We start from the raw sequence: 57,046 nt of genomic DNA, 5'->3' as shown, positions 1-57,046 counted from the left end.
GGGACGAATGAGGGCTCAAGTGGAGAGTGAGCTACGGCACACCTGACGTATCGTTGTCGCGGTCGGTCCAGTTCGGGGCGGCCGTGGGCGAGCCGGAACCGAACCGGAAGAGGGAACGGAAGGGCAGTGCGCAGGGATCGGACAGGGGGCGGGCGGTGACCGCCGACGACACGGGTTCCGGCACGGCCGAGGAGCGCGGTGTGCGGGACGCCGCCGACGCGGCCGTACGGGACACCGGGGCGCGGGAGCACGCTGCCGCGGACACCGCCGACACCGACCCCGACGCTCCGGACCCGATCGCGCTCCGGCTGGAGCAGCTGATTCTGGGCGCCGAGCGGCGCTACACCCCCTTTCAGGCCGCCCGGAGCGCGGGCGTCTCGGTGGAGCTGGCCACCCGGTTCTGGCGGGCCATGGGCTTCGCCGACATCGGCCAGGCCAAGGCGCTCACCGAGGCCGACGTCCTGGCCCTGCGGCGGTTGTCCGGTCTGGTGGAGGCCGGGCTGCTGAGCGAGCCGATGGCGATCCAGGTGGCCCGTTCCACCGGCCAGACCACCGCCCGGCTCGCCGACTGGCAGATCGACTCGTTCCTGGAGGGGCTCACCGAGCCGCAGGAGACCGGGATGACGCGCACCGAGATCGCGTATCCGCTGGTCGAGCTGTTGCTGCCGGAGCTGGAGGAGTTCCTCGTCTATGTCTACCGGCGGCAGCTGGCGGCGGCGACCGGCCGGGTGGTCCAGGCCGCGGACGACGCCGAGATGGTCGACCGGCGGCTCGCGGTGGGCTTCGCCGACCTGGTGAGCTTCACCCGGCTGACCCGGCGGCTGGAGGAGGAGGAGCTCGGCGAGCTGGTCGAGGCGTTCGAGACCACGGCCGCCGATCTGGTGGCCGCACACGGCGGACGGCTGATCAAGACCCTGGGCGACGAGGTGCTGTACGCGGCCGACGACGCGGGCATCGCCGCCGAGATCGGGCTGCGGCTGATCGAGACCCTCACCCACGACGAGACCATGCCCGAGCTGCGGGTCGGGATCGCCTTCGGCACCGTCACGACCCGCATGGGCGATGTCTTCGGCACCACGGTGAACCTGGCGGCCAGGCTCACCTCCATAGCGCCCAAGAACGCGGTCCTGGTCGACGGCGCCTTCGCGGAGGAGCTGAGCCACACCGGGGAGGCCCCGGTGTCGGAGGCGGAGGCCGCGGAGGCCGCCGCCGCCGCGGAGAAGGAGGGCGAGGAGCCCCCCAGCTACCGCTTCGCGCTCCAGCCGATGTGGCAGCGGCCGGTGCGTGGTCTCGGGGTTGTCGAGCCCTGGCTGCTGAGCCGTCGCGGCTGACCGTGTGTGCGATGTGACAACTGGCCCCGGCGCGGAAGCCGGGTCGGCTAGGGTCCGTCTTTGAAGGGGGCGTCCGGCCGCGAGCGGCGTCTGGTGCGGTGGATCGCAAGGCGGAGGATCGCCCTTGTACTGGGCGTACTCGGGTGAATCCGACAACGCGGCGAGGCGCCGTAACAGGCGTCGGGAGCAGGGCGGCCCCTTCGAAGACGGGCCCTGGTCTGCGCGCCAAGATCCACGAGTGGGTCCCGGTGAGCGGGCGGGACCGGGTGCGCTGACCGCCCCGGCGCCGTACGCCGCCAGTCCGACCCGCCCCCGGATGCCAGGAGCCATGTGTGACCGAGCCCGATGAGCCCGGCCCTCAGTCTCAGCCGGGAGCGGCGCCGGCGCCCCGCTGCCCCGCGCGGGCCGAGGGCGGCACCGGGGCGGTACCGCTGGACACCCCGGAGTTCGGCCGGGACCCGTTCGCCGTCTACCAGCGGCTGCGGGAGACCCACGGCCCGCTGGTCCCCGTCGAGCTGGACCCGGGCGTCACCGCGACCCTGTGCGTGGGCTATGAAACCGCGCTGGAGATCCTGCGGCGCCCCGAGACGTTCTCCAAGGACCCCCGGCGGTGGCGGGCGAGGAACGAGGGCCGGGTGCCCGACACCAGCCACGCCGCGCAGATGATCCGGTACCGGCCGATGGCCACGGCGGTGGACGGCGAGGAGCACCGCCGCTACCGCGCCGCGATCGACGACAGCACCAGCCGGATCGACCCGGGCGCGCTGCGCGGCTACGTCGAGCGCATCGCCGACTCCCTGATCGACCGGTTCTGCGCGACCGGGGAAGCCGATCTGGTCGGCGACTACGGGGCCCTGCTGCCGCTGCTGGTTCTCGGCGAGCTCTTCGGCTGTCCTCGCGAGACAGCCGACCGGCTGTTCACGGGGATGGCGAAGATATTCGACGGCATGGATGTCGGCTCCGCCGGCCTGATGGTGGCCGACGCCCTCCGGGAGCTGATCGACCTCAAGCGGGCCCGCCCGGCCGCCGATGTCACCTCCTGGCTCATCGCCCACCCGGAGCGGCTCACCGACGAGGAACTCGTCGAGCAGCTCGGCCTGCTGATGGCCTCCGGCAGTGAGCCGGTGATCAACCTGATCGGCAACGCGCTGCGGGTGCTGCTGACCGACGACCGGTTCGCGGGCGGGCTCTCCGGCGGCAGCATGCTCGTGGAGGACGCGCTCGACGAGGTGCTGTGGACGGATCCGCCGCTGGCCAACCTGGCGGTGCACTTCCCCCGGCACGATGTGGACCTGGCCGGGGTGCGGCTGCGCGAGGGCGAGCCCGTCGTGATCAGCTTCGCCGGGGCCAACCAGGACGCGCTGCGGGTGGCGGGAAGCCCGCAGGGCAACCGCGCCCATCTGGCCTTCAGCGCCGGTCCCCATATGTGCCCCGGGCGGAGCTCGGCGCGGCTGATCTCGGCCGTGGCCATCGAACGGCTGCTGGACCGGCTCCCGGACCTGGCACTGGCCGTCCCGCCGGAGGAACTGCTCTGGCGCCCCGGCATCTACCAGCGCGGCCTGGTGGCCCTCCCGGCCCACTTCCCACCGGCGGAAACGTCCGCCGCCCGGGACGCGGCCCCCGCGGGGAGTGACCGGAAGCCGACGGCGGGGGCCGCGGCGACCCCGGCGGCGGAAGGTCCGGCGGCACCGGCGGCTTCGGCCGGCAACCCCGCGGCGCCCGCGGCGGCTTCGGCCGGTAGGCCGGTGGAGCCCTCCGGCGCCGCGTCGGCCGGGCCGGGGAGCCCGGCCGGGACCGGCCCGGCGGGAGTCCCCGTGGACCAGCCATCCGGTGAGCCTTCCGGCCCCTCCGAGCCGGGGACCCTGGCCGAGCGCCCGGGGACACCGGCGGTGTCCGCGTCGCCCTCGGCCGGGGACCCGGACGTACCGTCCTCCGCCGGTGGCACGGCGGCGTTCGGCCTCCGGTCTGCTGACCGGACCGCCGACGACCCCGACGCGGCCGAGCCGCAGTCGCAGGAGCCGCCGGAGCCGCTGGAGGAGGACGACCAGGCGGATCCGGCCGCCGCCTCCGTGGCCCAGGGCAGACCGTCCGTCCTGGCCGCGTTGAAGCGGTGGCGCCGACTCCGTTAGAGCTGGGCTCCGTTGAGCCCGGCGCCGATGCGCGACAGGTTCCGGCTCAGATGCCGTTCACGGCGGCCACCGTGAACGGTGTCCGCGGTGTGCCGTCGCCCAGCGGGCCGCCCTTGTCGAATTGGGAGCGGACCACGTAGAGCGTGCCGTGGCGGCGTATCAGGGTGGTCGGGACCTGGAGCGTCTCATCCGTGAACCGGCGCTCCTGGCGGGCCGCGTGGCCGTCCGCCGAGACCCGCCAGCGGCTGATCGCGTTGCCGGTGTTGTGCGCCGCCCACAGGGTGCCGTGGCGCAGTTCGAGGCCGTCCGCCAGGCGCAGATCGCCGCCGTGCAGGGCCACCCGGCGGATCCGGCCCGAGGACAGGTCCAGCCGGTAGAGGTCGCCGCCGGTCATGTCGACGGTGAGCAGATAGCGGCCGGTGGGGTCGGCGACGATGCCGTTGAGGGTGTACGTGCCCGGATCGTGCGGCTGCATCGCGCCGTTAAGGTCGAAGCGCGGGGTGAGGACCGCGCGCCCGCCGTGCGCGCGGGCGTGGGCGAGCTGGTGCGGGGTGACGCGGTAGACCACCGCGCGGGCGCTGTCGGTGAGATACGCGCTGCCGTCCGGGGCGATGGCCAGGTCGTTGACGAACCGGGCGCCCTGCCCGGGGACGTCGAAGCGGGCCAGTAGACGGCGGGTGCGCGGATCGTAGACGGAGACTCCGGCCGTGGAGTCGGTCACCCACAGCCGCCCGGCGCCGTCCACCTTCAGCCCGTTGGCGGTGGTGCGGCCGTCGGTGCCCGCGGGCAGCAGGACTTCGGCCGCGCGGCGGCCGGGTGTCATCCGGTAGACCGTGCCGTCGGCGAACGACCCGGCGTAGAGGGTCCCGCTGCGCGGATCGGCGGCAATGCCTTCCGGGTAGACGCGGTCGCCGGGCAGTTCGTACGCGGCGGAGATCCGGGGCTGGACGGGGTGGTGCGCGGCCGGGCGGGTGGCCGGAGCGTCCGCGGGGGCGGTGGCCTGGGCGGCGGGGGCCAGCGGCAGTACGGAGGCCAGGGCGGTGATCGCGACGGCCAGGGTGCGGCGCGGAAGGGCGCGGGGCATGGTGCCTCTCTGGTTGATTGAATACACTGCTTGAGGTGTGCTCGAACCATAGTTAGAACCCTAATCATCGTCAAGATGCTTATCTTTGATGCCGCCGTACGATGCGCAGATGACCTCGATGCCCGCTAGCGAGCGGCTGGGCTCCCACCTCAAGCGAGCCGAGCAAGCGCTGAACGCGACCAAGCACGCCGTGCTGAAGCCCGCCGGTCTGACCGTTCCGCAGTACGCGGCGTTGCTGCACCTGTCGGAGAACCCGGGTATCTCGGCCGCCGCGCTGGCGCGGGCGTGCATGGTGACCCCGCCGACGATGAACACGCTGCTGAAGAACCTCCAGGAGCGCGGGCTGATCGAGCGCACCCCGCACGAGTGGCACAAGAACGTCCTGGAGACCCGGCTCACCGAGCGGGGTCAGGAGATGCTGGCCGACGCGGACGCCCGTGCCGTGCGGGTGGAGCGGGGGCTCTCCGCCGAGTTCAGCGAGGAGGAGCGGGAGCGGCTGGTCGCGCTGCTGGGGCGCTGTGTGGACTACCTGGAGTCGGTCCGTCCGCGCTGAGAGCGCGGTCGGGTGCGGGTTCCGGATGGCGGGCCGAGCTGCGATGATCGCTCGCGACAGGTTCACGGTCGTTAACCGGGAGGGTTTCCGATGGGCGAGCAGCACGACGAGGTGCGGTACGGCGAATGGGTCGCGGTCCGGCGGCACGGCTCCGTGGCCGAACTGGTCCTGGACCGGCCGAAGGCCATGAACGCCGTCTCCTCCGAGATGGCGCGCTGTATCGCCACGGCCTGCGCCGCCCTGTCGGAGGACCGCGACGCCCGGGTGGTGGTGCTGACCTCCAGCCATGAGCGGGCCTTCTGCGTCGGCGCGGACCTCAAGGAGCGCAACTCCCTCACCGACGCCGAGCTGGTGCGCCACCGGCCGGGCTCGCGCGCCGCCTACACCGGGGTGCTGGAGCTGCCGATGCCCACCATCGCCGCCGTGCACGGCTACGCGCTGGGCGGCGGCTACGAACTGGCGCTGTCCTGCGATGTGATCGTCGCCGATCCGACCGCCGTGGTGGGGCTGCCCGAGGTGTCGGTCGGGGTGATCCCGGGCGGTGGCGGCACCCAGCTGCTGCCGCGCCGGGTGGGTGCCGCCCGCGCCGCCGAGCTGATCTTCTCCGCCCGCCGGGTGCCCGCCGAGGAAGCCCGGGAGCTGGGCCTGGTGGACCGGCTGACCGGGGAGGGCGAGGACCGTACCGAGGCGCTGGAGCTGGCCCGGCGGATGGCCGCCAACTCCCCGGTCGGGCTGCGCGCCGCCAAGCGGGCCCTGCGGCTGGGCCACGGCCTGGATCTGAAGGCCGGTCTCGAGGTCGAGGACGCCGCCTGGCGCACGGTGGCTTTCTCCGGGGACCGGGCCGAGGGCGTCGCCGCGTTCAACGAGAAGCGCACCCCCGACTGGCCGGGGGAGTAGGCGGTCGGCCCGCCCGCCGTCTACCCGCGGTGAACGGCCCGCAGCGGATTGTCCCCGACGTTCTTACGCTGGAGGGCAGAGCGAGAGCTGCGGTGCGGTGAGAATGCGAGGCCGTCGTGAGCGACTACGGCGACTACGGCGACTACGTCGACAACGGGGACGGCCACGGGAGCGGCGGATCCGGCGGAGCGGCCGGTGGGCGTCCCGGCGGTGTCGACGGGCGGCTGCGCGCCGTGGTGGGGCTCGCCCAGGCGATGGCGGCGGCGCAGACCCCGCGCGAGGCGGTCGGGGCCGCCGCCGACAGCGCCCGACGGGCCCTCGACGGGACGTTCGCGGCGGTTTCGGTGTGGGAGCGCGAGCGCGGCCGACTGCGGGTCCTGGTGAACGTGGGCGAGCTGATGGACGGCGAGGAGCCGCTGCCGGAGGACGAGTCGTATCCGGTGCACCAGTTCCCCGAGATCACCGAGTTCCTGCATGAGCGCTGGGCCTCGGGCGGTGAGCCGCACGCCTGGGTGGAGACGGCCGAGGGCCGTCGTACCGGCTCGGCTTCGTACTGCCACCAGAGGGTGGCCGCCCTGCGGCGGCGCGGGCGGGGCAGCTGTGTGGTGGCGCCGATCGTGCTGCACGGGCGCGCGTGGGGCGAGCTGTATGTGGCGCGCCCGGCCGGGAGCGAGGTGTTCGGCCGTGACGACGCCGACTTCGCGACCGTGCTGGCCGCGGTGACCGCCGCCGGTCTCGCCCAGACCGAGCGGCTGGAGGAGGTCCGCAGACTGGCCTTCACCGATCCGCTGACCGGCCTCGGCAACCGTCGCGCGGTGGACATCCGGCTGGACCAGGCGCTGGAGGCGCACCGGGCGCACGGCGCGGTGGTCAGCCTGGTGGTGTGCGATCTCAACGGACTCAAGCGGGTCAACGACACCCTCGGCCATGCCGTGGGCGACCGTCTGCTGGAACGTTTCGGCTCGGTGCTCTCCCTGTGCGGCGCCATGCTGCCCGGCGCCCTGGTGGCCCGGCTGGGCGGTGATGAGTTCTGTCTGCTGGGGGTCGGTCCCCCGGCCGACGAGGTGGTGCGGGTGGCGGACGAGCTGTGCCGCCGGGCCGCCGAGCTCGAGATGGGCGAGGGGGTCGCCTGCGGCGTCGCGTCCACCGGAGATCCCATCGGCCCCATACGGTCGGCCCGGCGGCTGTTCCGGCTGGCCGACGCGGCCCAGTACCGGGCCAAGGCGGCCCGTTCCGCGAAACCGGTCGTCGCCGGGCGGGACGGCGGCCCGGACGACCCCGTGGTCCGGCTGGCCGACTCCGCCGCCGACCACCCCCCGGAGCGCCGCAGCTTCCGTGGCCGCCGGCCGTGAAGCGGTGGTCCGGGGACGTACCGGACGGGCGGACGCAACGCCCGACACAAAGCCCGACACAAAGCCCGACGCGAGCCCTTCGGTCCGACAGGTGACAGGTCGCGATTCAGTCTCTAGGGTGCCTGAATATGGATATGCACACTGTGGTGGTGGGGACGTCCGGAACAACCGCCGAGGACGTCGTGGCCGTGGCGCGCGGCGGCGCCCGGGTGGAGCTGTCGGCCGAGGCGCTGAGCGCCGTGGCCGGAGCCCGGCAGGTGATCGACGATCTGGCCGCCAAGCCCGAGCCCGTCTACGGGGTCTCGACCGGCTTCGGCGCGCTCGCCGTCCGGCACATCACGCCCGACCTCCGGGTCCAGCTCCAGCGCAACATCGTCCGCTCGCACGCCGCCGGGATGGGGCCGCGGGTCGAGCGCGAGGTGGTGCGCGCGCTGATGTTCCTGCGGCTGAAGACCCTCGCCTCGGGCCACACCGGGGTCCGGCCCCTCGTGGTCGAGACGATGGCCGCGATGCTCAACGCGGGGATCACTCCGGTGGTGCACGAATACGGTTCGCTGGGCTGCTCCGGTGATCTCGCGCCGCTGTCCCACTGCGCGCTGGCGCTGATGGGGGAGGGTGAGGCCGAGGGGCCCGACGGCGCGTTGCGGCCCGCCGCCGAGCTGCTGGCCGAGCACGGCATCGAGCCGGTCGAGCTGCGGGAGAAGGAGGGTCTCGCGCTGCTCAACGGCACCGACGGCATGCTCGGCATGCTGGTCATGGCCTGTGCCGATCTGGCCCGGCTGTTCACCGTCGCCGATGTGACGGCCGCGCTCTCGATGGAGGCGCTGCTCGGCACCGACCGGGTGCTCGCGCCCGAGCTGCACACCATCCGCCCGCATCCGGGCCAGGCCGCCAGCGCCGACAACATGCTGCGGGTGCTGGCCGGTTCGGGGCTCACCGGACATCACCAGGACGACGCGCCGCGGGTGCAGGACGCGTACTCGATCCGCTGTGCCCCGCAGGTCGCGGGCGCCGGGCGGGACACCCTGGCACACGCCCGGCTGGTCGCCGACCGCGAGCTCGCCGCCGCCGTGGACAACCCGGTGGTGCTGGCGGACGGCCGGGTGGAGTCCAATGGCAACTTCCACGGGGCGCCGGTCGCCTACGTCCTGGACTTCCTGGCCGTGGCCGCCGCCGATCTCGCCTCGATCGCCGAGCGCCGTACCGACCGGCTGCTGGACAAAAACCGCTCGCACGGGCTGCCGCCGTTCCTGGCGGGCGACGCGGGCGTGGACTCCGGCCTGATGATCGCGCAGTACACGCAGGCGGCGCTGGTCAGCGAGTTGAAGCGGCTGGCGGTGCCCGCCTCGGTGGACTCCATCCCGTCCTCCGCGATGCAGGAGGACCATGTCTCCATGGGCTGGTCCGCGGCCCGCAAGCTGCGGACGGCGGTGGACAACCTCTCCCGGGTGCTGGCCGTCGAGCTGGTCGCGGCGACCCGCGCGGTCGAGCTGCGCGAGGGCCTGGAGCCCGCGCCCGCGACCCGCGCGGTGCTGGCGGCGGTGCGCGCGGCCGGGGTCGAGGGGCCCGGCGGGGACCGCTATCTGGCGCCGGACCTGGCCGCTGCAGACGCCTTCGTACGGTCCGGGAAGCTGGCCGAGGCGGTGGAGACGGTGACCGGGCCGCTGGCCTGAACCGGCGGCCGGTGAACGAGCCGGTGAACGAGTCGGTGCAAGAGCCGGTGAACGAGCCGGTGGCCGAGCCGACCGACGATCAGTAAGCCTCCGGGCGCGCCCGGCGCACGGAGGCGGTCACCATGGCGACCCCGAGCCCCAGAAAGGCCGTGCCGCCGACGAGATACGGGGTGACGTCCACACTGCCGCTGTCGGCGAGGTTCTCCCCGGGGGTGGATGCGGACTGGTCCGCGGTGCGGGGCTGGGCGGCGGGGGCGGCCGACGACTGTGTCCGCTCGACCGTGGCGTTGGCCGACGGGACGAACCACAGGGCGCACAGCAGCGAACCGGCAGCGGCGGCCGTCAGCAGCGGTCGGCGTGCGGACACTACGGCATCCTCCTTGAGGCTGCGGTGACTTGACCCCCGTCGTCGGTCCGATCGTAGTGATAACGACGGTCCGGACGGAAGCGAGTCCGGGCGGCTGCGCACACTCCGCGCAGGGGCGCACACCGAGAGTTCGTAGTTTGTCCGGTTTTGTGAGCGGGTGGGTGGTCCGATCGCGGTGATGTGGCGCCGGGGGGACTGGACTGCGCCGGTATGGGTACCGGCGGGTCGTAGGCTTGACCGGCGCCTTTGCTAAGTGGCCTTGCGCACAGTTTTACTGTGCGAGGAACCGGCCAAAAGGTACAGGCGTTCTTCTCGGTTAGGTCCGGGGTTCTGGGGTCAAGGTCAAGACCAGGTCAAATGGAGAAGCGTGTGATGACGGACGGCAAGCGCCGTAGGGGGCTGGCGGCCGTGGCCGCTCTGCTCGGGGGTGTACTGACGCTCGGTGCGTGTGGCGGCGGAGACGACGGGGACGACGCCAAGAACGACGGCAGCGGCTCGCAGTCGCAGGTCGACAAGGCGGCGGCCAAGGACGCGTCGGACGCCCATATCAAGATCACCCCGAAGACCGGGAAAACCGGCGCGGGCATCAACAGCGACACCCAGGTCAAGGTCAGCGGCGGCAAGCTCACCTCCGTCAAGATGACCGCCGCGGCCACCGGTTCCACCGTGGCGGGCTCCATATCGCCCGACGGGACGACCTGGAAGCCCAACGGTCAGCTGGAGCGGTCCACCCAGTACAAGATCGCCGCCTCGGCCAAGGACTCCAAGGGCCGTAAGGCCACGGAGCATTCGTCCTTCACCACCATCTCGCCCACCAACAGCGTCATCGGCAACTTCACGCCGGAGGACGGCTCGACGGTCGGCGTGGGCATGCCGGTGTCGATCAACTTCGACAAGCAGGTGTCCAACAAGAAGGCCGTCGAGTCCCACATCAAGGTCACCTCCAGCAGCGGCCAGCAGGTGGTCGGCCACTGGTTCAGCCCGACCCGGCTCGACCTGCGGCCCAAGGACTACTGGAAGGCCAACTCCACCGTCACCATGAAGATGAAGCTGGACGGCGTCGAGGCGTCGCCCGGGGTCAAGGGTGTCCAGGACAAGACCGTCACCTTCAAGGTCGGCCGTTCGCAGGTGAGCACGGTCGACGCCAAGACCAAGATGATGAAGGTCGTGCGCGACGGCAAGACCCTCAAGACCATCAAGATCTCTGCGGGCAGCCCCGAGAACACGACCTACAACGGTCAGATGGTGATCTCCGAGAAGTTCAAGGAGACCCGGATGAACGGCGCCACGGTCGGCTTCAAGGGCGACGACGGCAAGGGCGAGTACGACATCAAGGACGTGCCGCACGCCATGCGCCTGTCCACCTCGGGCACCTTCATCCACGGCAACTACTGGGGCGCCAAGTCCATCTTCGGCAACCAGAACACCAGCCACGGCTGTGTCGGCCTGTCGGACACCAAGGGCGCGGGCGACCCGAACACCGACGGAGCCTGGTTCTACAACAACACCCAGATCGGCGATGTGGTTGTGGTGAAGAACTCCGCGGACGAGACCGTCAAGCCGGACAACGGCCTCAACGGATGGAACATGGACTGGAACGAGTGGGTGGCCGGTAGCGCCGTCGGCGCCTGACGCTCCCTCTCCTCACCACCGCCGGGCGGCGGTCGGCCCCGAAGGCCGACCGCCGCCCGGCGCGTTTCAGCCGGAGTGCTGGAGCCGCCGCAGGTCCTTCACCCGCACATACACCAGCTTGCAGTGGTCCTCGTACGGATCGCCGTCCGCGCAGACCAGGCTGCGCACCGGCTGCATCGGCAGCCAGGTCAGCCCCAGCAGCCAGCGGTGGATCAGCCGCCAGAAGCCCGGTCGCCGGGCGTCCTGTTCGCGCACCACCCGCATGCGCAGCATCCACTTGCCGAGCGAGGCCTTGAAGATCCAGGCGCCCAGGACCTGGTTGACGAAGGACAGCCCGAACACACAGGCCACCCACAGGACCAGGGCGTTCGCCTCGACCTTCAGCTGCGGGAGCACCCGCAGGGCGAGCGGCGTGCCGGCGCCGAAGGCGAGCAGGAAGTCGACCGTCGCCGCCAGCATGCGGCGCTCGTCGCTGGCCGGTTCGGGGACGCGCGGGCCCGGTGGCGGCTGCGGCCCCGGCGGTGCATGCGGAAGGACGTAGGGCGCGGACGGTGGCGTTCCATAGGGCTGTTGCTGCCCCCGTTGATTGATCATGACAGGAATTCTGTCAAAGGGGTCCGTCACCGTAGGAGCCCCCATCCGTCCCGGCCGCCCGCGCCGAGTGGCGGCCGGGACGGATCGGGGGAAGGGTGGGGAGAGCGGATGGTCCCGTCCGGCGCCGGGCCGGCCGGAGCGCACCCGGGAGGCGGCCATGCCCGAAGTCACGTCCTACCAGCCCGGAACACCGTGCTGGATCGATCTCATGGTGCCCGACCAGCAGGCCGCTCTGGACTTCTACTCAGGGCTCTTCGGCTGGTCCGGGGAGGTGGGCCCGCCGGAGACCGGCGGCTACGCCCTGTGCACCCTGAAGGACAAGCCGGTGGCGGGCATCATGACGGCGCAGTCGATGGGCGAGGAGCCCCCGCCGCCGACCGTGTGGACCACCTACTTCTCCTCCGCCGACGCCCAGGCCACCTCGGAGGCGATCAGCCGCGCCGGGGGCACCGTGCTGCTGCCGGTGATGGATGTGATGGACCTCGGGCGGATGCTGGTGGCGGCCGACCCCACCGGGGCCGTCTTCGGTGTCTGGCAGCCGCTGGGGTTCGCCGGTGCGGGGCTGGTCAACGAGCCGGGCGCGCTGATCTGGAACGAGCTCAACACCCGTGACAGGGAAGCGGCGTCCGCGTTCTACGCCGAGGCGATGGGTGTGCAGACCACCCCCATGGAGGGCGCTGACGGCTACTTCGCGCTCTCGGTCGACGGCCGTACTGTGGGCGGGCTTGCGCCGCTGGGCGAGGAGGCGCCGACCGACACACCCTCGCACTGGATGGTGTACTTCTCGGTCGAGCAGGTCGACCGGACGGTGGCCAAACTCTCCGCGGAGGGCGGGGCGGTGCTTCAGCCGCCGTTCGACATGGTGGCGGGCCGGATGTCGGTGGTGCGGGATCCGCAGGGCGCGGCGTTCGCCGTGATCGCCCCGAAGCCGATGAGCTGAGCGCTCGGCGGGAAGCGCCACGAGGTGCCGTCGTTCGTCTGCGGCTGTCTCGTGGCCGGTCGCGCCCACGCGGGGGCGGTCAGCGCCGTTTGACGACGAAGTAGCCCGATGTGGAGCCGTACGGCTCGTAGGTGGCGCCCGGGTGCAACTGACGGGCGTACGCCACCACATCGGCCATACTGCGCTCCGGCTCCTGGAGGGCTATGTAGTCCGGTTCGACACCGCGGGCCGCGCCCACCCACAGCACCCGGCAGCGGTCGGTGAGCCGGGATATCGGCCCCACGTTGGCCTCCACCGACGCCCCGTCCGGTATCCGGTCCAGTAGCCGTTCCACCGCGCCGACCGCCGGGGACTTCTCGTAGGTGTCCCCCTTGGTGAGGTCGTACAGCGGCATGGAGGACGACAGCGCCAGGGCCGCCCCGCACACCGCGGCGGGCAGTTGGCGGGAGTACGAGGCGAGCCAGGCCCGGCGGCTGTCGCGGGTCCGGGCCAGGGCGTCGACCAGGGCCAGGAAGACCACCGGCATCAGCACCGCGCTGTAGTGCCAGTCGGTGCCCCAGTAGTGGTCGTCGTGGGAGAGGAAGCGCCAGCCGAGGGTGGGCACGGCCACCAGCAGCAGCGGGGAGCGCAGGCTCAGCAGTCCGGTGGTCGGCAGCAGGATCCACAGCAGGGTGCGCAGCGCGGTGCCGACGGGGATGGTGCCGGTCTGGTCCCCGCCGCTGCCGACCTTGTCCCAGTAGTCGTACGAGCCCGTGCCGTTGAAGCCGGGGATGATGACGCCCAGCGCGAGGGCCGAGGCCATGACGCCGAAGACCATGAGGCCGACGGCGAGCGGGGTGATCCGCTGCTCATGGGTCCTCCAGGTGCGCGCCACGATGACGAGGCCGATCGCGGCCACGGTGGCGCCCATGTCCTCCTTGACGAGGACCAGCGGGGCGGCCCACAGCATCGCCGCGTACCAGCGCTCGCGCAGCACCGCCTCCAGACAGAAGGCCAGCAGCGGGACGGCGAAGCAGATCTCGTGGAAGTCGAAGTCCACGGCGCGCTGGATGCCCCAGGACGCCCCGTAGGCGATGCCGATCGCCAGCCCGCGGCCACGCCCCAGCAGCCGGGCGGCGATACGGGTCACGGGGACGGCGGAGACGGCGAACAGGGCCGCCTGCGCCACCAGCAGCGTGACGGGGCCGGGGAAGACCCGGTAGACCGGGCCGAGCAGGGCCGTGATGGGGCTGAAGTGGTCGCCGAGAATATTGGCGCCGGGGCCCTTGAGATCGGCCACCGGCTCCTGGAAGTGCGCGTACGCCCGTATCGCCTGTTCGAAGATGCCCAGGTCCCAGGACATGCTGGCCATCCGGCGGTAGCGGCAGACCGACAGCGTCGCGTAGAGGACGAAGAGGACGAGGGCCAGCCAGTACGGGTCCAGCCGCGGTCCCCGCAGCGCACTCGCCCTGGCGAGCAGCCCGGTACGGCCCGTGGGGGCGGTCGCCCCGTCCGTGGTGCTGCCGGGCGGGAGTGCTGCGGCCGTGTCCATCCAGGGTCCTTATCGTGTGGGCGGTCTGTGCGAAAAGATACGCGAAGGGGGAGAGTCGGTTGCTTGGACGGCTTGGGGGATTTGGGCGGGGGACCGCGGTGGCGCTGGCCGTGCTGTTCGCGGTGGCCGGCTGCCGGCCCGGTGAGGGCGGGGACGGGGACAGTTCGGCGGACGGCGGCGCTCAGCGGAGCGGCCGGCCGTCGGGACCGGCGCTCTCCGCTGTGGCGTCGCTCACGGTCAAGGGGCGGGCGCCGAAGACGGGTTATGAGCGCGGCGCCTTCGGCAGCTCGTGGGTGGACACCGATGACAACGGCTGCGGGACGCGTGATGACATCCTCGAGCGCGACCTGGAGAGGGTGCGGTTCCGCGGCGGCCACTGCCTGGTCGCCTCCGGCACGCTGGACGACGATCCGTACACCGGCCGCAGCGTGCGGTTCGTCCGCGGGCACAGCAAGGTCGACATCGACCATGTGGTGGCGCTCTCCGACGCCTGGCAGAAGGGGGCCCGGCAGTGGGACCGGGACAAGCGGGTGGCGTTCGCCAACGACCCGCTCAATCTGATCGCGGTGGACGCCTCCGCCAACCGCCGCAAGGGCGACGGTGACGCGGCGACCTGGCTGCCGCCCAACACGGCGTACCGCTGTGACTATGTGGCGCACCAGGTCGCGGTGAAGAAGAAGTACGGGGTGTGGGTGACGCGGGCGGAGAGGAACGCGATGACGCGGGTGCTGGGCCGGTGCCCGGACACCGCGCTGCCCGTGCGCGGCGGCCGCTAGGCCCTGTCCGGGCGCCGGGTGTCGGGTGCCGGGCCCGGCGCTGACGTGGGGCGCTGACCAAGACGCCGGTGAATCGTTGTCCAAGCAGTGGCCTAGGCCGCGCCGACTCCATACCATCGATCAAACCCAGATCGTCTGTCGCGCCGCACGATCTCTGCCGGGAGGCTCAATGATCCGCCGCCGTACTGCGCTCTCCGTCTCCGCCGCGTCCGCCCTGCTGCTCTCCGCCCCGCTCCTCACGGCCTGCGGAGAGGCTCCGCGCCCCGGTGCCGCCGCCGTGGTGGACGGCAACCGGATCACCGTCTCGCAGCTGCAGGCGCAGGTGAAGGACGTACGGGACGCGCAGCGCGGCTCACCCAAGGCCGACCAGCTTCTCGCGGCCGGCGGCCGGCTGAGCCAGGACACCCTGATCCGCATGATCCAGTTCCGGGTCATCGAGCGGGCGGGCAAGGACAACGGCGTCGGCGTCACCCGCCGCGAGGTGCAGCGGGCCCGCGGCGCCGCCGAGCAGCAGGCGGGTGGCGCCGCCGCGCTGCGCGCCCTCTATGTGGAGCAGGGCATCGCGCCGGACCGGATCGACCAGGCCGTCCGGATGGACCTCACCCGCAGCGCGCTGCTGCGCAAGCTGGGCACCACCAAGGTCAACGCGGTCTTCGCCCGTACCTCCAAGGCGCTCGACATCCAGGTCAACCCGCGCTACGGGAAGTGGGACGACAACCAGGGCACCGCGGTGATCGCCAAGGAGGCATGGCTGCGCACCTCGGGCGGCTCCCCGGAGCAGGCGTAAGTTACGTTGCAAGGGTGACCGCACCAGACTCCGCCACCCCGGCCGACGCCGCCGCCACCGGCCGTATCGTCCTTCTCACCACCAGCCACCGGGTGGCGCCGGGACTGCTGTCCTGGCCCGCGTGGCAGGCGCTGCGCGAGGCGGACCGGGTGCTGTGCGGCGACCCCGGCCATCCACAGCTGCCCTATCTGCGGGAGGCGGGGATCACGGTGGAGCGGGCGGTGCCGACCGCGCGGGAGCTGGTCGACCACTGCCGGACCGGCGGCGGCCGGAGCGTTGTGGTGATCACCTCGGCGGAGGGGGAGTCCGAGCTGACCGACGGGCTGGCCCGGCTGGCCGGTTCCGGCCGCGAGTCCATGCCCGACCTTGAGCTGCTGCCCGGCTCCTACGACCTCCCGGGCGCGCGGCTGCTCGACCTGGTGCAGATCATGGACCGGATCCGGGCCGAATGCCCGTGGAGCGGCACCCGCACCAACGCGGAGCTGGTGAAGTACGGCATCGAGGAGGCGTACGAACTCGTCGAGGCCATCGAGGACGGCGACCGCGAGGCGCTGCGCGAGGAACTCGGCGATGTGCTGCTCCAGGTCGTCTTCCACGCCCGGATCGCCGAGGACGACCCGGAGGCGCCGTTCTCGATCGACGATGTGGCGGGCGGCATCGTGGACAAGCTGATCCACCGCCATCCGCATGTGTTCGGCGAGGAGGCCGCCGAGACCCCCGAGGACGTCAAGGCGCACTGGCTGCGCACCAAGGCGGCCGAGAAGCAGCGCACTTCGGTCACCGAAGGGGTTCCGCTCGGTCAGCCCGCCCTGGCGCTCACCGCCAAACTGGCCTCCCGTGCCCGGACTGCCGGGCTCGATGTCCGGCTCCCGGAGGGCGAGGGCATCGGCTACGAACTGCTGGCGCTGGCGGTGCGTGCGGAAGAGCAGGGCATCGAGCCGGAGACCGCCCTGCGGGCCGCGGCCCGCGCCTACCGGGACGCGATACGCGCCGCGGAGGACTCCGCGGCGCGCTGAGGCGGGCGTGCGGCGGGCGTGAGACGGGTGCCGGAGGGTACTCGGGCGACATGTCCGCCTACGCCATGGAACGCGCCGCCGAACGGGACCTGTTGATCGGGACGGTGCCGCTGGCCGTCGGCCTGGTGATCGTCCTGCTGTGTGTCGCGGCCGTCTGGTGGGGGATCCGGATCCGCGCCCGGGAGCCGATGGCGCCCCGCCGTCCGCAGCCCCGCTCCGGCGCCTGGCAGGAGCCCGGTGAAACCGACCGCGCGGCACGGGAGTCGGGCCACGGCCCGGGGCACCAACACGACGGCGGCCGGGCCGGCTATGTCAGCGAGCGCCGTGAGCCCGACCCACTGCCCAGGGACGGCGCCCGCCGACGCCCGCACCAACTGGGCGGATCCGGCACGCGTGACGCCGGCTGAACCGGATCCGAACGGTACGGGCCCGGCACCGGAATCCACCGGGGCCGGGCTCGTGCGCCGCGCCGGGCTGTGCCGTCAGCCTGCCGCGGGCACCGGTTCGAGGGTGGCCCGGAAGTGGCGCAGAATCGGCGACTGGTCCGTAATACGGAAGCCGTGCACCGTATCGGCCTGCTTGGCGATCTTCGCCAGGGTTTCGCCGATGTGGTCGTAGTGGCTGCGGGTGTAGACCCGGCGCGGCAGGGCGAGCCTGACCAGTTCGTACGGCGCGCTCTTGATGGGGTTGCCGTCTTCGTCCTCCTCACCGAGGTAGAGGGAGCCCAGCTCGGCCGAGCGGATACCGCCCTCCAGGTACATCCGGCAGGCGAGGGCGTGACCGGGGTAGTGGTGGGGCGGAAGGTGCGGCAGCAGCCGCCCGGCGTTGAGGTAGAGCGCGTGGAGGCCCGGCGGCTCGACGATGTCGACCCCCGCGGAGCGGACCCGGTGCGCGAGGTGGGCGGCGATGTCGGCGCGTTCCGCGAGGTAGGCGGGCTCGGTCACCTCGGACAGCCCCTGGGCCATCATGTCGAGGTCGCGTCCGGCCAGACCACCGTAGGTCGCGAACCCTTCGGTGGCGATGAGGAGCAGTTCGCACCGCTGGGCGAGCTCGGGGTCGTTCATCCCGATGAAGCCACCGATGTGGACGATGCCGTCCTTCTTGGCGCTCATCATGCAGCCGTCCGCCAGGCGGAACGCTTCTTCAGCGACCTGGCGGGGGGTGCGGTCGCGGTAGCCCTCCTCGTGACGGGTCACCAGCCAGGCGTTCTCGGCGAACCGGGCGGCGTCCAGGAACAGCGGTACGCCGTACTGGCGGCAGAGGGCCGCGGTCTGCTTGAGGTTGCCCATGGAGACGGGCTGACCGCCGCCGCCGTTGTTGGTGATGGTCATGACCACCACGGAGATCCGGTCGGCGTCCGGCCCGGTCAATTGGCGGTGGAGCTCGTTCAGGTCGATGTTCCCCTTGAACGGCTCCACGCTGTCCAGGTTCTTGGCCTCGGGGCACGGCAGGTCCCGGGCCTCGCAGTTGTTGAGCTCCACGTTCGCGCGCGTGGTGTCGAAGTGCGTGTTGGCCAGGACGATGGAGCCCGGCTTCAGCAGTGACGAGAAGAGCACGCGCTCGGCCGCGCGGCCCTGATGGGTGGGCAGGACATGGGCGTAGCCGGTCAGTTCGGTCACGGTCTCGTGGAACCGGTAGAAGGAGCGGGAGCCCGAGTAGGACTCATCTCCGGCCATGCCCGCGGCGAGCTGAGCGGCCGACAGCGCACCGGTGCCCGAGTCGGTGAGGAGGTCGATGGTCACTTCTTCGGCGCGCAGGTCGAAGAGGTTGTAGTTGACGCGCTTCAGCGCTTCTTCGCGCTGTTCCCGCGTCGTCACGGGTATGGGTTCGACGACCTTGATCCGGTACGGTTCCACGCTGATCGCTGCTCCTGTCATTCTCTTGCTCAGTGTGCTGGTGGTGTGTCACAGCGCCGCGGCGGCACGCTCGTGGGACGGAAGCGCCTCGAGGGGCGGCCGTACCTCGTACGCCTCCGAGGAGACGTAAACGGTCACCCGCGGTGGCCGGTGCCGCTCGTGGACCAGCGCCACATAGGCGATCAGGCCCACACCGTCCTCCAGTCGGCGCGAGGTCACGGCGGCCAGCGCCCGGTCCAGCCAGGTGCTGTCGATGCCGTGACGTTTCAGCACGGCCACCGCCCGTTCTCGCGCCTGTCCGTCGTGCCGGACGTAGTCGCGGACGGGGACGTGGAGGGTGAAGCCGCTGGGCAGGCCGGTCGCCGTCTCCGTGAAGGAATGGCAGGAGAGGGCGGGGCGTCCGCTCAGCCGTCCCCCGCCGCCCGCGGGGAAGCCCCCGACGGTGCGGAAGAACCCTTCGATCCGCTCCTGACCCGGATGGGGTGTGATCCGGGGGAGGACACCGCCCTCGGTGGCGGACAGTCCGTGGTGGGTGAGGTAGAGCTTCGCCCGCGGTGTGTCCCAGTCCCCGAGGTCCAGGGCGAGGAACGGATAGGCGTCGGCCGGTGGCAGGGCGTAGAACGCCTGACGGTGGCCGAGCCTGCCCAGCGCTTCGCGTACGGTCTCGGCGGTCCGGTCCCGGCCGTTGGCGGCCGGGTTGAGATACACCTTGACGCGGGGAACGCCGCCGGGAGGCAGCTCCAGCGCGCACCACAGGGCCAGCGGCCCTTCGGGCGAAGCGGGGAAGAACAGGTCCTCGAGGCGGTCGAGTTGATCGGTGGCGAAACCCCAGCGGTCCGCCATCGCCCGGATGGAGCCGAGGCCGATCCGGCCGTTCTCCACGAGGTCGTCGCTTCCGGACCCCGGCTCCAGCAGCACCCTCAGCCCCGGGGTGGCACCGGGCAGGAAGGCGAGCGAGAACTCGACCGGGGTGTGGTCGTCGGACAGGAAGCTCCGGGCGGGCGGCGGAAGCGCCAACGGCCGTCCGGCCACCGGCCCGAGAGCGTCGGTCAGCAGTTGCGCGTAGGCCGTCGCGTCCGTGGGGCTCAGCTCCACCACTTCGCACAGCCGGAGGAGTTGCTCGGCGGCGAGGTCGCCGAGCAGTCCGGTGTGCGCCCGCGATTCCGCATGGCCGTCCGGATGGAATCCGGAAAGTCCGGCGCTCATGATGCGGGGAAGGTGTGTGCCGCGACGATCCCTATCGCACTGGCGTTCGTACCGGGCGGCGCCCCTCCCGGTATGGAGTGCGATATGGATGGAATAGGAGTTCGATTAGTCAGTACGCCCGGCCAGGATATGAGTGAAACCACTGCACGACGTCGATCGGCGGTGTTGCCGACGGCGACAGGCCCCACGACAGCTCCTTATTGGATTTCGGCCAACATGAATTTCGCGTCATGGCATACCCGGCCGATTGAGCATTCATGCAGTGGGAAAACAGCGCCAGTCTGTGGCAAAGGTCATACACGCCACCAGGCCAGGAAGGAGCTCCACAAGCCTGCTTTTTCGGGCTTGTTCCGCTGTTGGCCGTGAGAATCGTTCGCCGCAGAGCTTTCATGCACAGAAGGCATGGAGGGCTGCTTATTGGCCGCTACGGGGGTGAAACGGGCAGGCAGCGTGGACAGCCCACGATTGAAGGGCCCGGGGCGCCACGTCAGGCTCGACTCGGGCACCGCCAATTCGATATCGGGCAGCCGGTTGAGGAGTTTCTCGATGGCCACCAGGCCGATGAGCTGAGCGGGATCCTTGGCCGGGCAGGCATGCGGTCCGGCGCTCCAGGCCAGATGAGCGCGCTTGCTGAGCACCTGGCGAGAGGCGGAGAGGCTCGGATCGGTATTCGCGGCCGCGAGGCTGACCAGGACGAGGTCGCCCGCATGCAGTCGGGTTCCGGCGAAGTCCACGTCCGACACCGGATAGTGCGGAGCGTAATTGGACATGGGAGGGCTGTTCCACAGCACCTCGTCCATAGCGTCCTCGACGAGCATGCCGCCACCCGCGTAACGCTCGTCCGCGAGCAACAGCAGCAGTGCGTTGGCGATGAGGTTCCGCTGCGGTTCGGCACCGGCGCCCAGCAGCAGCACGAGCTGATGCGCCAGCTCTTCATCGGTCAGCTGGGCATGGTGCTGCATAAGCCAGGAGGTGACATCCTCCCCGGGCTTGCTGCGCTTGAGCGCGACCAGTTCGCCAACGCTCTGCGTCAGTACTTCGTTCGCCTTCTCGGCGTTGATTCCGTCGAATATTCCGGAGATGCCGAAGATGACTCGGTCACCGATTTCCGCCGGGCAGCCGAAAAGCTCATTGAAGACGAAGAGCGGCAGCAGCTTGGCGTAGTCGTTGAGCAGATCGACCGAGCCGCGGGATATGAACTGGTCGATCAGATAGGTGGCGACGCGGTCGACATGCCGGCTCAGCCGGTGCGAATCCACCCGGGCCAGGCTGTCGGTCACCGCCTGGCGCAGCCGCAAATGCTCCGCGCCATCGCTGAACATGCAGTTCGGCCGGTACTCCAGCAGCGGCACCACCGGGTTGTCCCGGCTGACCCTGCCCTCGTTGAACTCGCGCCAGCGACGCGCGTCCTTCCGGAAGGTGTCGGGGTTCTGGAGCAGCTGAAGTGCCGCCGAGTAGTCGGTGACGAGCATGGCGTTCACGCCGGGGGACAGCTCCACCGGCGCGATCGGCCCGTACGTGCGCAGATGCGCGTAGAAGGCACCCGGATCGGCCGCGAACTCCGGCCCGTACAGCGGAACCCGCTCCCCGGTGTGGTGAGCGGGGCAGCCGGGGGGCGGCGCCGTGAAGTCCGATTGAGTGTCCATACTTGCTCCTAGCGGGTACGTTCCTGTAGGTAACGGACAAGTGACATCAGCGCGTTGGCCGACGACTTCTCGTCACGTGCGTCACAGGTGACGATGGGGGTCTCGGGCAACAGGTCCAGAGCCTCGCGCAGTTCGTCATCGGGGCGGGCCGGTGTGCCGTCGAAATGGTTGACGGAAATCGCATAGGGCAGCCCGTACTGCTCCACCAGGTCGATCACGGGAAACGATTCCTTCAGCCGTTCCGGATCGACCAGGATCAGTGCCCCGAGCGCACCCCGCGTCATGTCCTCCCACACCTGGACGAAGCGCTCCTGCCCCGGTGTTCCGAAGAGATACAGGACCAGTCGGTCGCTGAGTGTGAGACGGCCGAAGTCCATGGCCACAGTGGTGGTCGTCTTGCCCCGGGTGCCCATGAGGTCGTCCACATGGGCACCCGCCTGCGTCATACGCTCCTCGGTGCGCAGCGGAGGAATCTCGGACATGGTGCCGATGAAGGTCGTCTTGCCGACCGCGAAATGCCCCACGACGAGGATCTTGGCCGCGATCTGCACCTGGTCGGCGAGATAGACGCCATCATCCGAAACGGGCCTGGAGCCCATCCAGTACCTCCTGAAGGAGCGAAACATCGACAAGCTGGGCGGGAGGTGCCGGGGCCCGGGTCAGGAGATAGCCGTCCGCCGACAGATCGGACAGCAGAACCTTGACGATGCCGATCGGAAGTCCCATGTGCCCGGCTATCTCGGCGACCGAGAGATAGCCTCCCGCGCACAGGTCCAGCAGGCGACCCTTCTCCGGATCGAGATGGTTCGGGCGGACCTGGTCGGACGCGGTGACCAGAGTGATCAGGTTGAACTGATCGTTGTCCAGCCGGCCGCGGCCGTTGGTTATCACATACGGCCGTACTAACTGGGCCGACTCGGGCTCCTGCTCATCTGGTGCGATCATGCCTGGATACTCGTGTTTTCGCGAGGCGGAGTGGTCAGTACCTTGCCGAGCTGCCCGACGAGCTGCTGCATACGGAAGGTGATGTCGGCCATGTCGACATCGGGGGCGGACGAGACCGCCAGATATGCGCCCTCACCGGCGGAGATGAGAAAGACCCAGCCGCCGTCGAACTCCACCAGGGTCTGACGCCAGTTCATCTGCGGATCACCGCAGAAGCCGCCCATGGTGCGACTCAGCGACTGGATACCGCTCATGGCGGCGGCCACGGTGTCGGCCTCGTCCTTCCGGACCTCCTGAGAGCGGGCCATCAGCAGACCGTCGGCGGACACCAGGAGCGCATGACGTGCACCCGGCACTTCCAGGGCGCTGTCAAGCATCCAGGACAGGTCGTTGTTCACTGAGGATCATGCCCTTCCCTGTTCGGATTTGCGGAGCGACCGGACTGCGTACCGCGCTGGAAGGCGCCCATGATCGACGCGGTTTCCTCACTGGTCCGGACCGAGGCATTGCCGGACTCTTCTCGCGGCACGATGGAGATCGATCCCTTTCGGCGACGTTTCGGCAGACCGCCGGCGGTGGAACCGGGATCCTCCGGCGCGGCTGCGGTGGGCGTATGGGACACCGGCGGTTCTTCCGGCTCGGGCATATTGGTCAGCAGGTCCTCGGGAAGAAGCACAACGGCGCGCACACCGCCGTAGGGAGAGGCCGAATCGACGGAGACGTTGAAGCCGTACCGGGCGGCCAGCACACCGATCACCGCGAAGCCGAACTGCGGCGGATTGCCCAGACCCGTCACACCCGTTGCACGCTGTGCCGACAGCAGCCGATCGGCCCGGTTCTTCTCCTCCTCGTTCATACCGACACCGGCGTCGTCGATGATGATGCAGACGCCCTTGGGAACGGTGCGGATGGTGATGTCGATCGGGGAGTCCGGGGCCGAGTAACTGGTCGCGTTGTCCAGCAGTTCGGCGAGAGCCAGCGCGACCGGCTCGACGGCCCGGCTGGTGAGCGCGAAATTGCTCTGGGAACGGATCTCGACGCGCGTGTAGTGGCGGATGCGGCCCTTCGCGGAACGCACCACGTCGTAGACCGAGGCGACGGCCCGCTGACGGCCCAGCCAGCCGTCGCAGAGGACGGCGATGGACTGGGCGCGCCGGCCGAACTGCGAGTTCATGTGGTCGATCTCCAGCAGATCCTGGAGAATGTGGTGCTCGCCGTACCTGTCCTGGAGCTTGGAAATGGCCAGCTGCTGTTCGTTGGCGAGACCCTGAAGCGTTCGCATGGCCGACTTCAGCGCGCTCTTGGTGGCCTCTTCCGCGCGGACCTGCGCCTCCTGGACCGCCGAGGAGTAGTGGTTCTCAAGGTCCGTGTAGCGGTTTTCCGCTTCCGCCTTCTCGGAGCGCAGTTTCGCTTGTGTCTTTCGCCCGCGGAATATGGCAGTTGCAGCGAGAGGCGTGCCTGCGATCAGGGCCCAGAATGCTGGATCCTGTATGTATTGCGTCATGAGACTCTCTTTAACGACTAGACCGCCAGGGACTGAAAGGGAGGTGTTGCGCGTCTGGTGGTTCCGGAGGGGCGGAGGGCGGCAGTGAACCGCCGCCCGCGTGGCGGTAGTTCAGCGCCCGTACGGCGCCCGCAGGGTCCGGGGACATCGCGCTCGTCTTGCCGACGGCAGCGCACAGGCGACGGTGCGCCTAAACGGCTCCGTATGCCCGACTGGCGGCATAATGCTCCTCAGAGTGGGGACCCTCCCGGTTGATTTACCGGATCGCCGTGTGTCTTACGCGCCCTTGGCTCGCCTGGCAAGCGCGGTGATCGTATCACCAGCAAGCGGTGGCCCCGTGCATGTGCCTCAGTCCCATTCGGCCACCTGACGTCATTTCAGCCATGCCACTTTTTACGCGCGTTGACCGACGTCAGCAGGCGTAACGGCATGTCATGCGGTGCTCGGGGCAAGATCGGAGAGAGCCCCGCCGCAGCCACCTCATATCCGGGCAATCAGCCCCGGGCGCGAGTGACTCGTGGAGGGAGTGTGGAGATATTCCTAAGGCTACTCTCGGTACTTATCTCCATTGATTGTTATTGATGCCCGTTCATCCGAATACAGCCCAAAAGCGCAGTATTGGCGGAGGAGGCGGGGGTGGCCGGTATCGTCGGGGGGTGCCCGAGCAGCCCCGTGACGTACCCGAGCCCACCCTCTTCACCTGGGAGTTCGCAGCCGATCCCTACCCCGCGTACGCCTGGCTCCGCGAACATGCCCCGGTCCGCAGGACCACGCTCCCCAGCGGAGTCGAGGCATGGCTGGTGACCCGCTACGCCGACGCCCGGCAGGCATTGGCCGACCCCCGGCTGTCCAAGAACCCGCAGACGCACAGTGAGTCGGCGCATGCCCGGGGCAAGGTGGGCATCCCCGGTGAGCAGCGTGCCGATCTGATGACCCATCTGCTCAATATCGATCCGCCGGATCACACCCGGCTGCGCCGGCTGGTGTCCAAGGCATTCACCCCGCGCCGGGTCGCCGCGTTCGCCCCGCGGGTACGGGAGTTGACCGATCAGCTCATCGATGCCTTCGAGGAAAGGGGAGAGGCCGATCTGATCCATGAGTTCGCCTTTCCCCTCCCCATCTATGCGATCTGCGATCTGCTCGGGGTGCCCCGCGAAGATCAGGACGACTTCCGGGACTGGGCCGGTTCCATGATCCGGCACGGCGGTGGTCCACGCGGCGGAGTGGCCCGTGCGGTGAAGCGCATCCGCGCGTATCTCGCCGAACTGATCCACCGCAAGCGGGAGACGCTCGGAGCGGAAGGGGCGGACGAGGACCTCATTTCCGGGCTGATCCGGGCCAGCGACCACGGAGAGCACCTCACCGAGAACGAGGCCGCGGCGATGGCCTTCATCCTCTTGTTCGCCGGGTTCGAGACCACGGTCAATCTGATCGGTAACGGGATGTACGCACTGCTGCGCCATCCCGTTCAACGCGCGCGGCTCCAGCGGGCCCTGGAAGAAGGGGACGAGCGGCTGCTCGCGGCGGGCGTCGAGGAACTGCTGCGCTACGACGGCCCGGTGGAGATCGCCACCTGGCGCTTCGCCACCGAGCCGCTGACCATCGGCGGAGAGCGCATCGCCGAGGGGGAGCCGGTGCTGGTGGTGCTGGCCGCCGCCGACCGCGACCCCGAGCGGTTCCGCGACCCCGACGTGCTGGACCTCACCCGCACCGACAACCAGCACCTGGGCTACGGCCACGGCATTCACTACTGTCTGGGCGCCCCGCTCGCCCGGCTGGAGGCGCAGACCGCGATCGGCACCCTGCTGCGGCGGCTGCCCGATATCCGGCTTGCGGTGGATTCGGATGATCTGCGCTGGCGCGGTGGGCTGATCATGCGCGGACTGCGCACCCTTCCGGTGACCTGGAGTTCCCCGGGCCACTGAACCGCCCGAAGGTCCGTGCCGGGCGACATAAGTGACGAATGATCAGCTGCGTGACCGGGGCGTGACCTGGGATACACCGGCTTGTGATGATCGGGGGCCGTCGCTATGTTCAACCGACAACTCAACCGCCGACACGAGAGGCCACCACATGCGTTCCGGGAACGGTCGACACCGCCGCCCCCGTCAGGCTCCGGCCATCGTCGTCGCGGCGGGCGTGACGGGTGCCGGGCTCGCCATCCCCCTCTTCGGGGCCAGTGGCGCCCAGGCCGCCTCCACCGCCACCTGGGACAAGGTCGCCGAGTGCGAGAGCGGCGGGATGTGGAGCGCCAACGAGGGCAACGGCTTCTACGGCGGTCTCCAGCTCACCCTGGACATGTGGAAGAGCTACGGCGGTACCGCCTACGCCCCGCGCCCCGATCTGGCCAGCCGCTCCCAGCAGATATCCGTGGCCCAGTCGATCCTGGACGACCGTGGCCCGGATGCCTGGCCCAGCTGCGGGGTGAACGCGGGACTCGCCGACGGTGGTGACGCCCCCGAGGTGAACCCCGGTTTCACCCAGCCCCCGTCCGCCGGTCAGCGCGCGGACGGCGGGAACGGCGAGGAGGACCGCGAGCGCGACGGCTCCTCGTCCGAGGACCGCGGTGACTCCGCCGAGGACCGCGGCGACGCAGCGGACCCCTCCGGCTCTTCGGACGACCAGCGCCGGACACCCGACAACGACGAGGAGCGCGGAAAGCCCTCCCCGTCCGACTCGCCCAGCGGAGAGGACAACGACTCCCTGTCGCCCTCCCCGTCGGCCACGAAGGGCGCCGACTCCCCGGACATTCCGGAGTCCCCGGACGCCTCGGATTCCCCGGACGAGGAGTCCCCGGACGAGAGCGCCGACCCCGCGCCCACCGGACGCCACCGCGGCTCCGCGGACCCGGACGAGGGAGACGGCGGCAAGGAGACCCGGCGGCCCTCCGGACGGCATGCCTCGCGGGACGGCGCGGACCGCGCCGAGGAGCCCGCGGACGACGGCTACACCGTGCGGCCCGGTGACAGCCTTTCAGGCATCGCCGAGCGCCAGGACCTCTCGACCGGCTGGCACGGCCTCTACAAAGGCAACGAAAGCCTCATCGGGGACAATCCGGATCTGATCGTCCCCGGTCAGCGACTGGATCTCAGCGCCAAGGGGCGGTAGTTCGGGGTGAATTGCCCGATCTGGTTCCGGTGAGACATACATCTCGTCGCAAAATCCGGAACGCACCCCCTGCCCGATTCTCCTCACCCGGTCCCACCTGCGTGGATGTGGGCCGGGTGAGATCAAATACAGCACCTCTCGCTGTGAATGGGGGGTTTGAACCTTCTCGGGGTGTGTGTTTACCGTCTTTCCGCTCGCCACCGCGGGCACCGTCGATCGTCACGCCGAGTCCTGCCGGCGGTCGGGGGGAACCGACGCGTCAGCGCCGAAGGCAGGAGCGGGGGACCCAAGGTAGGTGCCGAATGGCCTGTGGACACGGGCTCGTCGGCTTGGGGTGAAGCCGGGCGCGATCGATCGTCGATCGTTCGTCGATCGCTTGTGAACGGCCGGGCAACTCACGCCCGAACCCGACAGCTCACCTCGTAGGCGTCGGTGAGGAAACGAACCAACGATGCTCAAGTCCAACGGCAAGCACCGCCGCCCGTCCAAGGCCACCCGCATCGCCGCGCTCGCCGGTCTCGCGGGCGCCGCCGTGGCCGCCCCGCTCATCGGGGCCACCTCCGCCTCCGCCGCCACCACTGCCCAGTGGGACACGGTCGCGCAGTGCGAGTCGGGCGGCAACTGGTCCATCAACACCGGTAACGGCTACTACGGCGGACTGCAGTTCTCGAGCTCCACCTGGGCCGCCTACGGCGGCACCGCGTTCGCCCCCACGGCCGACAAGGCGACCAAGGACCAGCAGATACAGATCGCCGAGAAGGTTCTCGGCAGCCAGGGCAAGGGCGCCTGGCCGGTCTGCGGTACGGGCCTGACCACCGGCGGCACCCCGTCCAGCTCGGGCTCCTCGGGCTCCTCCGACTCCGGTCAGCAGGAGTCGCAGGCCCCGGCGCCCAAGCCCGCACAGCCGAAGGCCGAGACCCGCTCCGAGCCCGACCGCGCCGCGCGCCACGAGACCCGTGGGCCGGTGAAGAAGGGCGACGGCGAGTACAAGGTCAAGGCCGGTGACACCCTGGGCAAGATCGCCGAGGCCGAGAAGGTCGAGGGCGGCTGGCAGAAGCTCTTCGAGCTGAACAAGGACATCATCGAGCAGGCCGACCTGATCTACCCGGGCCAGCAGCTCCACCTGAGCTGACCCCGGTCCGGCGCCGGAGCTGGGTCCCGTCGACCACGCGTCGACCACGCGTCGACCATGAGCCCCGGCCGGGCGCGCCGCCCCGCGGTGTGTCCCGGCCGGGGCTCATGGGTTTATGGAAAATGTAGATATCCGCACTTAAATCTGCCTTTTTATGCCACGTCCTGTCTCGCGGGACGAGCAACGGGGGGTGCAGCCCTCCGGTCCGGTTAGGCTCGTGCTGCTACCGCAGACACATACGAAGGAGAACCTCGTGCCGTCCATCGACGTCGTCGTAGCTCGCGAGATCCTCGACTCGCGAGGCAACCCCACGGTCGAGGTCGAGGTTGGCCTCGACGACGGCAGCACGGGCCGTGCCGCCGTTCCGTCCGGTGCCTCCACCGGCGCCTTCGAGGCCCTCGAGCTCCGTGACGGGGACAAGAACCGCTACAACGGCAAGGGCGTGGAGAAAGCCGTTCTCGCCGTCATCGAGCAGATCGGTCCCGAGCTCGTCGGCTACGACGCCACCGAGCAGCGCCTGATCGACCAGGCGATGTTCGACCTGGACGCCACCCCGGACAAGTCCTCGCTCGGCGCCAACGCCATCCTCGGCGTCTCCCTCGCCGTCGCGCACGCCGCCTCCGAGGCGTCCGACCTCCCGCTCTTCCGGTACCTGGGCGGCCCCAACGCCCACCTGCTGCCGGTTCCGATGATGAACATCCTCAACGGCGGCTCGCACGCCGACTCCAACGTGGACATCCAGGAGTTCATGATCGCTCCGATCGGCGCGGAGTCCTTCTCCGAGGCCGTGCGCTGGGGCGCCGAGGTCTACCACACCCTGAAGTCCGTGCTGAAGGAGCGGGGCCTGTCCACCGGTCTCGGCGACGAGGGCGGCTTCGCGCCGAACCTCGACTCCAACCGTGAGGCCCTGGACCTGATCGTCGAGGCCATCAAGAAGGCCGGCTACCAGCCGGGCCAGGACATCGCGCTGGCGCTCGACGTGGCCGCCACCGAGTTCTACAAGGACGGCTCCTACGAGTTCGAGGGCAAGTCCCGCACCGCCGCCGAGATGACCTCCTACTACGCCGACCTGGTCGCCGCGTACCCGCTGGTCTCCATCGAGGACCCGCTGAACGAGGAGGACTGGGAGGGCTGGAAGACCATCACCGACCAGCTCGGTGACAAGGTCCAGCTGGTCGGCGACGACCTGTTCGTCACCAACCCCGAGCGCCTCGCCCGCGGCATCGAGAACGACACCGCCAACGCGCTGCTGGTCAAGGTCAACCAGATCGGCTCGCTGACCGAGACCCTCGACGCCGTCGAGCTGGCCCAGCGCAACGGCTTCAAGTGCATGATGTCCCACCGCTCCGGCGAGACCGAGGACGTCACCATCGCCGACCTGGCCGTGGCCACCAACTGCGGCCAGATCAAGACCGGTGCCCCGGCCCGCTCCGAGCGCGTCGCCAAGTACAACCAGCTGCTGCGCATCGAGGAGATCCTGGACGACGCCGCGGTCTACGCGGGCCGCTCCGCCTTCCCGCGCTTCAAGGGCTGACCGCCGACGCGCATCCGCCGAAGGACGCGAGGTGTGCGCTCGGCACGCGTACGCGTTCGACCTGAGTAGCAGACACGTCTGACGCATGTCCCCGGCCGCGGTCCCGTACCGTGGCCGGGGACGGCGTCACTGAAGCGAAGTCATCACCGGGGAGGCGATGTGCCGGCGGATCGGGACCGGTTCTCCACCGCGACCAGGCTCAAGGCGCTCGGCGAGCATGCCGCCGCCCGGGTCTACCGGGTGCGCGCCCGTCGCCGCCGCGGCCGGCTCACCGGCCGGGCCGCCCTGCTCGCGCTGGTCGTCTGCTCGCTGGTGGTGGCGCTGGCCTATCCGATGCGGCAGTACATCTCCCAGCGCTCGCAGATCGCCGACCAGCGGCGCGAGGCCCAGCAGGCGCGCGAGGACGTGAAGAAGCTGCGCGAGAAGAAGGCCCGGCTCCAGGACCCCGCTTTCACCGAGCAGCAGGCCCGGGAGCGGCTGCACTTCCTGATGCCGGGGGAGACCGGCTTCAGCGTGGTGGACGGCAGCGCGTACAGCGAGCAGCCCACCGACCAGGGGGCGGCCGGACGCCCCTGGTACACCAACCTCTGGGACGCCGTGGACACGGCGGACGAGCCGAAGGCGGCCCACGCACCCCGCTGATCCGGCACCGTTCGCGCTCCGGTCGCGCCCGGTCCGAAACCGATCGATAGAGAACACTCCCACTCATGGATACGCCCCCTCCGCAGACGGAGCCCACCGCGCCCACCGACGCGGACATCGCCGCCGTCAAGAAGCAGCTGGGCCGGGTGCCGCGCGGGCTGCGCGCGATCGCCCACCGCTGCCCCTGCGGCAACCCCGATGTTGTCGAGACGGCGCCGCGGCTCGAGGACGGTACGCCGTTCCCGACCCTCTACTACCTGACCTGTCCGCGCGCCGCCTCCGCGATCGGCACGCTGGAGGCCGAGGGCGTGATGAAGGAGATGACGGCCCGGCTGGCCGCCGATCCCGAACTGGCCGCCGCCTACCGCGCCGCCCACGAGGACTACATCGCCCGGCGCGACGCCATCGAGGTGCTGGAGGGCTTCCCCAGCGCGGGCGGCATGCCGGACCGGGTGAAGTGTCTGCACGTCCTGGTCGGCCATGCGCTCGCGGTCGGCCCCGGGGTCAATCCGCTCGGCGACGAGGCCATCGCGATGCTGCCCGAGTGGTGGCGCAAGGGCCCGTGCGTCGGCACTTGCGGAACGGAGGAATCCGGTGCCGCGGACGAGTCCGGTGCCACCGGCGAGCGGGAGGACGGCGTATGACCCGCGTCGCGGCCGTGGACTGCGGCACCAACTCCATCCGGCTGCTGGTGGCCGACGCCGACCCGGCCACCGGTGAGCTGACCGAGCTGGACCGCCGGATGACGATCGTCCGGCTGGGCCAGGGCGTGGACCGCACCGGGCGGCTGGCCCCCGAGGCGCTGGAGCGCACCTTCGCGGCCTGCCGGGAGTACGCCGCGGTGATACGCGAACTGGGGGCCGAGCGGGTCCGCTTCGTCGCCACCTCCGCCTCCCGCGACGCCGAGAACCGCCAGGAGTTCGTGGACGGCGTCGTCGCCATCCTGGGCGTCGGACCCGAGGTGATCACCGGCGACCAGGAGGCGGAGTTCTCCTTCACCGGCGCCACCAAGGAGCTGTCCGGGCATGAGCATCTGAGCGGCCCGTATCTGGTGGTGGACATCGGCGGCGGCTCCACGGAGTTCGTCGCCGGGGACACCGCGGTCCGCGCGGCCCGCAGCGTCGACATCGGCTGTGTCCGGATGACCGAACGCCATCTGGTCACCGACGGCACCATCAGCGATCCGCCGACACCGGATCAGATCAGCGCCATACGGGCCGATATCGACCGGGCGCTGGACCTGGCCGAGGAGACCGTGCCGCTCACCGGTGTCTGCCGCCCCGGCGCGGGCGGCCATACGCTGACCGGCCTCGCCGGATCCGTCACCACCGTCGCCGGGATCGCGCTGGACCTGCCGGAGTACGACTCCACCGCGATCCACCACGCGCGGATCCCGGCCGACCGGGTCCGGGAGATCACCACCAAGCTGCTGACCTCCACCCACGCGGAGCGGGCGGCGATTCCGGTGATGCATCCGGGGCGGGTCGATGTGATCGCCGCCGGGGCGCTCGTGCTGCTTTCGATCATGGAAAGGACCGGCGCCCAGGAGGTCGTGGTGAGCGAACACGACATCCTCGACGGCATCGCCTGGAGCATCGCCTGAGCGGGATCAACAACGTATGAGCGGCCACGGAGGCCCCTCCGGGGGTCTTCCGTATGCCGCCCGGAAGAAAGTTCGTGAAATCCTTCACATGAAAAAGGGCCCTGGTCGCCGCCTGCGGTGGCCGTCCGGGGCCGTTTCGGCGGCCCCGCCCCGCCGTTGCCCGCATCGTGGCAGCTTCCGGTCATCTCGCCCGACCCCGTCACGGGGTCCTGGGCTACTCCCGCGTTCAGGCGCAAGCCCTGTTCAGCGGGGTGGGAACGTCCCGGATCGGCGGGCGGTTCCCCTCCCCGAGTATGGCGTCGATCACGGGGGCGGCGGAGTGTAGCAGACACCCCCAAGGAGCTTGTGAAGGGGCTCACGAGCCCGCCCCCAAGGGGTGCTGGATACTCGAAACATGAGCACCACGGAGCGTCCCAGGATCCTCGTAGTAGGCGGTGGGTACGTTGGCCTGTACGCGGCGCGCCGCATCCTGAAGAAGATGCGGTACGGCGAGGCGACTGTCACGGTCGTCGACCCTCGCTCGTACATGACGTACCAGCCCTTTCTTCCCGAAGCTGCGGCCGGCAGCATCTCCCCCCGTCACGTCGTGGTCCCGCTGCGGCGGGTGCTCCCCAAGGCGGAAGTCCTCACCGGCCGGGTGTCGTCCATCGACCAGGACCGCAAGGTCGCCATCGTCCAGCCGCTCGTCGGCGAGTCGTACGAGCTGCCCTTCGACTACCTGGTCGTCGCGCTCGGCGCGGTCTCCCGTACCTTCCCGATCCCCGGCCTCGCCGAGAACGGCATCGGTATGAAGGGCGTCGAGGAGGCCATCGGCCTGCGCAACCACGTCCTCGAGCAGCTCGACAAGGCCGACTCCACGACCGACGAGGAGATCCGCCGCAAGGCGCTCACCTTCGTCTTCGTCGGCGGTGGCTTCGCGGGTGCGGAGACCATCGGCGAGGTCGAGGACATGGCCCGCGACGCGGCCAAGTACTACCCCAACGTCTCGCGCGAGGACATGCGCTTCGTGCTCGTCGACGCCGCGGACAAGATCCTCCCCGAGGTCGGCCCGAAGCTCGGCCAGTGGGGTCTGGAGCACCTCCAGAAGCGTGGCATCGAGATCTACCTCAACACCTCGATGAACTCCTGCGTCGACGGCCACGTCGTGCTCAAGAACGGCCTCGAGGTCGACTCCAACACCATCGTGTGGACCGCCGGCGTCAAGCCGAACCCGGCCCTCGCCCGCTTCGGTCTCCCGCTCGGCCCCCGCGGCCACGTGGACACCGAGGCCACCCTCCAGGTCAAGGGCACCGACTACATCTGGGCCGCCGGTGACAACGCCCAGGTGCCGGACCTCGCCGTCGGCGAGGGTGCCTGGTGCCCGCCCAACGCCCAGCACGCGCTGCGCCAGTCCAAGGTGCTCGGCGACAACGTGATCTCGGGTATGCGCGGCTTCCCGCAGGGGGAGTACAAGCACGCCAACAAGGGCGCCGTGGCGGGCCTCGGCCTCCACAAGGGCGTCGCGATGATCGTCTTCGGCAAGATGAAGATCAAGCTGAAGGGCCGTCTCGCCTGGTACATGCACCGCGGCTACCACGGTATGGCGATGCCGACCTTCAACCGCAAGATCCGTGTGCTCGCCGACTGGACGCTCGGGCTGTTCCTCAAGCGCGAGGTCGTCTCGCTGGGCGCCATCGAGAACCCCCGCGAGGAGTTCTACGAGGCGGCCGCCCCGGTCTCCGCGGCCGCGCGACCGGCCCCGGCCGAGAAGGCAGAGAAGGCCGAGAAGGCCGGCGCGTCCTGACCTGAGGGCCTGCGCACGCACAACCGACGCCAAGGGCGTCCGCCATCCGTGGGGCGGGCGCCCTTCGGCATGCGCACACCCCGCCATCCTCCGGCGCGCGGGATGACTTTTGCCGATTCCAGACGTGTCGCCGGGACTGTACGGATGGTTCCATGGTGTTTACGTGGTGAGTAAATCCTCGCTGACTTGCCATCACGGAGGTGTGCGACATGACCGACGCCGCTGGGCGACTGGCCGCCCTGGCCGAGGAGGCGCTGGGAGCCCCGCTCCCGCTCCGGATCCGCGCCTGGGACCACAGCGAGGCCGGACCGCCCGGCACCCCCACCCTCGTCGTACGCCGCCGCCGGGCGCTGCGCCGGCTGCTGTGGAGGCCCGGCGAACTGGGCCTGGCCCGCGCCTGGGTGGCCGGTGACCTGGACATCGAGGGCGATCTGTACCAGGCCCTGGACGCGCTCGCCGGGCTGCTGTGGGAGCGCGGCCCCGGCTCCCGGCAGTCCCGGCTCACCGCCGCCTTCCAGGCGCTGCGCGACCCCGCGCTGCGCTCCGCCGCCCTCGGTCTGATCGCGCTCGCCGGGCCGGGGCTGCCGCCGCCTCCGCCCCGTGAGGAGGTGCGCGTCCCGAGCCGCGGGCCGCTGCACACCCTGCGCCGCGACAAGGCGGCCATCAGCCACCACTACGACGTGGGCAACGACTTCTACGCGCGGGTGCTCGGCCCCTCCATGGTCTACTCGTGCGCCTACTGGGACCGGCCCGATGGCACGCTCGAGGACGCCCAGCACGCCAAACTCGACCTCGTCTGCCGCAAGCTGGCCCTGCGCCCCGGGCAGCGGCTGCTGGACGTGGGCTGCGGCTGGGGCTCGATGGTGCTGCACGCGGTGCGCGAGTACGGGGTGACCGCCGTCGGCATCACCCTCTCCGAGGAGCAGGCGGCGTACGCCCGCAAGCGCATCGCGGAAGCCGGGCTCACCGACCGGGTCGAGATCCGGGTCCAGGACTACCGCAAGGTCGTCGACGGGCCCTTCGACGCGATCTCCTCGATCGGTATGGCCGAGCACGTCGGCGCCGTGCGCTACGCCGAGTACGCCGCCATCCTGCACCGGCTGCTGAAGCCCGGCGGGCGGCTGCTCAACCACCAGATCGCCCGGCGTCCGGAGCCGGACGAAGCGGCGTACCGGGTGGACGAGTTCATCGACCGCTATGTCTTCCCCGACGGCGAGCTGGCCCCGGTCGGCCGGACCGTCGCCCAGCTGGAGGAGGCGGGCTTCGAGGTGCGCGACGTGGAGGCCATCCGCGAGCACTACGCGCTCACCCTGCGCGCCTGGGTGACCAACCTGGAGCGGCACTGGACGGAGGCGGTACGGCTCACCTCCCCGGGCCGGGCCCGGGTCTGGCGGCTCTACATGGCCGCGTGCGCGCTGTCCTTCGAGCGCAACCGGATCGGCGTCAACCAGGTCCTGGCCGTGCGCACCCCCGGCGACGGAGCGTCCGGGCTGCCGCTGCGCGCCCGCGACTGGCGGGAGTAGCGCGGCGGGAGAGACGGCGACGTCCCCGCCCGCCCCGGTGAGGGGCGGACGGGGACGTCCAGTTCTGCGCCGCTTCTGCGCCGCTTCTGCGCCGCTTTCGGCGCCGTGCTACTCGGCCTTGATGGCCGCCAGCATGTTGAGCTTCGCCGCGCGGCGGGCGGGCCACAGCGCCGCCAGCACGCCCACGAGGGCGGCCAGCAGCAGGAAGACCGCCATCCGGCCCCAGGGCAGCACCAGCTCGTAGGTCGGCATCCCGTTGGCGATCATCTCCCCGGCCGCCCAGCCGAAGAACACTCCGAGGCCGAGCCCCAGCACTCCGCCGAAGAGTGAGATGACCAGCGACTCCAGCCGGACCATCCGCTTGATGCCGCGCCGGTCCAGGCCGATCGCCCGCAGCATCCCGATCTCCTGGGAGCGTTCGAAGACCGACATCGCCAGGGTGTTGATGACCCCCAGCACGGCGACGAGCACGGCCATGCCCAGCAGCCCGTAGAGCATGTTGAGCATCAGGGTGAAGAACTTGGCGATGCCGTCGGAGATGTCCTGCTTGTTCTGCACCTGGATCGCCGGGTTCTCACCGAGCGCCTTCTTCAGGGCGTCCTTGGCCTCCTCCGACGGGCCGCCCTTGGTCTTCACCATCACCTGCATATCGGTGACGGTGGACATGTGCGGGGTGAGCGTCCCGGAGTCCAGCATGATGCCGCGGATCATCTCGTTGCCCGTGTAGATGCCCTGGACGGTGAGGGTGCCGCGGCGGCCGTCCTCGTAGGTCACCGGGATCGAGGAGCCCAGCTTCCAGCCGTGGGACTTGGCCATCTTGTCGTCCACGACCGCCTTGTTGCCGGAGAGTCCGGCGAAGGAGCCCTGGGCGAAGTCCACGTTCACCAGGTCGGTGATGGACTTCCCGTCGACCCCGGTCAGAAACTCGCTGTCGCCGTCGATCCGGGAGGCGGACTGGCGCAGCGGGCTGTACGCGGTGACCTCGGGCATCTTGCCGATGGTGCGCGCCACGTCCGGCGAGAGCGGACGCTGACCGTCAAAGCCGCCCATGCTGACCACGTAGTCGGACTTCAGCGCGTCGGTGGCCATCTTGTCGATGCCCTTCTGGACGCTGCCCGCGATCACCGTCATACCGGTGATCAGGGTGAGGCCGACCATCAGGGCCGAGGCGGTGGCGGCGGTACGGCGCGGGTTGCGCACCGCGTTCTGCCGGGCCAGCTTGCCGGGCATGCCGAACAACCGCAGCACCGGCGCGGCGGCGGCGATCAGCGGCCGGGACAGCAGCGGGGTGAGTACGAACACCCCGATCACCAGCACGGCGGCGCCCGTCCCCATCAAGCCCTTGCCGTCGGTGCCCATTCCGGCCCCGGCCAGCACCAGCGCGATACCGCCCGCGGCGAGGATCGCGCCGATGGTGTTGCGCACCACCAGACCGCGGGTGCTCGGCGGGGCGTGCACGCTGTTCATCGCGGCGACCGGCGGGATCTTCGCGGCGCGACGGCCGGGCAGCCAGGCGGCGAGCACGGTGACCACGATGCCGACGGCCATGGAGAGCAGCACGGTGTTGGCGTCGACGACGAGCGGGCCGTCCGGGACCGTGGCCCCGGTGGAGTTGAGCAGCGAGCGCAGCCCGGCGCCGATGCCCACACCGGCCGCGAGACCGGTGACACCGGCGATGATGCCCACGACGGTGGCCTCGATCAGCACCGAGCGGGTGACCTGACGGCGGGTCGCGCCGACCGCGCGCAGCAGGGCGAGCTCCCGGGTGCGCTGGGCGACCAGCATGGTGAAGGTGTTGGCGATGATGAAGATGCCGACGAAGAGCGCGATACCGGCGAAGACCAGCATGCCGGTCTGCATCCCGCTCATGCTCGCCTTGATCTGCTCGGCCTGGTCGTCGGCCAGCTTCTGACCGGTCTCGGCCTCGGCCTCCTTGGGGAGGACCTTGTCGATCGCGGACTTCAGCGCGGTCTGCGAGGTGCCCGCCGCGGCCTTCACATCGATCTCGTCGAACTGACCGGGCTTGGCGAACAGCCGCTGTGCGGTGGGGGTGTCGAACAGCGCGAGGCTGCCGCCCGCCGCCACATTGCCGTCGTCGGTGGTGAAGACGCCGACGACCTTCTCCTTGCGGACCGGGCCGTCCACCGACACCCGGATGGTGTCGCCGACCGCGTAGTGGCCGCGCCCGGCCGACTTGGCGTCGAGCGCCACCTCGCCCGCGGCCTTCGGCGCGCGGCCGTCGGTCAGCGTGTACCGCGGGTCCTTGCCGTCCTTGCCCGGGTAGTAGTTGCCGCCGAGGTTGGAGAAGCCGCTGCCGAGGAGGTCGCCGTTCTTCTTGGACAGGGCGGTGTAGCCGGAGACGGTGCCGGTCGCCGAGGCGGCGCCGGGCACCTGGGCCGCCCGGTCCAGCACCCGCTGGCCGAGCCGTGGCGCCTCACCGGGCTTGCCGGTGTTGTCGTCGGAGTCGCTATGGGGCGTGATGGCCACGTCGACGCCGGAGAAGCCCTTCTCGGAGCTCTTCTGGTAGGCGTCGGAGATGGTGTTGGTGAAGACCAGGGTCCCGGAGACGAAGGCCACGCCGAGCAGCACGGCGAGCGTGGTCATCAGCAGCCGGGCCTTGTGCGCAAGCACATTGCGCAAGGCGGTACGGAACATGAGGTGTCAGTCCTGAGGGGTCTTGGAGAGGTCGGCGAGGCGTACGGGTCGGCGGCCGACGGGACGGATGTGGCGTCCCGTCAGCTGGTGCGGCCCTTGGCGTCGAAGCGCTTCATCCGGTCCAGGACCGCCTCGGCGGAGGGGTCGCGCAGCTCGTCGACGATCCGGCCGTCGGCGAGGAAGACCACCCGGTCGGCGTAGGAGGCGGCCACCGGGTCATGAGTGACCATCACCACCGTCTGGCCCAGCTCCCGCACCGAGTTGCGCAGGAAGCCCAGGACTTCGGCACCGGACCGGGAGTCCAGGTTGCCGGTGGGCTCGTCGGCGAAGATGATGTCCGGCTTGCCCGCCAGGGCGCGGGCCACCGCCACCCGCTGCTGCTGACCGCCGGAGAGCTGGTTGGGACGGTGCTTGAGCCGCCCGGAAAGGCCGACGGTCTCCACCACCCTGTCCAGCCACGCCTGATCGGCCTTACGGCCCGCGATGTCCATCGGAAGGGTGATGTTCTCCAGCGCGTTCAGGGTCGGCAGCAGGTTGAACGCCTGGAAGATGAAGCCGATCTTGTCGCGGCGCAGCTGGGTGAGCTTCTTGTCCTTCAGCGCGGTCAGTTCGGTGTCACCGATCCGGGTGGAGCCGCTGGAGACCGTGTCCAGACCCGCCATGCAGTGCATCAGCGTCGACTTGCCCGAGCCGGAAGGGCCCATGATCGCGGTGAATTCGGCCTGCCGGAACTCCACGGAGACGGCGTCCAGGGCGATCACCTGGGTCTCGCCGTGTCCGTAGACCTTCGAGAGGTCCGTGGCCCGCGCCGCCGCCGTGGTGGGGCGGGCGGCGGTCTGGACGCCGGAAGGGGTGGTGGTCACGGTGGAGTGCTCCTGTCATGCGGTACGGGACGGTCCCGCGCCATGGGGGGACTGGTCCCGTACTGCGGGACCCGGGCGTGGGGATGTCCTTCCATGGTCCTTGCCGTCCGGCCGTACGGGATCAGCCCGTGCTCCGGTTTCCGCGCGCCACTTGGGTCGTAGGAGCCGCCGCCCGGCTCCTCCCTGGGTAGGAGAGGGGCCCCCGGACGGGGGCATCGAGATTGCGTCATTCCCCTGATCGTGGCGGTACCCGGCATATGGGCAGGTCCGGTCGCCGACCGGCATCCGCAGGTACCCCGCCCCGCCGCTGATGGGCACTCAGTTGCCAATAAAATAAGACAACCTCGGTCTGGGGATTCGCTGTTCGGGGGCTTGTCCCCGGATAGGCTCGTGCTGCTCTCCTATGGGGAGGGTCGTATGCGAACGGTACGGCCCAGGGAGCCGTTGCCCGGATGGTGGAATGCAGACACGGCGAGCTTAAACCTCGCTGCCCCTCGCGGGCGTACCGGTTCAAGTCCGGTTCCGGGCACCTCCAGATCGTGGAACGGCACTCAGCGTGCGCGTCCGGTCGCCCGCTGCTCCCGCGCGGGGCCCGCAAGGGCCTCGCGCGCACTCGTCATGCGTGAAAAGATCCTCCTTGGGCACTAGGGTGCATTCTTTGCTTACCCATTACTCTGAGGTCAAGGTCGCGCAGGGCGGCCATGGAGGAGTGAGATGAGGAGCAGCAACCCGGTCTTCTCGCGACGGGGTTTCAGCCGCACCGGCGGCTACGCCGGCTTCGGCGCGGCGCCGCAGGCCGGGAGCCCCGCCGCAGGTCAGGGCAACCCGTACGCCGGTGGTAACCCGTACGCACAAGGACAGGCGCCGACGAATCCCTACGCGGGCGGTGCACAGCAGAATCTGACGCCCGAGCAGCTCCAGCAGATGTACGGGGCGCCGCCGACGGGTCCGCGCACCGCCGTCATGACGATGGACGACGTCGTCATGCGCACCGGTATGACGCTGGGCACCGTCATCGTCGCCGCCGTGGCCGCCTGGATCGCCGAGCTCCCGGTCGGCGTCGGCTTCGGCGCCGCGCTGGTGGCCATGGTCCTCGGCCTCGTCCAGTCGTTCAAGCGCACCGCCTCACCCGCGCTGATCATGGGCTACGCCCTCTTCGAGGGACTTTTCCTCGGTGTCATCAGCCAGGTGTACAACGAGCGCTGGTCCGGCATCCCGATGCAGGCGGTGCTGGGCACGATGGCGGTCTTCGTCGGTGTGCTCGTGGCGTACAAGACCCGGCTCATCCGGGTGAACGCGCGCTTCCAGCGCTTCGTGATCGCTGCGGCCATCGGCTTCGTCCTGCTGATGGCGGTCAATCTGCTCTTCGCCGCTTTCGGCGGCGGTGACGGCATGGGCTTCCGCAGCGGTGGCCTCGGCATCGTCTTCGGCATCATCGGCGTGGTGCTCGGTGCGGCCTTCCTGGCCATGGACTTCAAGCAGATCGAGGACGGCGTCCAGTACGGCGCTCCGCGTGAGGAGTCCTGGCTGGCCGCGTTCGGTCTGACGCTGTCGCTGGTGTGGATCTACCTGGAGCTGCTGCGGCTGATCTCCATCTTCCGGGACTAGTGCCGTCGCCACCGGTCATCACCGGTGGTGCACGGCGAAGGGCCCGCGGAGGCGATTGCCTCCGCGGGCCCTTCTTCTGCGGCGTAAGCCACCCCGTTGGGTCCGTCTGGTCCGTGTGGTCCGTCTGGGATACACGCCTGTGCCTCCCGGGAGGGGGCGCGGCTACAGCAGCTTGCGTGCCGCGCGCCTCAAGTCGTGCTCATGGATGATCGCTTTGGCGTGGCCATAGGCGAGCTGATGCTCGCCGCGCAGCCAGCTGACCTTCTCCTCGAAGCGGAAGAACGCGGGGCCTTCGTCGACCGTGCGGAGCCAGTCGGCGACTTCGCGGCCCGTGCACTGGGGAATGCGGGAGAGTAGGTTCCGGTGAGTCTCGTCGGAGAAGATTTGGGACATCGGCGCCTCCGGACGCGTCCATGCCGGACCCGGGTGCAATCACCCGGGTGGGGTCCTTCAGCTCACCGTGCCTGAGTGTTCGGCGGTTGGCAACAGTCCGTCGGTGGCGCATACGCTTCGGCCGTGGATGATGTGACCCCCTTGCTCACCGCCGTCGACCGGCTCGCCGACCGGCTGCGCTCCCTGCCCCAGTCCCGGTTGCGGCAGGGCGCGGCGGCGGAAGGACTGGCGCTGGCAAGGGAATTGGCACAGCGTGCCCAGCGGCTGGAGGAGCCGGGGACACCGCCGAGGATCATGCCGGACGCGGGGATGTTCGCGGTCGCGGATCAGCTGGCGGTGGCGGGCCATGATGTGGTGCACGCGCTGGAGCGCGCGCCGGGCGACGGCGCGCGGGAGCTCGCCGAGGCGGTCACTCTGGTGACGGAGACGGCCGCGCGCTGCGGAGTCTGACCGGGCCGTCCGGCGGAGCCGGGAGTACGCGGCCGGGGGGACCCGGGGGTACGGCGTTGCGAGGAGGCGGGGGGCCGGGGATACGGCGCTTGCGGTGGTAGCGGCGGGCCCGGCGGAAGCGGCGGCCACAGCGGGGCGCCGTGCCTGGAGTGGGGCGCTGCGGCTACAGCGAGGCGATGACGCGGTCGGCGAGGACGTACACCTTCTCGGCCCCGCAGCCGAAGGTGAGCGCGTAGGCGCCGGAGACGCCCGAGCCACCGAGCAGCACCGGCGCGGTGCCCTCGCGCAGCGCGTCGGCCAGCAGGTCCGCGGTCTCGCGGTGGCCCGGCGTCATACAGATCGTGGTGCCGTCGGCGAAGACGTACACATCGAGGGTGCCGAGGGGCCCGGGGCGCACATCGGCCAGCGGTACGCGGTCGTCGGCCAGTTCGGTGAGCCGGGTCACCGTACGGTCGTGGTCGGCCACCGGTGACGAGGGCGTGAAGTCGGGGTGCGAGGGGTGACGGCGGCGCGCGGCCGCGAGCTCGGCCGACTCCACGGACTCGGCCTCCAGCTCCGCCTCGGTGCGCATCTCGGCGGCCACCTCGAGCTCCACCTCCGCCTCGGGCTCCGGCTGCCCGGCCGGGTCGAGGGTGTCATGGCCCAGTGCGTCCAGGCCGAGCAGCGGCTCGAGCCCGGCCAGATCGGCCTGGCGGGGTACGAAGAGCTGGCTGTCCTGCACGGAGTCGTCGCCGGGCCCGGACACCCCGCCGAGCAGCGGGTGGGCGTCGGCGGACCCCGCGGAGTCCCTGGCCTCCTGAGCGGCCCAGAACGCCCGCGCCTCGGCCAGCTCCCGCTCCCGCTCCTCCGCGAGCGCGTCCGCCACGGCGGCGCGTATCTCGGCGGCGGGGGTGGTGCGGGCAGCGGGCACCGTGGCAGCGTCCGCCCGGCCGTCCCGGGCCGCCTGGCCGGCGGCGGCGACCGTGGCGGCGAGGTCGGCCCGCAGCTCGGTGATCTGCCGGCGCACACCGCGGGCGGTGTGCAGGGCGGCGACGCCCACGGCCGTGGCGGTGACCGCGGCCAGGAGGACGACAAGGGTCATGGGGCTCACTGACTTAACTCCCGGTTGTTATGGATCCCCCGAATTCCTACCTCAGCTTGACGTGCGGCGCCTCTCGGCGTCAGTGCATAACGTCACTAAAGGGATGGAATCCGAGGCCGGAAGGGGCTGGACGACCGTGGCTGAGCTGGGGAGACAAGCCTCCCCCAGGACCTTTGTCACATCCTGGGGGAGATTCGGTCACAGTCTCGCCGCGGCCCGGCGCGGTGCCGCGTGACGCGGCTCCGCGCGGCTCGGCCTGGCTCGGTTCAGCTCAGCCGCTCGATGACCATGGCCATGCCCTGGCCACCGCCGACGCACATGGTCTCCAGACCGAACTGCTTGTCGTGGAACTGGAGCGAGTTGATCAGCGTGCCGGTGATCCGGGCGCCGGTCATGCCGAAGGGGTGGCCGACGGCGATGGCACCGCCGTTGACGTTCAGCCGGTCCAGGTCGATGCCCAGATCGCGGTAGGAGGGGATGACCTGCGCGGCGAACGCCTCGTTGATCTCCACGAGGTCGATGTCGCCGATGGAGAGCCCGGCGCGGGCCAGCGCCTGCTGGGATGCCTCGACCGGTCCGTAGCCCATGATCTCGGGGGAGAGCCCGGAGACCCCGGTGGACACGATCCGGGCCAGCGGGGTGATGCCCAGCTCGCGCGCCTTGGTGTCAGACATGATCACCAGCGCCGCGGCGCCGTCGTTGAGCGGGCAGCAGTTGCCCGCGGTGATCAGGCCATCGGGGCGGAAGACCGGCTTCAGGCCGCGTACCGCCTCCAGCGTGGTGCCCGCGCGCGGGCCGTCGTCCGTGGCCACCACGGTGCCGTCGGGGGTGGTCACCGGGGTGATCTCGCGCTCCCAGAAGCCCTTCTTGATGGCCTCCTCGGCGAGGTTCTGGGACCGCACGCCGAACTCGTCCATGTCCTCGCGGGTGATCCCCTTGAGGCGGGCGAGGTTCTCGGCGGTCTGGCCCATCGCGATGTACGGGTCGGGCAGCAGACCGTCCTCACGCGGGTCGTGCCAGTCGGTGCCCTCCTGCTCGGCGCGCGCGGCGGTACGGGCCTCGCCGTCGGCGAACAGCGGGTTGTGGGTGTCCGGCAGCCCGTCCGAGGTGCCCTTCACCGAACGGGAGACCATCTCGACGCCCGCCGAGATGAAGACGTCGCCCTCGCCCGCCTTGATGGCGTGCAGGGCCATCCGCGAGGTCTGCAGCGAGGAGGAGCAGTAGCGGGTGATGGTGCAGCCCGGGAGGTGGTCCATCCCCATCTGCACAGCCACGATCCGGCCCAGGTTGTGCCCCTGCTCGCCGCCCGGCAGACCGCAGCCCAGCATCAGGTCGTCGATCTCGCGCGGGTCGAGCTGCGGCACCTTGGCGAGCGCGGTCTTGATGATCTCGGCGGTCAGGTCGTCCGGCCGCAGATCCTTGAGCGACCCCTTGAAGGCTCGGCCGATGGGTGAACGGGCGGCAGAGACGATCACAGCTTCGGGCATCACGGCTCCATGGGGCGGAAGGGCTTGGCTGGACTGTGTGGGAAGTTACCTGCACGTACCCCGGTGGTCACGGGGTCCGGCCTGTGACGCGGAACTCTTTTTCCAAGCGTACGCTCAGCCGCCCAGGACTGGCCCCGGGGCGCGCGCCCCTGGGAACCCTGGGTCCCGGGGCCCCCGGGACCCGCACCGCCCTGCGGGCGAGGGCGCCGCCCGGCGCGGGGCGGCCCGGTGTGTGGCTCGACGTGGCTCCGGGGCCACCCAGGTGTGAGCTTCCTCGCCGTGGCCCCGCCGCTCGCGGCTTGGTGCGGGCCGGTAGGCGGTCCGACGTGAGCCCGGCGAGGGACGCGGTGTGGGCCCGGCTTGGGCCGTCCCGGGCGTCCGGTCCGGGACCCCGGGCCCCGACGGGCGGGCCCGGTGTGTGTGTGTGTTGGTTGCGAGCCTGGCGTGGGACCGAGGCGGCGTCCCCCGCGCCCCGCACCGCCCGGCGGGGGTCGGGGGGTGACGGGCCTCAGTGGGTGACTGGTGGGGGTGAGGGGGCCGGGACGGGGCCTTCGGTGGGGGTCGGCTCGGTGGGGCGGTGGCGGCGCAGGAGGCGGGCCCAGGGGCCGCGGGCCGCCGTGACCTCGGTACCGCCTTCGGCCGCGGCCTCCGCGGCGGCCGTGGCGACCGGCAGGATGCCCTCGTCGCGGGTTTCCGGCGCCTCCTCGGGCCACAGGCCCAGCGAGGCGCACAGCGTGGGCAGGACGGCCATGGCGGCCGTGGCGTAGCCCTCCGCCGAGGGGTGGTAGTTGTCCGGGCCGAACAGCTCCCGCGGGTTCGCCGCGAACTCCGGGCCCAGCAGATCGCCCAGCGAGACCGTACGTCCGCCCTGCTCGACCACCCCGATGGTCTGGGCGGCGGCCAGCTGGCGGCTGAGCCGCCGCGCGATCCAGCGCAGCGGCTGGTAGACGGGCTCGAGGGTGCCGAGGTCGGGGCAGGTGCCCACCACCACCTCACAGCCGCGCTCGCGCAGCCTCCGCACCGCCTCCGACAGCAGCCGCACCGACTGCGCGGGCGGCATCCGCCGGGTGACGTCATTGGCGCCGATCATGATCACGCAGACGTCGGGCAGCTGCTCGGGATCGTCCAGCACCAGCGTGACCTGGCGCTCCAGATCGCTGGACTGGGCGCCCGGAAGCGCCACGTTCCGCAAATCCACCGGGCGCTCCGCCACCGCCGCGAGCCCGGAGGCCAGCAGCGCGCCCGGCGTCTGACTAGGGCGGTGGACGCCCTGCCCGGCGGCTGTGGAATCACCTAGAAAGGCCAGCCGCAGAGGGGGCTGGCCGGTTCTGCGGGCGAAGGCGAAGCCATATCGCCCGTCCGCCCGCGGCGGGGCGGCCTCGGAGCCGCCCACCACCCGCTTCGCCAGAGACACCTCGGTGAGCACCAGCACGGCGGCCACCCCGCCCAGCAGCCCGATCCCGCCGCCCCCGTACGCCGCCGCGGCGGCGATCCGCCGCGCCACCCTCGCCCTCGACATCGACATGGGTTCAGCCCACCTCCGTCCGCACGCGCCGCAGGCCGGTCCGTACGGCCTGCTAACACCTAGTTTCCCAGGGGAGGCTCCCTCGCAACGCGCCGGTCGGAGGGTCCGGGAGCGCAATAAGCTGACTGCATGGGCCCGCGACGGCGGCCGCCCCGACGCGGAGATCCCGCGGAACCGGACCAGGAGCAGGTGTGCAGTACTACGAATCGATGATTGAGCTGGTCGGCAATACCCCGCTGGTGAAGCTCAACACCGTGACCGAAGGCATCCGGGCGACCGTCCTGGCCAAGGTCGAATACTTCAATCCCGGCGGTTCGGTGAAGGACCGCATCGCGGTGCGGATGATCGAGGCGGCCGAGGCGTCCGGAGAGCTCAAGCCCGGCGGCACGATCGTGGAGCCGACCTCCGGCAACACCGGCGTGGGCTTGGCGATGGTCGCCCAGCGCAAGGGCTACAAGTGCATCTTCGTCTGCCCGGACAAGGTGTCCACGGACAAGATCAACGTGCTGCGGGCGTACGGCGCCGAGGTCGTGGTCTGCCCGACCGCCGTGGACCCCGAGCACCCCGACTCGTACTACAACGTCTCGGACCGCCTGGTGCGCGAGACGCCCGGGGCCTGGAAGCCCGACCAGTACAGCAACCCCAACAACCCCCGCTCGCACTACGAGACCACCGGTCCCGAACTGTGGGAGCAGACCGAAGGCCGGATCACCCACTTCGTGGCGGGCGTCGGCACCGGCGGCACCATCAGTGGCACCGGGCGCTATCTGAAGGACGTCAGTGACGGCCGGGTCAAGGTCATCGGCGCCGACCCGGAGGGCTCGGTCTACTCCGGCGGCTCCGGCCGCCCGTATCTGATCGAGGGCGTCGGCGAGGACTTCTGGCCGACCGCCTACGACCAGGACGTCGCGGACGAGATCGTCGCGGTCTCCGACAAGGACGCCTTCCAGATGACCCGGCGGCTGGCCAAGGAGGAGGGGCTGTTGGTCGGCGGCTCCTGCGGGATGGCGGTCGTCGGGGCGCTGCGGGTGGCGAAGGACCTGGGCCCGGACGATGTGGTGGTCGTGCTGCTGCCGGACAGTGGCCGTGGCTACCTCTCCAAGATCTTCAACGATGAGTGGATGGCCGACTACGGCTTCCTCGAGGAGGACGGTCCGGCGGTGCGCGTCGGTGACGTCCTCCAGGGCAAGGAGGGCGGGCTGCCCTCCCTCGTCCATATGCACCCGGACGAGACGGTCGGCGAGGCCATCGAGGTGCTGCGGGAGTACGGCGTCTCGCAGATGCCGATCGTCAAGCCCGGTGCGGGACACCCGGACGTGATGGCCGCCGAGGTCATCGGTTCCGTGGTGGAACGCGAGCTGCTGGACGCGCTGTTCGCGCACCGTGCCGAGCTCAGCGACCCGCTGGAGAAGCACATGAGCCCGCCGCTGCCGCATGTCGGTTCCGGTGAGCCGGTCGCGGACCTGATGGCGGTGCTGGGCCGGGCGGACGCGGCCGTGGTGCTGGTGGAGGGCAAGCCCAAGGGTGTGGTGAGCCGTCAGGACCTGCTGGCGTACCTGGCCCGCACCCCCAAGTAGGTCCTGGTCCGCAAGGGCCCCAACTGCCGTATGGCACGGACGGGATGGGGCTTCGGGCAACTGGTACGAATGTGTCACGCGCTCGCAGCACAGGGTTAACACGGCTCCGGCAGATTGGGGGTTGTCGGGAAACGGACGACCCCGACACCCCCAGCGGCGACAGGACTTCCGGAGCGGCTCCCGGACCTCCATGGTCGCCCGGACGCTGTGGCCGTCCCTGACTCGGCCCGCGTCCCCGCGGGGACCGCCGTCGTCCCGCCCTCGGTGTTCTCACCGGGGTGCGGCGGTCCCCGCGTTCATCACCCCACCGACACGTCAGTCCCCCTGGACCCCGTCGGCCTCGCGCCTGCCGCGGCGCAGCCGGGAGAGGCCGCCGAAGGCGTGCGTCGCGTTGACCCCGACGATCCCCGCCCAGGTGACCAGCAGCCCGGCCAGCCCCTCGTTGACCGCGCCGATCGCCGACAGCGGGATGGCCAGCACCAGGGAGACGCCGACGAAGGCGAACCGCTCGCCGAAGCCGTCCGTGCCCAGCCCGCCGGCCGGTCCGCCGGCCGGCTCCCGGCCGTCGCTCCCGTACGGGCGGGGGCCGCGCGCGGCCGCCATCTGCCGCTCGGCCATCTGCCGCCGCTGATGGCGGTCGGCGGTCCGGAGCGTCGCGTCGGCTTCCTTGTTCGGTTCGGGGTCGAGGGGGTCCATGCTTGGCGACGGTACGGTGACGGGGAGGCTGTGTCGGTAGGGCTAGCCCCCCAACCGGGGAGGGGTGACAGATGCCCCGGCCCGCCCGTGGAAGGAGTCCCATCCGTGACCGCACCTCTCCTCACGTCCCTCGCCGCCTCCGGCGGAGACCGCCCCGACGCGCTGACCGTCGGCGGCCACCGCCTCTCGCGCGAGGAACTGCTCGGCGCCGCGGGCGCGGTCGCCGCCCGCATCGCCGGTGCCCCGGCCGTCGCGGTCCACGCGTCCGCGACCTCGGAGACGGTGGTCGCGGTGGTCGGCGCGCTGCTCGCCGGGGTGCCCGCGGTCCCCGTACCGCCGGACTCCGGTCCCGCCGAACGCGACCACATCCTGCGGGACTCGGGCGCCGCGCTGCTTCTCGCCGGAGCGGCCGCGGAGATCGCGGAGGTGCCGGTGGAGACCGTACGGGTGGACCCGGCCGAACGCGCGGAGTGGAGCAAGGCCGAACCCGCCCCGGAGTCGGCCGCGTTCACCCTCTACACCTCCGGGACCACCGGCGCGCCCAAGGGCGTGGTGATCTCCCGTCGCGCCGTCGCCGCCGATCTGGACGCGCTCGCCGACGCCTGGGCCTGGACGGCGGAGGACACCCTCGTCCACGGGCTGCCGCTGTTCCATGTGCACGGTCTGGTGCTGGGCGTCCTGGGCGCGCTGCGGACCGGCAGCCGCCTGGTGCACACCGGCCGGCCGACGGCGGCGGCGTACGCGGCGGCCGGGGGCAGCCTCTACTTCGGCGTACCCACCGTCTGGAACCGCGTCGTCCAGGACCCGGAGTCCGCCCGCGCCCTGTCCGGCGCCCGCCTGCTGGTCTCCGGCAGTGCCCCGCTCCCGGCCCCGGTCTTCCGCGATCTGGAGCGGCTCACCGGTCAGCGCCCGGTCGAGCGCTACGGCATGACCGAAACCCTGATCACCGTCAGCACCCGCGCCGACGGCGAGCGCCGCCCGGGCTCCGTCGGCACCCCGCTGCCCGGTATCCGCACCCGGATCGCCGCCGAGGAGGGCGCCGAGGTCGGCGAGCTCCAGCTCACCGGCCCCACCCTCTTCGACGGCTATCTGAACCGCCCCGAGGCCACCTCCGGCTGCTACACCGAGGACGGCTGGTTCCGCACCGGTGACATCGCCACCGTCGAGCCGGACGGCTTCCACCGCATCGTGGGCCGCGCCTCCACCGACATGATCAAGTCCGGTGGCTACCGCATCGGCGCGGGCGAGATCGAGAACGCCCTGCTGGACCACCCCGCCGTCCACGAAGCGGCCGTCGTGGGCGCACCCCACGAGGACCTCGGCCAGCAGATCGTCGCCTATGTCGTCGCCGACGGCGTCACCGAACAGGACCTGATCGACTTCGTCGCCACCCAGCTGTCCGTCCACAAGCGCCCCCGCAAGGTCCGCTTCCTGGACGCCCTGCCGCGCAACGCCATGGGCAAGCCGCAGAAGAAGCTGCTGCCCCCGGCGTGAGCGCCGGTGCGTCACCTCGCGGTGGCGGGCCGGGGCTCGGTCTGGTCCGGGGCGAGGATCATGCGGTCCGGGACGCGGTCGGTGTCCTTGCGGGCCAGCAGCCAGTAGAGGGCGGCGGGGACGACGAGGCCGACGATCCAGGAGATGTCCGCGCCGCCCAGCGGTTCCACGAACGGGCCGGTGTAGAAGTGGGTGGCCAGGAAGGGGAGTTGGGTGAGGACGCCTACGGCGTAGGTGATCAGGGCCTTCCAGCGCCAGGCGCCGTAGCGGCCGTTGGGGTCGCTGAGCGCGGGGATGTCATAGCGCTCCTTGGCGATGGCGTAGTAGTCGACGAGGTTGATCGCGCTCCACGGTGTGAAGAAGGCCAGCAGGAACAGCAGGAAGTCCTTGAAGGACGACAGGAAGCTGTCCTTGCCCAGCAGGGCGACCGCCGTACCGGCGACCATGATGGCCGCGATGTAGGCGGCGCGGCCGCGCGGGGAGAGGGTGGTGCGGCCCCGGAAGCCGCTGACGCTGGTCACCATCGACATGAAGCCGCCGTAGGTGTTGAGGACATTGACCGTCAGCTTGCCGAGGGCGATGACGAAGTAGAGGAGCGAGGTGACCACGGCCGCGCCGCCGCCGAGGCCGACGACGTAGGAGACCTCATGGCCGATGAAGGCGTCACCGGCCGCCGCGGCGGCGAGGGCGCCGAAGGTCATGGACCACTGGGAGCCGAGGACGGTGCCCGCCAGGGTCCAGGAGAAGGTGGCCCTGGCGGAGGTGGAGCGGGGCAGATAGCGCGAGTAGTCGGCGACGTACGGGCCGAAGGCGAGCTGCCAGGAGGCGGACAGCGACACCGCGAGGAGGAAGAGCGGGACGTCGAAGGTCCGGTCGTGCAGCAGGGTGGCGAGGTCGGCGCGGTCCAGGAGCCGGATGCCGAGGTAGACGAAGGCCAGCGCGCAGATCACTCCGGCGATCCGGCCGAGCGCGTGGATCAGGCGGTAGCCGACGGTGGCGGTCACGGCGGTGATGAGCGCGAACAGCACGATGCCGGTGGTGTCGCCGAGATGGGTCAGCTCACCGACCGCCTGCCCCGCCAGGACGCTGCCGCTGGCGAAGAAGCCCACGTACATCACGATGACCAGCAGCAGCGGGACGATCGCCCCCCGCACCCCGAACTGGGCCCGGGAGGAGATCATCTGGGGCAGTCCGAGCCGCGGCCCCTGGGCGGAGTGGAGGGCCATGACGGTGCCGCCCAGGAGATTGCCGAGCAGCAGGGCGAGGATGGCCCAGAAGGCGCCTGAGCCGAACACGACGGCGAGGGCGCCGGTGACAACGGCGGTGATCTGGAGGTTCGCGCCGACCCACAGCGTGAACTGGCTGAAGGCGGTGCCGTGGCGCTCCGCGTCGGGAACGACGTCGATGGAGCGTCTTTCGACCAGGGAGTCGGGCATACGGTGCTCCTGCGGCTGGTTCTTCGCGTATTTCCTGGCGTATTTCTGGTTTCTTGTGCTCTTGCGTGTGGTGCGGCTGCGTGTGGTTCTGGGGGGAAGGCAGGGGAGCAGGGGCCGACGCGGCAGGTGAAGCGATACATTCGCGTCCCCTTGCGCTGTCTGCATATAGTCATGCACGGTCATGGGTGAGTGAATAGAAGTCAAGAGGTCTGCGTTGATCGGCGGTACCTTCTGTTCGCGATATGGGACGGAACGCCGGGCTGCCGTCGGTGCAGGGCGTGTTCGGGCCGGAGCGCCCTGGAGGATGTCTCATATGCCGGACAGTGCGAGGCCAGGAGGACGGACGCGATGAGGACCGACAACGGCACGGCGCCGGACGCCGCGGGGGCGGACACCGGGGGCGGTGCCGCCCGGCTCCAGGCGCTCTTCGAGGGCCACCGGCTCACCCCGACCCAGCGGCGGATCGCCCACTGCATGGTGCGGCGGGCGGCGGACGCCCCGTTCCTGTCCAGCGTCGAACTCGCCGAACTGGCGGGTGTCAGCCAGCCGTCCGTGACCCGCTTCGCGGTCGCGCTCGGCTTCGACGGCTATCCGGCGCTGCGCAAACATCTGCGCGATGTCGCGCCCGCCGAACCCCCGGTGGCCGAGGGCGCGTACAACGAGTACCAGCAGGCGGTGCAGTCGGAGATCGACAACCTGCGCCATCTCGCCGCCCTGCTGGCCGACCCCGCCCCGGTCGAACGCGCCGGACGGCTGCTCGCGGAGTCCCGGCCGCTGCCGGTCCTCGGACTGCGCGCCGCCTCCGCCCAGGCGGGCGGCTTCGCCTACTTCGCGCGCAAGGTCCACCCGGACGTCCGGCTCCTCGACGAGGGCGGCACGATGCTCGCCGACCGCATCGACGCCGCCCAGCGCGCGGGCGCCGGCGCCCTGCTGTGCTTCGCGCTGCCGCGCCATCCGCGCGAGGTCGTCGAGGGTCTGGAGTACGCCCGGGAGTCCGGTCTGACCGTGGTCACCGTCGCCGACAGCGCCTTCGCCCCGGTGGCCCGCCACAGCGATCTGCTGCTGCCCGGGGCGGTGGGCACCGGCCTGGCCTTCGACACCGCCTGTGCGCCGATGCTGCTGGGGCGGGTGCTGCTGGAGGCGATGTGCGACGCCCTGCCGGACGCGCAGGCGCGGCTGGAGGAGTTCGACGCGAAGGCGGTGGCGCGCGGGCTGTTCGTGGAGTAGCCCTCGCGGGCCCTAGAAATCCACCAGCGATCCGGCGTAGTCGCCGCCGCTCTCCGTGACGATCTCCTCGACCGTCTGCGGGGAGCGCACCGTCGCGAAGCGCACCTCGCCGCCGTCCACCGTGAAGCCGTAGATCCCGGGACGCGGCAGGCTGTTGTAGGCGAAGTGGTTGGAGAAGTAGTACGCCCCGGTGTCCAGGAGGCCCACCAGATCGCCCGCCGCGAGCTGCGGAAGGGGGCGGTCACGGGCGACCAGGTCGCCCGCGAAGCAGCAGGGGCCGGCGACATCCTGGGCGACCAGGCCGCCCGGAGCGGTCTGTTTGGGGCGGCCCGTGGCGTCGTAGGCGGCGATCCGCAGCGGCCAGGACTCCGGTGCGAAGACCGTGCGAGTGGCGAGCTGGGCACCCGCGTGGGTGACCGCGATCGGACGGCCGCCCGCGGACTTGGCGTACTCGACCCGGGCCAGCACCGTGCCGGACTTGGCGAGCAGTGACCGCCCGAACTCGGTGACCAGCTCATACCGCCCGTCGAACAGCCCGGGGACGGTGGTCAGCAGCAGCCGGGCGTACTCCCGGTAGCCGGGGGTGAACACATCGGAGTCGAAGTTCACCGGCAGTCCGCCACCGATGTCGAGGGTGTCGATCTGCCGGCGGCCGGCCGCCGCGTTGATCTCCTCGGCCAGTTCGTAGGTCGCCCGGACACCCGCCGCCATCAGCTCCAGCGGGATGCCCTGGGAGCCGACATGCGCATGCAGCCGGGTCAGCCACGGCCGCTCCGCGAAGGCGCGGACGACGCGGTCGCGCGCGCCCGGGTCCTGGAGCGCGAAGCCGAATTTGGAGGTCGCGGTGGCCGTGCTGAGCGCGTCGATGCTGCCGCCGCCCAGCTGCGGATTGACCCGCAGCCCGAACCGGCCGTGCGGGGCCGCGGGCGCGGCCCCGCCCCGTGGCTCGATCAGCGCGTCGAGCCGCTCCAGCTCCTGCGGATTGTCGGCGTTGACGGCGATCCCCAGACGCAGCGCCTCGCGCAGTTCGGCGGCGGTCTTGGCGGGCGAGTCCAGCACGATCCGCTCGGGCGGTACGCCCGCGGCGCGGGCCAGCGCCAGCTCGCCGGGGCTGGCCACCTCGCAGCCCAGCCCCTCGTCGGCCAGCAGCCGCAGTACGGGGACGAGCGCGGCGGCCTTCACCGCGAAGGCGTGCAGGACGGGGGTGCCGGGGGCCACGATCTCGTCGAAGGCCGTGCGCAGCTCCGCCGCGGTGGCGCGGATCCCGGCCACGTCCAGCAGTCCGGCGACCGGTTCCGCGGGGCCGAGCAGACCCTGCTCCACGGCGGCCCGTACGGCCCTCTCACGCCGGGCGGCCCGCTGCTCGTGCCCATCCCCCGCAACCGTTTTCGACGTCATGACCTCAGCCAACCACCCGTCCGGGGGCCTGGCCAGTGGATGCGCTCGCCCCCGGGGCCGCGCCGCGGCGCGCCCCGCGTTCACAGCTCCACCAGCACCGCCCCGAGATGCCGTCCTTCAATCAACTCGACCAGCGCGCGCGGAGCTTGGCCGATCCCGGTCAGCCGGGTGTGCGGATAGACGACCGTGCCCTCGCGCAGGGCGCGGCCGAAGGCGCGCGCGTAGTCGGGCTGGGCGTCCTGGTGGTCGTAGCCGCTGATACCGCGCAGGGTGACCCCGCGGGCGATCAGGGCCGGGGTGCTGATCCCGGTGCGGGCCGTGAGGCCGTCGGACAACTGGGCGGCCAGCGCGCCGACGATCGCGAACCGGGCCTTGCGGCGGGCCAGCGCAAGCGCCGCCTGGAGCTGTTCGCCGCCGACGGTGTCGACGAGGACGTCGATGCCGTCGGGGGCCGCCGCCCGCAGCTGCTCCTCGATCGGCCCGGCGCCGTGCCGCAGCACCACCGCGTCGTAGCCCAGCTCCCCGGTCAGCCGGGCCGCCTTCTCCCGAGAGCCGGTGGAGCCGATGACCCGCTCCGCGCCGTGCAGCCGGGCGAACTGCCCGGCCAGTGAGCCCACCCCGCCCGCGGCGCCGGTGACGAACACGGTGTCGCCGCGCCGTACGCCCGCCCCGCGCACCACTCCCAGCCAGGCGGGGAAGCCCTGGGAGAGCTGGGCGGCGGGGTCGGGCAGCCCGTCGCCGTCGATCGGCCGGGCCTCCGCCGCGTCCACGACGGCGTACTCGCGCCAGCCGAGGTGGTGCCGCACCAGGGTGCCGGGGGCGGGGCCGCCCTCCGGGGCGCTGATCACCTCACCGACCGCGGGGCCGCGCATCAGCTCGCCGGGTTCGGGCGCCGGAAGCGACCGCGGCAGACCGAGGGCACTCAGGCCGGTCCGGGGCAGCGGGCGCATCGCGGCGGTGACGCTCATCAGCCGGTTGCGCACCAGCAGCCGGCCGGGGCCGGGAGCGGGCAGCGGGGCGGTCACCACCTCGAAGTGGCCGGTGGTGAGCGTCCCGTCGGACGGCCGGGCGGCGAGGCGCACCGCGCGGTGGGTGGCGGGCGGCGGGACCGGTCCGGCGGCGGGCTGCGACACAAGGGGCTCCTCGGTGGGGGTCCGGGGCCTCGGCGGGGTCCGGGGCGGGCGACGACCCGTGACGCTAGGCCCTGGGGCGGGCCCCGGACGTGAGGCCACCGCGCGTCCGCGCGCGGAAGGGCGGTGAACCACCCGGGTACATGCGGCGGGACACCGCACGCGGCGCTATTGACTAGGTCTATTCACTGAAGCCAAGATGTGAATATCTCGATCCATTCCAATGGCAGGGAGGCACGTCCATGTCAGGTCCGCGACCCGTACGGGCACCGCGCGGTACGGAGCTCAGTGCCCGGGGGTGGCAGCAGGAAGCCGCCCTCCGGATGCTCCAGAACAACCTCGACCCGGAGGTGGCCGAGCACCCCGACAAGCTGGTCGTCTACGGCGGCACCGGCAAGGCGGCCCGCGACTGGCGCTCGTTCGACGCCATGGTCCGCACCCTGCGGACGCTCAAGCAGGACGAGACGATGCTCGTCCAGTCGGGCCGTCCGGTCGGCGTGATGCAGACCCACGAGTGGGCGCCGCGGGTGCTCATCGCCAACTCCAACCTGGTCGGCGACTGGGCCACCTGGGAGGAGTTCCGCCGCCTGGAGGCGCTGGGCCTGACCATGTACGGCCAGATGACCGCGGGCTCGTGGATCTACATCGGCACGCAGGGCATCCTCCAGGGCACCTACGAGACCTTCGCGGCCGTGGCCGAGAAGAAGTTCCACGGCACCCTGGCCGGGACGATCACGCTCACCGCGGGCCTGGGCGGTATGGGCGGCGCCCAGCCCCTCGCCGTCACCATGAACGACGGTGTGGCGATCTGCGTCGACTGCGATCCGCGCGCCATCGAGCGCCGGATCGAGCACCGCTATCTGGACGTCCGGGCCGACAGCCTGGACCACGCCCTCCAGCTGGCGACCGAGGCGCGGGACGCCCGCCGCCCGCTGTCCATCGGTGTGCTGGGGAACGCGGCCGAGCTGGTCCCGCAACTCCTCGCGATGAACGCCCCCATCGACATCGTCACCGACCAGACCAGCGCCCATGACCCGCTGGCGTATCTGCCGGTGGGCGTGGACTTCGACGAGATGGCGTCGTACGCCGCCGAGAAGCCCGCCGACTTCACCCAGCGGGCGCGGGAGTCCATGGCCCGGCATGTCGAGGCCATGGTCGGCTTCATGGACGCGGGCGCCGAGGTCTTTGACTACGGCAACTCCATCCGCGGTGAGGCCAAGCTCGCGGGCTTCGAGCGCGCCTTCGCCTTCCCCGGCTTCGTCCCCGCCTACATCCGCCCGCTGTTCTGTGAGGGCAAGGGCCCGTTCCGCTGGGCCGCGCTGTCCGGCGACCCCAAGGACATCGCCGCCACCGACAGGGCGATCCTGGAGCTGTTCCCGGAGAACGAGTCGCTGGCCCGCTGGATCAAGATGGCGGGGGAGCGGGTGCACTTCCAGGGTCTGCCCGCCCGGATCTGCTGGCTGGGCTACGGCGAGCGCGACAAGGCGGGCGAGCGGTTCAACGAGATGGTGGCCGACGGCACCCTCGCCGCCCCGCTGGCCATCGGCCGTGACCACCTCGACTGCGGCTCGGTGGCCTCCCCGTACCGCGAGACCGAGGCCATGCTCGACGGCTCGGACGCCATCGCCGACTGGCCGCTGCTCAACGCCATGGTCAACGTCGCCTCGGGCGCCTCCTGGGTCTCCCTCCACCACGGCGGCGGCGTCGGCATGGGCCGCTCGATCCACGCGGGCCAGGTGACGGTGGCCGACGGCACCGCGCTGGCGGGCGAGAAGATCCGCCGGGTGCTGACCAACGACCCGGGGATGGGCGTGATCCGCCACGTCGACGCGGGCTACGACCGCGCCGACGAGGTGGCGCACGAGCGCGAGGTGCGCGTCCCGATGCGTGAGGAAGGGACGGCGTGACCGCACCCGCAGGCGCATCCCCGTCGTTCCTGGAGATGTGGCGCGACCTCGCCCCCATCGGCCGGGACGCCACCACCACCGGCTACCGCCGCTACGCCTGGACGGGCGCGGACGCCGACTGCCGCGCCTGGTTCCGTGGCCAGGCGGAGACCCGCGGCCTCACCTACGAGGTGGACCGCAACGGCAACCAGTGGGCCTGGCTCGGCGACCCGGCCGCCGGGGACGCGGTTGTCACCGGCTCCCACCTGGACTCGGTGCCCGACGGCGGTGCCTTCGACGGCCCCCTCGGCGTGGTCTCCTCCTTCGCCGCCCTCGACGAGCTCCGCGCACGCGGTAAGCACCTCGCCAAACCGCTCGCGATCGTGAACTTCGGCGACGAGGAGGGCGCCCGCTTCGGGCTGGCCTGCGTCGGCTCCCGGCTCACCGCCGGACAGCTCACCGTCGACCAGGCGCATACGCTGCGTGACGCCGACGGGGTCTCGCTGCCGCAGGCCATGGAGCGCGCCGGTTACGACCCGGAAGCCATCGGCCCGGACCCCGAGCGGCTGGCCCGGATCGGCGCCTTCGTGGAGTTGCACGTCGAGCAGGGCCGGGCGCTGGCCGACACCGGCGACGCGGTGGGCGTGGCCTCGGCGATCTGGCCGCACGGCCGCTGGCGGTTCGACTTCCACGGCGAGGCCAACCACGCCGGGACGACCCGGATCGAGGACCGCCGCGATCCGATGCTCACCTACGCCAACACCGTGCTCGCGGCCCGCAAGAAGGCCCGGCTGGCGGGGGCACTGGCCACGTTCGGCAAGGTCAGCGTGGAGCCCAACGGGGTCAACGCCATCGCCTCCCTGGTGCGCGGCTGGCTGGACTCACGGGCCGCCGACGAGAAGACCCTCGCCGCCGTCGTCGAGGAGGTCGAGCGGGCCGCCGTGGAGCGCGGACAGCGCGACGGGGTGGAGGTCCGGGTCACCCGGGAGTCCTTCA

The 57,046-nt window shown here is 71.1% G+C and carries 50 protein-coding genes, 1 tRNA gene and 1 riboswitch (2 of these 52 only partly in view); of the genes, 30 read left to right on the top strand and 21 right to left on the bottom strand.

The annotated features are described in order from the left end of the window. From JK363_RS32905 to JK363_RS32895, 3 genes are all read left to right on the top strand, one after another. Positions 1-11, top strand: partial view of a biotin--[acetyl-CoA-carboxylase] ligase gene (locus JK363_RS32905; protein ID WP_201880935.1) — the 3' end only. The gene continues 877 nt to the left of window position 1, outside the view; only the last 11 of its 888 coding nucleotides appear in the window; the start codon falls outside the window, past its left edge; it ends in the stop codon at positions 9-11. A 144-nt stretch (positions 12-155) separates the two neighbouring features. After that, positions 156-1,331 (top strand): adenylate/guanylate cyclase domain-containing protein, encoded by a 1,176-nt coding sequence (locus JK363_RS32900; protein WP_201880934.1) that lies wholly within the window; start codon positions 156-158, stop codon positions 1,329-1,331. A gap of 332 nt (positions 1,332-1,663) precedes the next feature. Further along, entirely contained in the window at positions 1,664-3,460 is a 1,797-nt protein-coding gene (locus JK363_RS32895; protein ID WP_201880933.1) for a cytochrome P450, read from the top strand. 46 nt (positions 3,461-3,506) lie between these two features. Here JK363_RS32895 and JK363_RS32890 read toward each other — a convergent pair whose 3' ends face one another. Next, positions 3,507-4,544: an SMP-30/gluconolactonase/LRE family protein gene (locus JK363_RS32890; protein WP_201880932.1), complete on the bottom strand. Its 1,038-nt coding sequence runs from the start codon at positions 4,542-4,544 to the stop codon at positions 3,507-3,509. Positions 4,545-4,653: 109 nt separating this feature from the next. Here JK363_RS32890 and JK363_RS32885 point away from each other — a divergent pair, with 109 nt between their 5' ends. The 4 genes from JK363_RS32885 to hutH all read left to right on the top strand — a co-directional run bounded on the left by JK363_RS32885 (position 4,654) and on the right by hutH (position 9,019). Continuing rightward, entirely contained in the window at positions 4,654-5,097 is a 444-nt protein-coding gene (locus JK363_RS32885) for a MarR family winged helix-turn-helix transcriptional regulator (RefSeq protein ID WP_236076281.1), read from the top strand. Positions 5,098-5,187: 90 nt separating this feature from the next. After that, positions 5,188-5,994 (top strand): enoyl-CoA hydratase/isomerase family protein, encoded by an 807-nt coding sequence (locus JK363_RS32880; protein WP_201880931.1) that lies wholly within the window; start codon positions 5,188-5,190, stop codon positions 5,992-5,994. Between the two features lie 254 nt (positions 5,995-6,248). Next, complete coding sequence (locus tag JK363_RS32875; RefSeq protein ID WP_201880951.1) at positions 6,249-7,346, top strand: GGDEF domain-containing protein; 1,098 nt, start codon at positions 6,249-6,251, stop codon at positions 7,344-7,346. Between the two features lie 128 nt (positions 7,347-7,474). Beyond that, a complete protein-coding gene (gene hutH / locus JK363_RS32870) occupies positions 7,475-9,019 on the top strand; it encodes a histidine ammonia-lyase (protein WP_201880930.1) in 1,545 nt (514 codons plus the stop codon). Between the two features lie 79 nt (positions 9,020-9,098). Here hutH and JK363_RS32865 read toward each other — a convergent pair whose 3' ends face one another. Beyond that, a complete protein-coding gene (locus JK363_RS32865; RefSeq protein ID WP_201880928.1) occupies positions 9,099-9,386 on the bottom strand; it encodes a hypothetical protein in 288 nt (95 codons plus the stop codon). A 357-nt stretch (positions 9,387-9,743) separates the two neighbouring features. Here JK363_RS32865 and JK363_RS32860 point away from each other — a divergent pair, with 357 nt between their 5' ends. After that, positions 9,744-11,018 (top strand): L,D-transpeptidase, encoded by a 1,275-nt coding sequence (locus JK363_RS32860; protein ID WP_201880927.1) that lies wholly within the window; start codon positions 9,744-9,746, stop codon positions 11,016-11,018. 66 nt (positions 11,019-11,084) lie between these two features. Here JK363_RS32860 and JK363_RS32855 read toward each other — a convergent pair whose 3' ends face one another. Further along, complete coding sequence (locus JK363_RS32855) at positions 11,085-11,612, bottom strand: RDD family protein (protein WP_201880926.1); 528 nt, start codon at positions 11,610-11,612, stop codon at positions 11,085-11,087. A gap of 157 nt (positions 11,613-11,769) precedes the next feature. Between JK363_RS32855 and JK363_RS32850 the strand changes: the two genes are divergently transcribed. Further along, complete coding sequence (locus JK363_RS32850) at positions 11,770-12,552, top strand: VOC family protein (protein ID WP_201880925.1); 783 nt, start codon at positions 11,770-11,772, stop codon at positions 12,550-12,552. Between the two features lie 79 nt (positions 12,553-12,631). Here JK363_RS32850 and JK363_RS32845 read toward each other — a convergent pair whose 3' ends face one another. Continuing rightward, entirely contained in the window at positions 12,632-14,083 is a 1,452-nt protein-coding gene (locus JK363_RS32845; RefSeq protein ID WP_201880924.1) for a DUF2079 domain-containing protein, read from the bottom strand. 59 nt (positions 14,084-14,142) lie between these two features. On the opposite strand from JK363_RS32845, the gene JK363_RS32840 reads away from it, so the two are divergent. The 4 genes from JK363_RS32840 to JK363_RS32825 all read left to right on the top strand — a co-directional run bounded on the left by JK363_RS32840 (position 14,143) and on the right by JK363_RS32825 (position 17,069). Next, complete coding sequence (locus JK363_RS32840) at positions 14,143-14,859, top strand: HNH endonuclease family protein (RefSeq protein WP_215911494.1); 717 nt, start codon at positions 14,143-14,145, stop codon at positions 14,857-14,859. A 169-nt stretch (positions 14,860-15,028) separates the two neighbouring features. Then, entirely contained in the window at positions 15,029-15,646 is a 618-nt protein-coding gene (locus tag JK363_RS32835) for a SurA N-terminal domain-containing protein (protein ID WP_201880923.1), read from the top strand. Next, positions 15,607-16,662 (top strand): nucleoside triphosphate pyrophosphohydrolase, encoded by a 1,056-nt coding sequence (locus tag JK363_RS32830; RefSeq protein WP_201880922.1) that lies wholly within the window; start codon positions 15,607-15,609, stop codon positions 16,660-16,662. The genes JK363_RS32835 and JK363_RS32830 overlap by 40 nt, the downstream gene beginning before the upstream one ends. Before the next feature lie 50 nt (positions 16,663-16,712). Next, positions 16,713-17,069 (top strand): DUF6479 family protein, encoded by a 357-nt coding sequence (locus JK363_RS32825; RefSeq protein ID WP_201880920.1) that lies wholly within the window; start codon positions 16,713-16,715, stop codon positions 17,067-17,069. A gap of 75 nt (positions 17,070-17,144) precedes the next feature. On the opposite strand, the gene JK363_RS32820 is transcribed toward JK363_RS32825, so the two are convergent. The 7 genes from JK363_RS32820 to JK363_RS32790 form a co-directional block, all read right to left on the bottom strand. Continuing rightward, positions 17,145-18,539 carry a tryptophanase gene (locus JK363_RS32820; protein ID WP_215911493.1) on the bottom strand — a complete coding sequence of 465 codons (1,395 nt, stop codon included), beginning with the start codon at positions 18,537-18,539 and terminating at the stop codon, positions 17,145-17,147. Between the two features lie 27 nt (positions 18,540-18,566). Beyond that, positions 18,567-19,724: a tryptophan dimethylallyltransferase family protein gene (locus JK363_RS32815; RefSeq protein WP_201880918.1), complete on the bottom strand. Its 1,158-nt coding sequence runs from the start codon at positions 19,722-19,724 to the stop codon at positions 18,567-18,569. Between the two features lie 293 nt (positions 19,725-20,017). Next, positions 20,018-21,370: a cytochrome P450 gene (locus tag JK363_RS32810; RefSeq protein ID WP_201880917.1), complete on the bottom strand. Its 1,353-nt coding sequence runs from the start codon at positions 21,368-21,370 to the stop codon at positions 20,018-20,020. Between the two features lie 8 nt (positions 21,371-21,378). Further along, a complete protein-coding gene (locus tag JK363_RS32805; RefSeq protein WP_201880916.1) occupies positions 21,379-21,969 on the bottom strand; it encodes a GTP-binding protein in 591 nt (196 codons plus the stop codon). Beyond that, positions 21,944-22,315, bottom strand: a complete 372-nt coding sequence (locus JK363_RS32800) for a DUF742 domain-containing protein (RefSeq protein WP_201880915.1) — start codon at positions 22,313-22,315, stop codon at positions 21,944-21,946. The genes JK363_RS32805 and JK363_RS32800 overlap by 26 nt, the downstream gene beginning before the upstream one ends. After that, on the bottom strand, positions 22,312-22,713 hold the full coding sequence (locus JK363_RS32795) for a roadblock/LC7 domain-containing protein (protein ID WP_176182538.1): 402 nt from the start codon (positions 22,711-22,713) through the stop codon (positions 22,312-22,314). The genes JK363_RS32800 and JK363_RS32795 overlap by 4 nt, the downstream gene beginning before the upstream one ends. Further along, positions 22,710-23,819, bottom strand: a complete 1,110-nt coding sequence (locus JK363_RS32790; protein ID WP_201880914.1) for an ATP-binding protein — start codon at positions 23,817-23,819, stop codon at positions 22,710-22,712. Before JK363_RS32790 ends, JK363_RS32795 begins: the two co-directional genes overlap by 4 nt. A gap of 656 nt (positions 23,820-24,475) precedes the next feature. Between JK363_RS32790 and JK363_RS32785 the strand changes: the two genes are divergently transcribed. The 9 genes from JK363_RS32785 to JK363_RS32745 all read left to right on the top strand — a co-directional run bounded on the left by JK363_RS32785 (position 24,476) and on the right by JK363_RS32745 (position 35,144). After that, positions 24,476-25,744, top strand: a complete 1,269-nt coding sequence (locus JK363_RS32785) for a cytochrome P450 family protein (protein ID WP_201880913.1) — start codon at positions 24,476-24,478, stop codon at positions 25,742-25,744. Between the two features lie 148 nt (positions 25,745-25,892). Continuing rightward, entirely contained in the window at positions 25,893-26,927 is a 1,035-nt protein-coding gene (locus tag JK363_RS32780; protein WP_201880911.1) for a transglycosylase family protein, read from the top strand. A 253-nt stretch (positions 26,928-27,180) separates the two neighbouring features. Next, positions 27,181-27,371, top strand: a riboswitch (cyclic di-AMP (ydaO/yuaA leader). A 7-nt stretch (positions 27,372-27,378) separates the two neighbouring features. Further along, positions 27,379-28,059 (top strand): LysM peptidoglycan-binding domain-containing protein, encoded by a 681-nt coding sequence (locus JK363_RS32775; protein WP_201880910.1) that lies wholly within the window; start codon positions 27,379-27,381, stop codon positions 28,057-28,059. Positions 28,060-28,312: 253 nt separating this feature from the next. Beyond that, on the top strand, positions 28,313-29,593 hold the full coding sequence (gene eno, locus JK363_RS32770) for a phosphopyruvate hydratase (RefSeq protein ID WP_201880909.1): 1,281 nt from the start codon (positions 28,313-28,315) through the stop codon (positions 29,591-29,593). Positions 29,594-29,752: 159 nt separating this feature from the next. Next, a complete protein-coding gene (locus JK363_RS32765; protein ID WP_201880908.1) occupies positions 29,753-30,235 on the top strand; it encodes an FtsB family cell division protein in 483 nt (160 codons plus the stop codon). Between the two features lie 65 nt (positions 30,236-30,300). Next, the gene (locus JK363_RS32760; RefSeq protein WP_201880907.1) at positions 30,301-30,879 is read left to right on the top strand and encodes a DUF501 domain-containing protein; all 579 of its coding nucleotides are present in this window, start codon (positions 30,301-30,303) and stop codon (positions 30,877-30,879) included. After that, complete coding sequence (locus tag JK363_RS32755) at positions 30,876-31,838, top strand: Ppx/GppA phosphatase family protein (protein WP_201880906.1); 963 nt, start codon at positions 30,876-30,878, stop codon at positions 31,836-31,838. Before JK363_RS32760 ends, JK363_RS32755 begins: the two co-directional genes overlap by 4 nt. Positions 31,839-32,232: 394 nt before the next feature. Further along, a complete protein-coding gene (locus tag JK363_RS32750; RefSeq protein ID WP_201880905.1) occupies positions 32,233-33,621 on the top strand; it encodes an NAD(P)/FAD-dependent oxidoreductase in 1,389 nt (462 codons plus the stop codon). A gap of 209 nt (positions 33,622-33,830) precedes the next feature. Further along, on the top strand, positions 33,831-35,144 hold the full coding sequence (locus JK363_RS32745; RefSeq protein WP_201880903.1) for a class I SAM-dependent methyltransferase: 1,314 nt from the start codon (positions 33,831-33,833) through the stop codon (positions 35,142-35,144). A 108-nt stretch (positions 35,145-35,252) separates the two neighbouring features. On the opposite strand, the gene JK363_RS32740 is transcribed toward JK363_RS32745, so the two are convergent. Both JK363_RS32740 and JK363_RS32735 read right to left on the bottom strand, forming a co-directional pair. Further along, positions 35,253-37,799: an ABC transporter permease gene (locus tag JK363_RS32740; RefSeq protein ID WP_201880901.1), complete on the bottom strand. Its 2,547-nt coding sequence runs from the start codon at positions 37,797-37,799 to the stop codon at positions 35,253-35,255. Positions 37,800-37,879: 80 nt separating this feature from the next. After that, positions 37,880-38,662 carry an ABC transporter ATP-binding protein gene (locus JK363_RS32735; RefSeq protein WP_201880900.1) on the bottom strand — a complete coding sequence of 261 codons (783 nt, stop codon included), beginning with the start codon at positions 38,660-38,662 and terminating at the stop codon, positions 37,880-37,882. Positions 38,663-39,108: 446 nt separating this feature from the next. Here JK363_RS32735 and JK363_RS32730 point away from each other — a divergent pair. Further along, positions 39,109-39,191, top strand: a tRNA-Leu gene (locus tag JK363_RS32730). A gap of 185 nt (positions 39,192-39,376) precedes the next feature. Then, positions 39,377-40,270 (top strand): Bax inhibitor-1/YccA family protein, encoded by an 894-nt coding sequence (locus JK363_RS32725; protein ID WP_201880899.1) that lies wholly within the window; start codon positions 39,377-39,379, stop codon positions 40,268-40,270. Between the two features lie 162 nt (positions 40,271-40,432). On the opposite strand, the gene JK363_RS32720 is transcribed toward JK363_RS32725, so the two are convergent. Continuing rightward, positions 40,433-40,663 (bottom strand): DUF4287 domain-containing protein, encoded by a 231-nt coding sequence (locus tag JK363_RS32720; protein ID WP_037954490.1) that lies wholly within the window; start codon positions 40,661-40,663, stop codon positions 40,433-40,435. Positions 40,664-40,786: 123 nt separating this feature from the next. Between JK363_RS32720 and JK363_RS32715 the strand changes: the two genes are divergently transcribed. Beyond that, positions 40,787-41,113, top strand: coding sequence for a hypothetical protein (locus tag JK363_RS32715; RefSeq protein WP_201880898.1), 327 nt, complete (start codon positions 40,787-40,789; stop codon positions 41,111-41,113). Positions 41,114-41,276: 163 nt separating this feature from the next. On the opposite strand, the gene JK363_RS32710 is transcribed toward JK363_RS32715, so the two are convergent. The 3 genes from JK363_RS32710 to JK363_RS32700 form a co-directional block, all read right to left on the bottom strand. Further along, positions 41,277-42,203 (bottom strand): hypothetical protein, encoded by a 927-nt coding sequence (locus JK363_RS32710; RefSeq protein ID WP_201880897.1) that lies wholly within the window; start codon positions 42,201-42,203, stop codon positions 41,277-41,279. 257 nt (positions 42,204-42,460) lie between these two features. Then, positions 42,461-43,681, bottom strand: coding sequence for an acetyl-CoA C-acetyltransferase (locus JK363_RS32705; RefSeq protein WP_201880895.1), 1,221 nt, complete (start codon positions 43,679-43,681; stop codon positions 42,461-42,463). Positions 43,682-44,189: 508 nt separating this feature from the next. Next, entirely contained in the window at positions 44,190-45,206 is a 1,017-nt protein-coding gene (locus tag JK363_RS32700) for an SGNH/GDSL hydrolase family protein (RefSeq protein ID WP_236076280.1), read from the bottom strand. A gap of 191 nt (positions 45,207-45,397) precedes the next feature. On the opposite strand from JK363_RS32700, the gene JK363_RS32695 reads away from it, so the two are divergent. After that, complete coding sequence (locus JK363_RS32695; RefSeq protein ID WP_201880893.1) at positions 45,398-46,783, top strand: cystathionine beta-synthase; 1,386 nt, start codon at positions 45,398-45,400, stop codon at positions 46,781-46,783. Between the two features lie 315 nt (positions 46,784-47,098). Here the strand turns inward: JK363_RS32695 and JK363_RS32690 are convergent, their stop codons facing one another. Continuing rightward, complete coding sequence (locus tag JK363_RS32690) at positions 47,099-47,479, bottom strand: hypothetical protein (protein WP_201880891.1); 381 nt, start codon at positions 47,477-47,479, stop codon at positions 47,099-47,101. Positions 47,480-47,584: 105 nt separating this feature from the next. Between JK363_RS32690 and JK363_RS32685 the strand changes: the two genes are divergently transcribed. After that, a complete protein-coding gene (locus JK363_RS32685) occupies positions 47,585-48,973 on the top strand; it encodes an acyl-CoA synthetase (RefSeq protein ID WP_201880889.1) in 1,389 nt (462 codons plus the stop codon). Positions 48,974-48,984: 11 nt separating this feature from the next. On the opposite strand, the gene JK363_RS32680 is transcribed toward JK363_RS32685, so the two are convergent. Continuing rightward, positions 48,985-50,409: a purine-cytosine permease family protein gene (locus tag JK363_RS32680; RefSeq protein WP_201880887.1), complete on the bottom strand. Its 1,425-nt coding sequence runs from the start codon at positions 50,407-50,409 to the stop codon at positions 48,985-48,987. Positions 50,410-50,757: 348 nt separating this feature from the next. On the opposite strand from JK363_RS32680, the gene JK363_RS32675 reads away from it, so the two are divergent. Further along, positions 50,758-51,636, top strand: coding sequence for a MurR/RpiR family transcriptional regulator (locus tag JK363_RS32675; RefSeq protein ID WP_201880885.1), 879 nt, complete (start codon positions 50,758-50,760; stop codon positions 51,634-51,636). A 12-nt stretch (positions 51,637-51,648) separates the two neighbouring features. On the opposite strand, the gene JK363_RS32670 is transcribed toward JK363_RS32675, so the two are convergent. Further along, positions 51,649-53,034 carry a type III PLP-dependent enzyme domain-containing protein gene (locus tag JK363_RS32670; protein WP_201880883.1) on the bottom strand — a complete coding sequence of 462 codons (1,386 nt, stop codon included), beginning with the start codon at positions 53,032-53,034 and terminating at the stop codon, positions 51,649-51,651. A gap of 80 nt (positions 53,035-53,114) precedes the next feature. Next, positions 53,115-54,167, bottom strand: a complete 1,053-nt coding sequence (locus JK363_RS32665; RefSeq protein ID WP_201880881.1) for an MDR family NADP-dependent oxidoreductase — start codon at positions 54,165-54,167, stop codon at positions 53,115-53,117. 239 nt (positions 54,168-54,406) lie between these two features. On the opposite strand from JK363_RS32665, the gene hutU reads away from it, so the two are divergent. Together hutU and JK363_RS32655 are read left to right on the top strand one after the other, a co-directional pair. Then, a complete protein-coding gene (hutU, locus tag JK363_RS32660) occupies positions 54,407-56,071 on the top strand; it encodes a urocanate hydratase (RefSeq protein WP_201880879.1) in 1,665 nt (554 codons plus the stop codon). Between the two features lie 35 nt (positions 56,072-56,106). Then, a protein-coding gene (locus JK363_RS32655; RefSeq protein ID WP_201880947.1) for an allantoate amidohydrolase crosses the window boundary here: on the top strand, positions 56,107-57,046 show its 5' portion. 248 nt of this gene lie beyond the right edge of the window; only the first 940 of its 1,188 coding nucleotides appear in the window; it begins with the start codon at positions 56,107-56,109; the stop codon falls past the right edge of the window.

Origin of the sequence: Streptomyces coffeae (assembly GCF_016741875.1) — a bacterium.
Lineage (GTDB): Bacteria > Actinomycetota > Actinomycetes > Streptomycetales > Streptomycetaceae > Streptomyces > Streptomyces coffeae.
Note: the sequence above shows the minus strand (reverse complement) of the source record. Positions and strands in the feature narration are given on the sequence as shown.

Excerpts from the sequence above, each read along its gene's own strand:
- JK363_RS32890 (WP_201880932.1), bottom strand. The coding sequence starts at position 4,544 with ATGCCCCGCGCCCTTCCGCGCCGCACCCTGGCCGTCGCGATCACCGCC.
- JK363_RS32885 (WP_236076281.1), top strand. The coding sequence starts at position 4,654 with ATGACCTCGATGCCCGCTAGCGAGCGGCTGGGCTCCCACCTCAAGCGA.
- JK363_RS32880 (WP_201880931.1), top strand. The coding sequence starts at position 5,188 with ATGGGCGAGCAGCACGACGAGGTGCGGTACGGCGAATGGGTCGCGGTC.
- JK363_RS32875 (WP_201880951.1), top strand. The coding sequence starts at position 6,249 with ATGGCGGCGGCGCAGACCCCGCGCGAGGCGGTCGGGGCCGCCGCCGAC.
- hutH (WP_201880930.1), top strand. The coding sequence starts at position 7,475 with ATGGATATGCACACTGTGGTGGTGGGGACGTCCGGAACAACCGCCGAG.
- JK363_RS32860 (WP_201880927.1), top strand. The coding sequence starts at position 9,744 with ATGGAGAAGCGTGTGATGACGGACGGCAAGCGCCGTAGGGGGCTGGCG.
- JK363_RS32855 (WP_201880926.1), bottom strand. The coding sequence starts at position 11,612 with ATGATCAATCAACGGGGGCAGCAACAGCCCTATGGAACGCCACCGTCC.
- JK363_RS32850 (WP_201880925.1), top strand. The coding sequence starts at position 11,770 with ATGCCCGAAGTCACGTCCTACCAGCCCGGAACACCGTGCTGGATCGAT.
- JK363_RS32845 (WP_201880924.1), bottom strand. The coding sequence starts at position 14,083 with ATGGACACGGCCGCAGCACTCCCGCCCGGCAGCACCACGGACGGGGCG.
- JK363_RS32835 (WP_201880923.1), top strand. The coding sequence starts at position 15,029 with ATGATCCGCCGCCGTACTGCGCTCTCCGTCTCCGCCGCGTCCGCCCTG.
- JK363_RS32830 (WP_201880922.1), top strand. The coding sequence starts at position 15,607 with ATGGCTGCGCACCTCGGGCGGCTCCCCGGAGCAGGCGTAAGTTACGTT.
- JK363_RS32825 (WP_201880920.1), top strand. The coding sequence starts at position 16,713 with ATGTCCGCCTACGCCATGGAACGCGCCGCCGAACGGGACCTGTTGATC.
- JK363_RS32820 (WP_215911493.1), bottom strand. The coding sequence starts at position 18,539 with ATGACAGGAGCAGCGATCAGCGTGGAACCGTACCGGATCAAGGTCGTC.
- JK363_RS32815 (WP_201880918.1), bottom strand. The coding sequence starts at position 19,724 with ATGAGCGCCGGACTTTCCGGATTCCATCCGGACGGCCATGCGGAATCG.
- JK363_RS32810 (WP_201880917.1), bottom strand. The coding sequence starts at position 21,370 with ATGGACACTCAATCGGACTTCACGGCGCCGCCCCCCGGCTGCCCCGCT.
- JK363_RS32805 (WP_201880916.1), bottom strand. The coding sequence starts at position 21,969 with ATGGGCTCCAGGCCCGTTTCGGATGATGGCGTCTATCTCGCCGACCAG.
- JK363_RS32800 (WP_201880915.1), bottom strand. The coding sequence starts at position 22,315 with ATGATCGCACCAGATGAGCAGGAGCCCGAGTCGGCCCAGTTAGTACGG.
- JK363_RS32790 (WP_201880914.1), bottom strand. The coding sequence starts at position 23,819 with ATGACGCAATACATACAGGATCCAGCATTCTGGGCCCTGATCGCAGGC.
- JK363_RS32780 (WP_201880911.1), top strand. The coding sequence starts at position 25,893 with ATGCGTTCCGGGAACGGTCGACACCGCCGCCCCCGTCAGGCTCCGGCC.
- JK363_RS32775 (WP_201880910.1), top strand. The coding sequence starts at position 27,379 with ATGCTCAAGTCCAACGGCAAGCACCGCCGCCCGTCCAAGGCCACCCGC.
- JK363_RS32760 (WP_201880907.1), top strand. The coding sequence starts at position 30,301 with ATGGATACGCCCCCTCCGCAGACGGAGCCCACCGCGCCCACCGACGCG.
- JK363_RS32755 (WP_201880906.1), top strand. The coding sequence starts at position 30,876 with ATGACCCGCGTCGCGGCCGTGGACTGCGGCACCAACTCCATCCGGCTG.
- JK363_RS32750 (WP_201880905.1), top strand. The coding sequence starts at position 32,233 with ATGAGCACCACGGAGCGTCCCAGGATCCTCGTAGTAGGCGGTGGGTAC.
- JK363_RS32745 (WP_201880903.1), top strand. The coding sequence starts at position 33,831 with ATGACCGACGCCGCTGGGCGACTGGCCGCCCTGGCCGAGGAGGCGCTG.
- JK363_RS32740 (WP_201880901.1), bottom strand. The coding sequence starts at position 37,799 with ATGTTCCGTACCGCCTTGCGCAATGTGCTTGCGCACAAGGCCCGGCTG.
- JK363_RS32725 (WP_201880899.1), top strand. The coding sequence starts at position 39,377 with ATGAGGAGCAGCAACCCGGTCTTCTCGCGACGGGGTTTCAGCCGCACC.
- JK363_RS32720 (WP_037954490.1), bottom strand. The coding sequence starts at position 40,663 with ATGTCCCAAATCTTCTCCGACGAGACTCACCGGAACCTACTCTCCCGC.
- JK363_RS32705 (WP_201880895.1), bottom strand. The coding sequence starts at position 43,681 with ATGCCCGAAGCTGTGATCGTCTCTGCCGCCCGTTCACCCATCGGCCGA.
- JK363_RS32700 (WP_236076280.1), bottom strand. The coding sequence starts at position 45,206 with ATGTCGATGTCGAGGGCGAGGGTGGCGCGGCGGATCGCCGCCGCGGCG.
- JK363_RS32690 (WP_201880891.1), bottom strand. The coding sequence starts at position 47,479 with ATGGACCCCCTCGACCCCGAACCGAACAAGGAAGCCGACGCGACGCTC.
- JK363_RS32680 (WP_201880887.1), bottom strand. The coding sequence starts at position 50,409 with ATGCCCGACTCCCTGGTCGAAAGACGCTCCATCGACGTCGTTCCCGAC.
- JK363_RS32675 (WP_201880885.1), top strand. The coding sequence starts at position 50,758 with ATGAGGACCGACAACGGCACGGCGCCGGACGCCGCGGGGGCGGACACC.
- JK363_RS32670 (WP_201880883.1), bottom strand. The coding sequence starts at position 53,034 with ATGACGTCGAAAACGGTTGCGGGGGATGGGCACGAGCAGCGGGCCGCC.
- hutU (WP_201880879.1), top strand. The coding sequence starts at position 54,407 with ATGTCAGGTCCGCGACCCGTACGGGCACCGCGCGGTACGGAGCTCAGT.